At 69.7% G+C, this 56,914-nt stretch carries 54 protein-coding genes and 1 tRNA gene (2 of these 55 running past the window's edge); 19 read left to right on the forward strand and 36 right to left on the reverse strand.

Annotation, left to right across the window (positions count from 1 at the left end; translation table 11 throughout):
- Nucleotides 1-210 carry the 5' portion of a class I SAM-dependent methyltransferase gene (locus HWD99_RS16750; protein ID WP_241797322.1) on the reverse strand. The gene continues 540 nt to the left of window position 1, outside the view, so only the first 210 of its 750 coding nucleotides appear in the window; its start codon is at nt 208-210; its stop codon lies beyond the left edge, outside the window.
- A 60-nt stretch (nt 211-270) separates the two neighbouring features.
- Here HWD99_RS16750 and HWD99_RS16755 point away from each other — a divergent pair, with 60 nt between their 5' ends.
- A complete protein-coding gene (locus HWD99_RS16755) occupies nt 271-864 on the forward strand; it encodes an exonuclease domain-containing protein (protein WP_241797323.1) in 594 nt (197 codons plus the stop codon).
- A 45-nt stretch (nt 865-909) separates the two neighbouring features.
- Nucleotides 910-2,193, forward strand: a complete 1,284-nt coding sequence (locus HWD99_RS16760; protein WP_241797324.1) for a DNA recombination protein RmuC — start codon at nt 910-912, stop codon at nt 2,191-2,193.
- Here HWD99_RS16760 and HWD99_RS16765 read toward each other — a convergent pair whose 3' ends face one another.
- Together HWD99_RS16765 and glpX are read right to left on the reverse strand one after the other, a co-directional pair.
- On the reverse strand, nt 2,194-2,493 hold the full coding sequence (locus HWD99_RS16765; protein WP_241797325.1) for a hypothetical protein: 300 nt from the start codon (nt 2,491-2,493) through the stop codon (nt 2,194-2,196).
- Between the two features lie 157 nt (nt 2,494-2,650).
- On the reverse strand, nt 2,651-3,637 hold the full coding sequence (gene glpX / locus HWD99_RS16770; protein ID WP_241797326.1) for a class II fructose-bisphosphatase: 987 nt from the start codon (nt 3,635-3,637) through the stop codon (nt 2,651-2,653).
- Nucleotides 3,638-3,819: 182 nt separating this feature from the next.
- On the opposite strand from glpX, the gene fbaA reads away from it, so the two are divergent.
- Nucleotides 3,820-4,848, forward strand: coding sequence for a class II fructose-bisphosphate aldolase (fbaA, locus tag HWD99_RS16775; RefSeq protein WP_241797327.1), 1,029 nt, complete (start codon nt 3,820-3,822; stop codon nt 4,846-4,848).
- Between the two features lie 63 nt (nt 4,849-4,911).
- Here fbaA and HWD99_RS16780 read toward each other — a convergent pair whose 3' ends face one another.
- The 3 genes from HWD99_RS16780 to HWD99_RS16790 all read right to left on the reverse strand — a co-directional run bounded on the left by HWD99_RS16780 (nt 4,912) and on the right by HWD99_RS16790 (nt 7,561).
- Complete coding sequence (locus HWD99_RS16780; RefSeq protein ID WP_241797328.1) at nt 4,912-5,436, reverse strand: DUF6264 family protein; 525 nt, start codon at nt 5,434-5,436, stop codon at nt 4,912-4,914.
- A gap of 251 nt (nt 5,437-5,687) precedes the next feature.
- Nucleotides 5,688-6,479, reverse strand: coding sequence for an IclR family transcriptional regulator (locus tag HWD99_RS16785; protein ID WP_241797329.1), 792 nt, complete (start codon nt 6,477-6,479; stop codon nt 5,688-5,690).
- A 2-nt stretch (nt 6,480-6,481) separates the two neighbouring features.
- Nucleotides 6,482-7,561, reverse strand: a complete 1,080-nt coding sequence (locus HWD99_RS16790; RefSeq protein ID WP_241797330.1) for a 4-hydroxy-3-methylbut-2-enyl diphosphate reductase — start codon at nt 7,559-7,561, stop codon at nt 6,482-6,484.
- A 53-nt stretch (nt 7,562-7,614) separates the two neighbouring features.
- Between HWD99_RS16790 and xseA the strand changes: the two genes are divergently transcribed.
- Genes xseA through HWD99_RS16815 form a run of 5 tightly spaced genes read left to right on the forward strand, consistent with a single transcriptional unit; the run spans nt 7,615 to nt 11,923 of the window.
- Nucleotides 7,615-8,907 carry an exodeoxyribonuclease VII large subunit gene (xseA, locus tag HWD99_RS16795; RefSeq protein ID WP_241797331.1) on the forward strand — a complete coding sequence of 431 codons (1,293 nt, stop codon included), beginning with the start codon at nt 7,615-7,617 and terminating at the stop codon, nt 8,905-8,907.
- A 31-nt stretch (nt 8,908-8,938) separates the two neighbouring features.
- Nucleotides 8,939-9,178 carry an exodeoxyribonuclease VII small subunit gene (locus HWD99_RS16800; RefSeq protein ID WP_241797332.1) on the forward strand — a complete coding sequence of 80 codons (240 nt, stop codon included), beginning with the start codon at nt 8,939-8,941 and terminating at the stop codon, nt 9,176-9,178.
- A complete protein-coding gene (locus HWD99_RS16805; protein ID WP_241797333.1) occupies nt 9,175-9,813 on the forward strand; it encodes a DUF4245 family protein in 639 nt (212 codons plus the stop codon). The genes HWD99_RS16800 and HWD99_RS16805 overlap by 4 nt, the downstream gene beginning before the upstream one ends.
- A 5-nt stretch (nt 9,814-9,818) precedes the next feature.
- Nucleotides 9,819-10,508, forward strand: a complete 690-nt coding sequence (locus HWD99_RS16810; protein WP_241797334.1) for a carbonic anhydrase — start codon at nt 9,819-9,821, stop codon at nt 10,506-10,508.
- Complete coding sequence (locus tag HWD99_RS16815) at nt 10,505-11,923, forward strand: aspartate ammonia-lyase (protein WP_241797335.1); 1,419 nt, start codon at nt 10,505-10,507, stop codon at nt 11,921-11,923. Before HWD99_RS16810 ends, HWD99_RS16815 begins: the two co-directional genes overlap by 4 nt.
- A gap of 145 nt (nt 11,924-12,068) precedes the next feature.
- Here the strand turns inward: HWD99_RS16815 and HWD99_RS16820 are convergent, their stop codons facing one another.
- From HWD99_RS16820 to HWD99_RS16835, 4 genes are all read right to left on the reverse strand, one after another.
- Nucleotides 12,069-12,275 (reverse strand): YbdD/YjiX family protein, encoded by a 207-nt coding sequence (locus HWD99_RS16820; protein WP_241797336.1) that lies wholly within the window; start codon nt 12,273-12,275, stop codon nt 12,069-12,071.
- Entirely contained in the window at nt 12,275-14,506 is a 2,232-nt protein-coding gene (locus HWD99_RS16825; RefSeq protein ID WP_241797337.1) for a carbon starvation CstA family protein, read from the reverse strand. The genes HWD99_RS16820 and HWD99_RS16825 overlap by 1 nt, the downstream gene beginning before the upstream one ends.
- Before the next feature lie 163 nt (nt 14,507-14,669).
- Nucleotides 14,670-16,052 carry a PhoH family protein gene (locus tag HWD99_RS16830; RefSeq protein ID WP_241797338.1) on the reverse strand — a complete coding sequence of 461 codons (1,383 nt, stop codon included), beginning with the start codon at nt 16,050-16,052 and terminating at the stop codon, nt 14,670-14,672.
- A gap of 274 nt (nt 16,053-16,326) precedes the next feature.
- Complete coding sequence (locus HWD99_RS16835; RefSeq protein ID WP_241797408.1) at nt 16,327-17,106, reverse strand: isoprenyl transferase; 780 nt, start codon at nt 17,104-17,106, stop codon at nt 16,327-16,329.
- Nucleotides 17,107-17,203: 97 nt separating this feature from the next.
- Between HWD99_RS16835 and HWD99_RS16840 the strand changes: the two genes are divergently transcribed.
- Nucleotides 17,204-17,932 (forward strand): hemolysin III family protein, encoded by a 729-nt coding sequence (locus HWD99_RS16840; RefSeq protein ID WP_241797339.1) that lies wholly within the window; start codon nt 17,204-17,206, stop codon nt 17,930-17,932.
- 27 nt (nt 17,933-17,959) lie between these two features.
- On the opposite strand, the gene HWD99_RS16845 is transcribed toward HWD99_RS16840, so the two are convergent.
- On the reverse strand, nt 17,960-18,244 hold the full coding sequence (locus tag HWD99_RS16845; RefSeq protein WP_241797340.1) for a hypothetical protein: 285 nt from the start codon (nt 18,242-18,244) through the stop codon (nt 17,960-17,962).
- 69 nt (nt 18,245-18,313) lie between these two features.
- Between HWD99_RS16845 and HWD99_RS16850 the strand changes: the two genes are divergently transcribed.
- Together HWD99_RS16850 and greA are read left to right on the forward strand one after the other, a co-directional pair.
- Nucleotides 18,314-18,700, forward strand: coding sequence for a DUF4307 domain-containing protein (locus HWD99_RS16850; protein ID WP_241797341.1), 387 nt, complete (start codon nt 18,314-18,316; stop codon nt 18,698-18,700).
- A gap of 96 nt (nt 18,701-18,796) precedes the next feature.
- Complete coding sequence (gene greA / locus HWD99_RS16855; RefSeq protein ID WP_194764803.1) at nt 18,797-19,288, forward strand: transcription elongation factor GreA; 492 nt, start codon at nt 18,797-18,799, stop codon at nt 19,286-19,288.
- 75 nt (nt 19,289-19,363) lie between these two features.
- Here the strand turns inward: greA and ilvA are convergent, their stop codons facing one another.
- Complete coding sequence (gene ilvA, locus HWD99_RS16860; RefSeq protein ID WP_241797342.1) at nt 19,364-20,593, reverse strand: threonine ammonia-lyase; 1,230 nt, start codon at nt 20,591-20,593, stop codon at nt 19,364-19,366.
- Nucleotides 20,590-21,786 carry an AI-2E family transporter gene (locus HWD99_RS16865; protein WP_241797343.1) on the reverse strand — a complete coding sequence of 399 codons (1,197 nt, stop codon included), beginning with the start codon at nt 21,784-21,786 and terminating at the stop codon, nt 20,590-20,592. The genes ilvA and HWD99_RS16865 overlap by 4 nt, the downstream gene beginning before the upstream one ends.
- A 76-nt stretch (nt 21,787-21,862) precedes the next feature.
- Here HWD99_RS16865 and HWD99_RS16870 point away from each other — a divergent pair, with 76 nt between their 5' ends.
- Nucleotides 21,863-23,125 (forward strand): winged helix-turn-helix domain-containing protein, encoded by a 1,263-nt coding sequence (locus HWD99_RS16870; protein WP_241797344.1) that lies wholly within the window; start codon nt 21,863-21,865, stop codon nt 23,123-23,125.
- On the forward strand, nt 23,122-23,613 hold the full coding sequence (locus tag HWD99_RS16875; protein ID WP_241797345.1) for a hypothetical protein: 492 nt from the start codon (nt 23,122-23,124) through the stop codon (nt 23,611-23,613). Before HWD99_RS16870 ends, HWD99_RS16875 begins: the two co-directional genes overlap by 4 nt.
- Before the next feature lie 85 nt (nt 23,614-23,698).
- Here the strand turns inward: HWD99_RS16875 and HWD99_RS16880 are convergent, their stop codons facing one another.
- The 3 genes from HWD99_RS16880 to HWD99_RS16890 form a co-directional block, all read right to left on the reverse strand.
- Nucleotides 23,699-24,265, reverse strand: a complete 567-nt coding sequence (locus tag HWD99_RS16880) for a LemA family protein (RefSeq protein ID WP_241797346.1) — start codon at nt 24,263-24,265, stop codon at nt 23,699-23,701.
- Between the two features lie 88 nt (nt 24,266-24,353).
- On the reverse strand, nt 24,354-25,667 hold the full coding sequence (locus tag HWD99_RS16885; RefSeq protein ID WP_241797347.1) for a D-arabinono-1,4-lactone oxidase: 1,314 nt from the start codon (nt 25,665-25,667) through the stop codon (nt 24,354-24,356).
- Nucleotides 25,664-26,911 carry an alanine racemase gene (locus tag HWD99_RS16890; protein ID WP_241797348.1) on the reverse strand — a complete coding sequence of 416 codons (1,248 nt, stop codon included), beginning with the start codon at nt 26,909-26,911 and terminating at the stop codon, nt 25,664-25,666. The genes HWD99_RS16885 and HWD99_RS16890 overlap by 4 nt, the downstream gene beginning before the upstream one ends.
- 144 nt (nt 26,912-27,055) lie before the next feature.
- Here HWD99_RS16890 and HWD99_RS16895 point away from each other — a divergent pair.
- A tRNA-Leu gene (locus HWD99_RS16895) sits at nt 27,056-27,128 on the forward strand.
- 17 nt (nt 27,129-27,145) lie between these two features.
- On the opposite strand, the gene HWD99_RS16900 is transcribed toward HWD99_RS16895, so the two are convergent.
- The 11 genes from HWD99_RS16900 to HWD99_RS16950 form a co-directional block, all read right to left on the reverse strand.
- Entirely contained in the window at nt 27,146-27,973 is an 828-nt protein-coding gene (locus HWD99_RS16900) for a DUF3106 domain-containing protein (protein WP_241797349.1), read from the reverse strand.
- A 301-nt stretch (nt 27,974-28,274) separates the two neighbouring features.
- A complete protein-coding gene (locus HWD99_RS16905; RefSeq protein WP_241797350.1) occupies nt 28,275-29,699 on the reverse strand; it encodes an FAD-dependent oxidoreductase in 1,425 nt (474 codons plus the stop codon).
- A 37-nt stretch (nt 29,700-29,736) separates the two neighbouring features.
- A complete protein-coding gene (locus HWD99_RS16910; protein WP_241797351.1) occupies nt 29,737-31,041 on the reverse strand; it encodes a S8 family serine peptidase in 1,305 nt (434 codons plus the stop codon).
- The gene (locus HWD99_RS16915) at nt 31,038-31,580 is read right to left on the reverse strand and encodes a DUF501 domain-containing protein (RefSeq protein WP_241797352.1); all 543 of its coding nucleotides are present in this window, start codon (nt 31,578-31,580) and stop codon (nt 31,038-31,040) included. The genes HWD99_RS16910 and HWD99_RS16915 overlap by 4 nt, the downstream gene beginning before the upstream one ends.
- A 62-nt stretch (nt 31,581-31,642) precedes the next feature.
- Nucleotides 31,643-32,071, reverse strand: coding sequence for a septum formation initiator family protein (locus tag HWD99_RS16920; RefSeq protein WP_241797353.1), 429 nt, complete (start codon nt 32,069-32,071; stop codon nt 31,643-31,645).
- A 162-nt stretch (nt 32,072-32,233) separates the two neighbouring features.
- Complete coding sequence (gene eno / locus HWD99_RS16925) at nt 32,234-33,514, reverse strand: phosphopyruvate hydratase (protein ID WP_241797354.1); 1,281 nt, start codon at nt 33,512-33,514, stop codon at nt 32,234-32,236.
- A 100-nt stretch (nt 33,515-33,614) separates the two neighbouring features.
- Complete coding sequence (locus HWD99_RS16930) at nt 33,615-34,274, reverse strand: O-methyltransferase (protein ID WP_241797355.1); 660 nt, start codon at nt 34,272-34,274, stop codon at nt 33,615-33,617.
- Between the two features lie 31 nt (nt 34,275-34,305).
- A complete protein-coding gene (locus HWD99_RS16935; RefSeq protein ID WP_241797356.1) occupies nt 34,306-35,256 on the reverse strand; it encodes a CPBP family intramembrane glutamic endopeptidase in 951 nt (316 codons plus the stop codon).
- Between the two features lie 58 nt (nt 35,257-35,314).
- Nucleotides 35,315-36,142, reverse strand: coding sequence for a DUF1648 domain-containing protein (locus HWD99_RS16940; protein ID WP_241797357.1), 828 nt, complete (start codon nt 36,140-36,142; stop codon nt 35,315-35,317).
- Entirely contained in the window at nt 36,142-36,333 is a 192-nt protein-coding gene (locus HWD99_RS16945; protein ID WP_241797358.1) for a hypothetical protein, read from the reverse strand. The genes HWD99_RS16940 and HWD99_RS16945 overlap by 1 nt, the downstream gene beginning before the upstream one ends.
- A complete protein-coding gene (locus tag HWD99_RS16950; RefSeq protein WP_241797359.1) occupies nt 36,330-36,680 on the reverse strand; it encodes a GntR family transcriptional regulator in 351 nt (116 codons plus the stop codon). The genes HWD99_RS16945 and HWD99_RS16950 overlap by 4 nt, the downstream gene beginning before the upstream one ends.
- Nucleotides 36,681-36,779: 99 nt before the next feature.
- On the opposite strand from HWD99_RS16950, the gene HWD99_RS16955 reads away from it, so the two are divergent.
- Together HWD99_RS16955 and HWD99_RS16960 are read left to right on the forward strand one after the other, a co-directional pair.
- Nucleotides 36,780-37,250, forward strand: coding sequence for a DUF4442 domain-containing protein (locus HWD99_RS16955; RefSeq protein ID WP_241797360.1), 471 nt, complete (start codon nt 36,780-36,782; stop codon nt 37,248-37,250).
- A gap of 48 nt (nt 37,251-37,298) precedes the next feature.
- Nucleotides 37,299-38,525 (forward strand): APC family permease, encoded by a 1,227-nt coding sequence (locus HWD99_RS16960; protein WP_241797361.1) that lies wholly within the window; start codon nt 37,299-37,301, stop codon nt 38,523-38,525.
- A gap of 43 nt (nt 38,526-38,568) precedes the next feature.
- Here HWD99_RS16960 and HWD99_RS16965 read toward each other — a convergent pair whose 3' ends face one another.
- The 4 genes from HWD99_RS16965 to nhaA all read right to left on the reverse strand — a co-directional run bounded on the left by HWD99_RS16965 (nt 38,569) and on the right by nhaA (nt 42,663).
- Nucleotides 38,569-39,381, reverse strand: a complete 813-nt coding sequence (locus HWD99_RS16965; protein ID WP_241797362.1) for an SGNH/GDSL hydrolase family protein — start codon at nt 39,379-39,381, stop codon at nt 38,569-38,571.
- A 78-nt stretch (nt 39,382-39,459) separates the two neighbouring features.
- Nucleotides 39,460-40,710: a HisS family protein gene (locus HWD99_RS16970; RefSeq protein WP_241797409.1), complete on the reverse strand. Its 1,251-nt coding sequence runs from the start codon at nt 40,708-40,710 to the stop codon at nt 39,460-39,462.
- 65 nt (nt 40,711-40,775) lie between these two features.
- Nucleotides 40,776-41,459: a MazG family protein gene (locus HWD99_RS16975; protein ID WP_241797363.1), complete on the reverse strand. Its 684-nt coding sequence runs from the start codon at nt 41,457-41,459 to the stop codon at nt 40,776-40,778.
- A gap of 37 nt (nt 41,460-41,496) precedes the next feature.
- On the reverse strand, nt 41,497-42,663 hold the full coding sequence (gene nhaA, locus HWD99_RS16980) for a Na+/H+ antiporter NhaA (protein ID WP_241797364.1): 1,167 nt from the start codon (nt 42,661-42,663) through the stop codon (nt 41,497-41,499).
- 102 nt (nt 42,664-42,765) lie between these two features.
- Here nhaA and HWD99_RS16985 point away from each other — a divergent pair, with 102 nt between their 5' ends.
- Both HWD99_RS16985 and gdhA read left to right on the forward strand, forming a co-directional pair.
- Entirely contained in the window at nt 42,766-45,474 is a 2,709-nt protein-coding gene (locus HWD99_RS16985) for a phosphoenolpyruvate carboxylase (protein ID WP_241797365.1), read from the forward strand.
- A 148-nt stretch (nt 45,475-45,622) separates the two neighbouring features.
- Nucleotides 45,623-46,990, forward strand: a complete 1,368-nt coding sequence (gene gdhA, locus HWD99_RS16990) for an NADP-specific glutamate dehydrogenase (RefSeq protein ID WP_241797366.1) — start codon at nt 45,623-45,625, stop codon at nt 46,988-46,990.
- 87 nt (nt 46,991-47,077) lie between these two features.
- Here the strand turns inward: gdhA and HWD99_RS16995 are convergent, their stop codons facing one another.
- From HWD99_RS16995 to HWD99_RS17010, 4 genes are all read right to left on the reverse strand, one after another.
- Entirely contained in the window at nt 47,078-48,505 is a 1,428-nt protein-coding gene (locus tag HWD99_RS16995) for an APC family permease (protein ID WP_241797367.1), read from the reverse strand.
- 155 nt (nt 48,506-48,660) lie between these two features.
- A complete protein-coding gene (locus tag HWD99_RS17000) occupies nt 48,661-51,600 on the reverse strand; it encodes an aminotransferase (protein ID WP_241797368.1) in 2,940 nt (979 codons plus the stop codon).
- Entirely contained in the window at nt 51,597-52,253 is a 657-nt protein-coding gene (locus tag HWD99_RS17005; protein ID WP_241797369.1) for a gamma carbonic anhydrase family protein, read from the reverse strand. Before HWD99_RS17005 ends, HWD99_RS17000 begins: the two co-directional genes overlap by 4 nt.
- A gap of 38 nt (nt 52,254-52,291) precedes the next feature.
- Nucleotides 52,292-52,453 carry a hypothetical protein gene (locus HWD99_RS17010; RefSeq protein WP_241797370.1) on the reverse strand — a complete coding sequence of 54 codons (162 nt, stop codon included), beginning with the start codon at nt 52,451-52,453 and terminating at the stop codon, nt 52,292-52,294.
- Between the two features lie 175 nt (nt 52,454-52,628).
- On the opposite strand from HWD99_RS17010, the gene HWD99_RS17015 reads away from it, so the two are divergent.
- A complete protein-coding gene (locus HWD99_RS17015) occupies nt 52,629-53,510 on the forward strand; it encodes an SDR family oxidoreductase (protein WP_241797371.1) in 882 nt (293 codons plus the stop codon).
- Nucleotides 53,511-53,522: 12 nt separating this feature from the next.
- Here HWD99_RS17015 and mfd read toward each other — a convergent pair whose 3' ends face one another.
- On the reverse strand, nt 53,523-56,914 hold the 3' portion of the coding sequence (gene mfd, locus HWD99_RS17020; RefSeq protein ID WP_241797372.1) for a transcription-repair coupling factor. 172 nt of this gene lie beyond the right edge of the window; 3,392 of the gene's 3,564 nt are visible here — the last part of the coding sequence; its start codon lies off the right edge, out of view; its stop codon occupies nt 53,523-53,525.

Genomic DNA, 56,914 nt, shown 5'->3' on the forward strand with positions numbered 1-56,914 from the left:
ATCGGGATCGACGGCGACGACCTGCGCGCCCGGAGCGTGCGCGAGAACGCCGGTGAGCTTGCCGGTGCCGGCGCCGACGTCGACGATCCGGCGGGAGCCCTCCGGCATCGGATCCAGCATCCACGCGACGGCGTCGAACGGGTAGTCGGGCCGTCCGGCCTCGTAGTTCGCGGCCTCTGCGCCGAACGATGTCGCCCTGTCCACACTCATATGGCCAGCCTACGGCGCGTCCTCCTCACGCGGCCGAAGCCTCAGGGGGAGAGTGGAGAGGTGCCCCTGGACTTCACCGCTATCGACTTCGAGACGGCGAACTCCAGCCCCGCCTCGGCGTGCTCCGTCGGACTGGTGCGAGTGCGCGACGGTCAGGTCGTCGCGACCGCCGGGTGGCTGATCCGACCGCCCGCAGGGCACGACGAGTTCCAGGAGTGGAACACGCGCATCCACGGCATCCGCGCGCAGGACGTGCTCACCGCCGCGTCCTGGGCGGACCAGTTCGACGGCCTCTGCGCGTTCGCCGGAGCAGACGTGCTCGTCGCCCACAACGCGGGCTTCGATCTGAACGTCCTCCGGCGGGCATCCGAGGCCACCGGCGGCGACTGCCCTCCCTATCGGTCTCTGTGCAGCCTGCAGGTGGCACGGAAGACCTACGACCTCGAGTCGTACCGCCTCCCGAAGGCGGCCGAGGCCGCGGGATTCACCGGCTTCTCGCATCACGATGCGCTCGCTGACGCCCTCGCCTGCGCGCACATCGTCATCGATGCCGCACGTCGGGTCGGCGCGGCCGACGTGTTCGAGCTCGCCGGCGCCCTGAACATCAGGGTGACCGAGCCCGTGATCGCGACGCCGGAGCGCGCGGTCGCCTGAGCGCGCGTCCGACGGATGTCCGTGGCCCCGGGCATCATGGACCGCATGGATGCTCTGACGATCGTTCTCCTGCTCGCGGCACTGCTGGTCGGCGCCGTCGCGGGGTGGTTCCTCCACGCCGGGCGCGGGGCAGCCGATCTGGCGCGCGCGCAGGCCGAACTCGCGGCCGCACGCGACGACCGCGACAGGCAGTACGACCTGTATCGCGACGCGGTGGAGCACGCACGACACGAGCAGCGCGCCGAGGCGCAGCGCGTGCAGCAGCAGAACGCGGTGCTCACCGCTCTGGCACCCGTGCGCGAGAGCCTGCAGCAGATGCAGCAGAAGGTCACGGCGATCGAGCAGGAGCGGCATTCGCAGTTCGGCTCGCTCGCCGAGCAGCTCCGGAGGGCCCAGCAGTCCGATGAGGCGCTGCGCGCGACGACCGAGTCGCTGGCCGGCGCGCTGCGCTCCACGGCGAGCCGCGGCGTCTGGGGCGAGACCCAGCTGCGCCGGGTCGTCGAAGCCGCCGGTCTGATCCGCCACGTGGACTTCGATCTGCAGTCGACCATCACCTCCGATCGCGGTCAGGGGCGGCCGGACATGGTCGTGCGGCTCGCCGGGGGCACCTCGATCGCCGTGGATGCGAAGGTCCCGCTCGACGCCTATCTCGAGGCATCGGCGCTTCCGATCGGCGACGCCCACGAACCGCAGCGGCGCGCCCATATGCAGAAGCATGTGAAGGCGGTGCGTGCGCACATCGACGCTCTCGCCAAGAAGGCGTACTGGACGGGACTCGACGCGAGCCCCGAGTTCGTCATCTGCTTCCTGCCGAGCGAGTCGCTGCTGGCCTCCGCCATCGACGAGGATCCGACGCTGCTCGACTACGCGTTCGGCAAGCGCGTCGCACTCGCCTCACCGGTCAACCTGTGGGCGGTGCTCAAGACCGTCGCCTACACCTGGACGCAGCAGGAGGTCTCCACCGAGGCGAGGGCGCTGCTGAACCTCGGCACGCAGCTGTACGACCGGCTCGGCGTGCTCGCGGGGCACGCCGACGATCTCCGACGGGCGCTGGAGCGCACCGTCGACAGCTACAACCGCTTCGCGGGTTCGCTCGAGAGCCGTGTTCTCGTGACGGCACGACAGTTCCCGGGGATCGATCCGTCGGCACTCGACGCCGCTCCCCCGGCGATCACCGCACAGACGCGTCGCTTCACGGCAGACGAGCTGGTAGGACCGAGCGCTGACGAGGCTGGGCACGACGCGGCGCGCCGAGCACGTCACGACGGTGCAGCACCGCTTCGCGCGGATGTGGGAGACGTGCGCTCCCGGTTGCAGAACGGCGACTGATCAGGCGATGCCGGGCACGCCGCTGAGCAGCAGGATCACCAGCCCGCTCGTCACGACGAACGCCCCGATCATCCACCACGCGCTGAGCTCGTGACCTTCGGCACGACGAACCCGGAAGAGGACGTCGGCGCGACGAGCCGGATCCGCGATCGCGGGAGTCGTGGCCGCGGGTGCGATGGGGGTCCCGGTCGCGAGCGGCACACCCGCCTCATCCACGTTGACCCGCAGGATGCGGCCGGTGGCCGTCGTCACGATCTTGGTCGGTGCGGCTGTGGAGCCACTCGTGTGCTGCGTTGTCATCGGTCTGCCCTCCTGTGCCTGCGGTGCCTGGCGGCTCCGTCGACGGCGACAAATCCAGTGACAATTGTGACACGAGTGACCGGAAAAGCACGGCACAGCGCTCCGAGCAGGGGTACCGGGTCGGTAACGATGCCCTCTCCGCCTCAGCGCGACAGGGTCAGAGCCACTTCGAGACGAGGTGCTCCGACGCGATCCGGCGCAGCGTTCCCGATGCGCCGCGCAGCACGACGCTCTCGGTGTAGATGTACCCGCCCTCGCGGCGCACGCCGTCGACGAGCTGACCGTCGGTGACGCCGGTCGCGACGAAGATCGTGTTGTCTCCGCGCACCAGATCGTCGGCCTCGTAGACCCTGTCCATGTCGAGTCCCGCATCGATGCCGCGCTGGCGCTCATCGTCATCGCGCGGCCAGAGACGGCCCTGGATGTGACCGCCGAGAGCCTTGATCGCACACGCGGTCACGATGCCCTCCGGGCTGCCGCCCACGCCCACGCACATGTCGGTGCGAGCACCGTGCCTGGCGGCGTTGATGCCGCCGGCGACGTCGCCGTCGCTCATGAGACGCGTGCCCGCGCCGGCATCCCTGATCTCCTGGATCAGCTTCTCGTGTCGCGGACGATTGAGCACCGACACCACGAGCTCGTCGACCGGCTTGTCGAGCGCGCCGGCGAGCTTGCGGATGTTCTCGCCGATCGGCAGACGGATGTCGACGACGCCGACACCCGCAGGCCCCGTGACCAGCTTGTCCATGTAGAAGACGCTCGACGCATCGAGCATCGAACCCCGGTCGGACACCGCGATCACGGAGAGCGCGTTCTGTCGGCCGGCCGCGGTGAGCGACGTGCCGTCGATCGGGTCGACCGCGATGTCGCACTGCGGACCGGTGCCGGTTCCCACGACCTCGCCGTTGAAGAGCATGGGAGCGTTGTCCTTCTCGCCCTCTCCGATCACGACCCGCCCCTGGAAGGCGACGGTGCCGAGGAAGGCGCGCATCGCGTCGACCGCCGCGCCGTCGGCTGCCTCCTTCGCCCCACGTCCGATGAAGGGCACGGCGCGGATCGCAGCCGCCTCGGTCGCACGCACCAGCTCCATTGCGAGATTTCGGTCGGGACGAAGAGGGCTCAGATCGGCCGTAAGACTCACCATGCGGTCAGCCTAGCCACGAGAGACGAGCCAATCGCCACTTTTCGGTGCTCGATGAACGAAGGAATCGCGATTCTTAACGTGGGGGTATGCGAGCCTCGCTCACGAGCCCGCTCGGACAGCATCCACCCACGCTCCCCGATAGAGTGACTGCTGTCCCGGCTTCACCTATCGCAGGAGTTCTCATGCCCGTCGCCACCCCTGATCAGTACGCCGAAATGCTCGACCGCGCGAAGGCCGGCGGCTTCGCGTATCCCGCATTCAACGTCTCGAGCTCGCAGACGATCAACTCCGTCCTGCAGGGTCTCACCGAAGCCGGCTCCGACGGCATCATCCAGGTCACCACCGGTGGCGCCGACTACTTCGCCGGCCACACCGTCAAGGCCCGCGCGACCGGTGCGCTCGCCTTCGCGCGCTACGCGACCGAGGTCGCCAAGAACTACCCGGTCACGGTCGCGCTGCACACCGACCACTGCCCGAAGGATGCCCTCGCCGGCTTCGTCGAGCCGCTGATCGCCGCCTCGGAGGAAGAGGTCAAGGCCGGTCGCAACCCGATCTTCCAGTCGCACATGTGGGATGGCTCTGCCGTGCCGCTCGCCGAGAACATCGAGATCGCCAAGGATCTCCTCCCCCGCATGAAGAACATCAACGCCATCCTCGAGGTCGAGATCGGCGTCGTCGGCGGCGAGGAGGACGGCGTCGCACACGAGGGCTCGAACGACGCGCTCTACACGACGTTCGCCGACGTCGACCAGGCGGTCCAGGCACTCGGCCTGGGCGAGCAGGGTCGCTACATCGCCGCGCTCACCTTCGGCAACGTGCACGGCGTCTACAAGCCGGGCGGCGTCAAGCTCCGCCCCGAGCTGCTCGGCGAGATCCAGCAGCAGGTCGCCGCGAAGTACAACACCGGCGCGAAGCCCCTCGACCTCGTCTTCCACGGCGGCTCCGGCTCGACCGACGACGAGATCGCCCTCGCGGTCGCGAACGGTGTGATCAAGATGAACATCGACACGGACACGCAGTACGCGTACACCCGCGCGATCGCCGACTACATGTTCAAGAACTACGACGGCGTGCTGAAGGTCGACGGCGAGGTCGGGAACAAGAAGCAGTACGACCCGCGCGCCTGGGGCAAGGTCGCGGAGACCGCCATGGCCGCTCGCGTCGTCGAGTCGACCCGCCAGCTCGGCTCGTACGGCCAGTCGAAGAGCTGACCGGAGCCCGAATGCGAAGGAGCCCCTGACCCGCGGGTCAGGGGCTCCTTCACGTCCGGAGGGTCACTGCGGGACTGCACCGTTCAGGTACGCGACGAAGGCCGGGTCGCTCATCATCGGAATCGCGACGCAGATCGATGCGATCACGATCGTGACGACCGCGCCCGCGACCGGCACCCACCAGGCGAGCTTCCCCCGACGCAGCCTGCGGATGGCGAGATACGCGGTCACCGACCAGCCCACCGCGAGCACGAACGCCGCGATCGTGCCCCAGATGCGACCCTGCGCGTAGTTCGTGAACTCGCCGTCGATGCCGAGGACCGTCATGACCTGATTCATCGCCGTCGCGAAGTCGAGATACGACAGGCCGGTCATGATGACATTGACCAGGCCGTAGGCGAGCAGAGCCACCGTGGCGAAGCGATCGACCGGAACTCTCGGTCGCGCGGCCGGCGCATCGGGCCTCGACTGCGGCGGCGACGGAACGGCACTCGCGGGAGCCACCTCCGGGATCGGCGGCAGGCCTGCCGCCCTGCGCTGCTCCTCAGGTGTCGCGATCTCGCCGTACTGCGGCCGTTGGTCCGTCATTCCAGCATGCTAGTCGGATCGCCAGAGGGCTCCTCCCAGGGAGGCCGCCCGAACATGAGGGCGGCCCCGGAGAAGTGGGGACTCCTCGGGGCCGCGGATGACAGTGCTGGGGACACTCGCCATCCAAGCGGGCGAGGAACGCTGGGGACGTTCTCTCACCGGTAGCGCCGTTTTCACTGACGGCTACCCCTCAACGATAGGAAACCGGGTTCGCGCTCACCAGAGCGCGTTCTTCAGATAGTGAACAGCGGTCAGATATCGAGCTCGGCGCCTGCGCCCCCGCCGCCCAGGGAGTCGGCTCCCAGCTGCAGGGACAGCCGTCGAGCCGCCTGCTGGAGCGTCGCGACGAGCGACTCATCCACGACCGCGCGGTCAGCGGGCAGGGAGATCGCGAGGGATGCCGTGATCCCCGGCGCGATCACGGGCACGGCGACGCAGGAGTTGCCGACCGAGTACTCCTCGCGATCCACCGCGAAGCCCCGTGACTGCTCGAGCTGGGTCAGCAGCGTGCGACGATCGCTGATCGTGCGGGGCGTCAGCTCCTCGAGCCGATGCCGTGAGAGATAGTCCAGCCGCTCGTCGCACGCGAGGTCCGCGAGGATCTGCTTGCCGAGGGCCGTCGCATGGGCACTGGAGTCGAGCCCGACCCACAGCTCGATCCGGGGGCTGCGGACCGCGTCGACGATGTCGACGAGGTGCATCTCTCCGTCGCTGTACCGCGAGAGGTAGGCGGTGGCCCCCACCTGATCCGTGACCTCCCGCAGTGCCGCACGAACCCGGGCGAGGAACACGCCCCGGGAGTCGAGTTCCGTCCTGAAGGTCGGGAAACGCGAGCCGAGGACCAGCCCGTCGGGCTCGTTGGCGAGGTATCCCTCGTGGATCAGCGTGCGGAGGAGGTTGTACGTCGTGCCCGGTGTGAGTCCTGTGAGGGCGGCCAGGCTCTTCGCGGGCAGCGGCCGCGCCGAGTTCGCGACGATGTCGACGAGCCGCAGCGCGCGCTGCACGGATCCGATGAGGGTGGGTTCCGCCTCGGTGGCGGTCACGGTCAGGCGCTTCCGTGAGAAGCACGGCCTCCCAGAGCGCGAGCGTCGCGCTGGCCCGACGAGTCCTGCCGCAGTTCCTTGGGGAGCGAGAACATCAGGTCCTCCTCCGCCGTCTTGACCTCTTCGACGTCCTGGTAGCCGGCACCGGCCAGCGCGTCGAGGACCTCGCGCACGAGCACCTCGGGCACCGACGCACCGCTCGTGACGCCGACGGTCGCGACGCCGTCGAGCCACTCCTGCTTGACCTCTTCCGCGTAGTCGACGCGGTAGGCGGCCTTCGCTCCGTACTCGAGGGCGACCTCGACGAGGCGGACGCTGTTCGAGGAGTTCGACGACCCGACGACGATCACGAGGTCGGCGTTCGCTGCGACCTTCTTGATCGCGACCTGCCGGTTCTGCGTCGCGTAGCAGATGTCGTCGGACGGGGGATTGTGCAGATCCGGGAACCGCGTGCGCAGACGATTGACGGTCTCCATCGTCTCGTCGACCGAGAGCGTGGTCTGCGACAGCCAGACGACCTTGGACGGATCCTTCACCTGCACGGTGTCGGCCTCCGCCGGGGAGTTGACGACCGTGACGTGATCGGGCGCCTCACCGGCGGTGCCCTCGACCTCTTCGTGCCCGTCGTGGCCGATGAGCAGGATCTCGAAGTCATCGCGCGCGAAGCGGACAGCCTCGCGGTGGACCTTGGTGACCAGGGGGCAGGTCGCGTCGATGGCGTGCAGCCCGCGCTCCGACGCCGCATCGACGACGGCAGGCGAGACTCCGTGGGCGCTGAAGACGACGTGAGCCCCCTCGGGGACCTCGTCAACCTCTTCGACGAAGATCGCGCCCTTGTCTTCGAGTTCGGTCACGACGTGGATGTTGTGCACGATCTGCTTGCGCACGTAGACAGGTGCGCCGTAGCGCTCGAGCGCCTTCTCGACGGCGACGACTGCGCGATCGACGCCCGCGCAGTAGCCGCGCGGAGCGGCGAGCAGAACACGCTTGTGTCCGACGACCGGGTTATCCTGAAGCCGCCCGGTCGCCGCGCGCACTCGAGGGACACGCGGGGCAGGGAGATGTACGACAGTCGAGGTCACTCCAGAATTCTACTGCCGACAACCTGAGCAGGAGCGGAAGGTGCACTGAACGGATGACGGTCTTCGAAGCGTCGACACGCCCCGGCGAGACGCCACCGGCCGATGCGGTCGCTCCCCGCGACTCCTCCGCCGACGCTCCGACATCGGTCGCCCGCCTGAACGGGACCATCCGCGACTTCGTCGCGCGGTGGAACACCGTGTGGGTCGAAGGCGAGATCACGTCATGGAACGTCCGCGGCGGCAACATCTTCGCCCGGCTCAAGGACACGCGCTCCGACGCCCAGATCTCGATCCGGATCTGGTCGAGCGTCCGTCCGCGCATCCCGGGAGATCTGGCCGTCGGCGATCACGTGGTCGCCGCGGTCAAGGCCGACTACTTCGTCAAGGCCGGCGATTTCAGCTTCACGGTCTCGGCGATGAAGCACGTCGGACTCGGCGATCAGCTCGAGCGCCTCGAGAAGCTCCGGCTCCAGCTCCGCCAGGAGGGCCTGTTCGACGCCGCGCGAAAGAAGCGGCTGCCGTTCCTGCCCCACGTGATCGGGCTCATCACCGGCGAGAGGTCCGACGCCGAGAAGGACGTCCATCGCAATGCCGAGCTGCGCTGGCCGCAGGTGCGGTTCCGCACCGAATACGCCGCCGTGCAGGGCGACCGCTGCGTGCCGGACACGCTCGCGGCGCTCGCCCGGCTCGACGCCGACCCCGAGGTCGACGTGATCATCATCGCGCGCGGCGGCGGGGATCCGCAGACCCTGCTCGGCTTCAGCGACGAACGTCTCGTGCGGGCCGTCGCAGCTGCGACGACTCCCGTCGTCAGCGCGATCGGGCACGAGAACGATCATCCCCTGCTCGACGACGTCGCCGATCTCCGGGCCTCGACCCCGACCGACGCCGCGAAACGAGTCGTGCCCGACGTCAGCGAGCAGCGCGCTCTCATCGCTCAGCTGCGCTCGCGGGCGACCACGCGGCTGACGCAGCGGCTGTCGCACGACATCGCGCAGCTGGAGCAGCTCCGATCCCGCCCGGCACTGCGCTCCCCTGACCCGATCATCGATTCTCGATCTCAGGAGGTGTGGCTGCTGGTCTCCCGAGGACGCGACTCCCTCGCGCGGCAGCATGAGGCGGCAGGCCGCACCACCGGCGAACTCCGGGCATCGCTTCGCGCGCTCTCGCCCGCGGCCACCCTCGCTCGCGGGTATGCGATCGCGCACCTCGACGGCGGCGTGATCCTCCGCGACGCCGCCGATGCACCGGCCGGCACCGCCCTCACCATCACCGTCGACCGCGGATCGCTCGCGGTGCGCTCCGATGGCGAGATCGCCGAGGGGCCGACCCCCCGCTCCGCGTGAGCACTCCCTGCGCACCGCGTAGGATGGAGGGGTGAGTGCGCTGAACGACACCCCTGTGGACACGCTGTCGTTCGAGGCCGCTCGCGACGAGCTCGTGCAGGTCGTCTCCGAGCTCGAACAGGGCTCCCCGACGCTCGAGCAGTCGCTCGCCCTGTGGGAGCGCGGCGAGGCGCTGGCCGCCCGCTGCGAGGAGTGGCTTCTCGGCGCGAAGCGCCGCCTCGAGGCCGCTCGCGCCTCGGCATCCGACAGCTCCGACGAGGTCGAGTCGTGAACAAGCCCGCACCCATCGTCGCCGAGCTCGGACGCCCCGAGACTCCCGAGGAGACCGCCGCACGGAAGGCCGCGTCGAGCAAGGCCTACCGGTCGAGTCAGACGGTGCGCAGCCTCGTGGCCGCGCTCATCGCCACTCTCGCCATCGTCCTGGTGATCGTCTTCGCGGTCCCTCGCGGCGAGCCGGCGAGCGCCCCCACGGTCGACATGGTCGGCATCGCCGGCGATGTGGAATCCACCATGGACAGCCCGGTGATCGTGCCCGATCTCGGCGACTTCTGGCGCGTGAACGCCGCCGAGCTCACCAGCGGCGCGACCGTGGTGTGGGACGTGACCCTCGCGCCCTCCGCGGAGGACGAGCGTGGATTCATCCGCCTGGCACAGGCCTTCGACGCCGATTCGTCGTGGGCGCCGCAGCGGCTGAACGGCACCGCGCCCACCGACACGACGTCGATCGGCGGCCTCGAGTGGGATGTCTTCGAGCTGGGCGATGCCGGAGCGAAGCAGAACATCACCCACGCGATCGGCACCCAGGCGGGTGACGACTACCTGCTTCTCTACGGTTCGCGCTCGGCCGACTCCACGGCCGAACTCGCCGAGTCCCTCGTCCCCCAGATCCGTGACCTCTCGGAGTAGCCCTCATGACAGATACGCTGACGCCCGCCGCCGCCTGGAAGCAGATGCAGGAGGGCAACCGGCGATTCGTCGCCGACGCCCCCCGGCACCCGAATCAGGACGTCGCGCGCCGTAAGCACCTGGCCGCCGCCCAGCATCCCGTCGCCACGCTCTTCGGCTGTTCGGACTCGCGCCTCGCCGCCGAGATCATCTTCGACCTCGGGCTCGGCGACCTGTTCGTCGTGCGCAACGCCGGTCAGGTGATCGGCGAGTCGATCGTCGCGAGCCTCGAGTACGCCGTGGCCGTCCTCAACGTTCCCCTGATCGTCGTCCTCGCGCACGACTCGTGCGGCGCCGTGCGCGCCGCCATCGACGGAACCGCGATCGACGCCGCTCCGCTGCCCCCGCACATCTGGAAGCTGATCGCCCCGATCGTCCCCGCCGCCCGCAAGGTCCTCGTCGAGAGCGGCGGATCGACGGTCGCCGAGATCGACGCCGACCTGGTCGGCCAGGAGCACCTGCGCAACACCGTGAGCGACCTGCTGCAGTCGTCCGAAGTGATCTCCCAGGCGGTCGCCGACGGGCGTCTGGGCATCGTGGGCGCCAATTACCGTCTGGCCGAAGGCACCGCAGTGCCCGTCATCACGGTCGGAATCGACACAGACGGCATCGACACCGAGGGGCACGACCCCGCAACCAAGGAGGGTTCGGAATGACCGACACACACCAGCACGGCGGCGACGAGTCGCAGTACCGCATCGAGCACGACACCATGGGTGAGGTGCGCGTCCCCGTGAACGCGCTCTACGGTGCGCAGACGCAGCGGGCGGTCGAGAACTTCCCGATCTCGGGCAAGGGACTCGAGTCCACCCAGATCGCCGCCCTCGCGCGCATCAAGAAGGCCGCAGCTCTCGCGAACAAGGACCTCGGCACGCTCGACGGTGCCATCGCCGATGCGATCGCGCAGGCCGCGGACCAGGTCGCCTCCGGCGCCCACGACGCCGAGTTCCCGGTCGACACGTACCAGACCGGCTCGGGCACGTCGTCGAACATGAACATGAACGAGGTCCTCGCGACCCTCGCCACCCGCATCCTCGGTGCGAACGTGCACCCGAACGACCACGTGAACGCCTCGCAGTCATCGAACGACGTGTTCCCGACCTCGGTGCACATCGCGGTGACCCAGGCTCTCATCGACACGCTGATCCCTGCGCTCGACCACCTCGCGGTGGCGTTCGAGGCGAAGGCGGAGCTGTGGAAGGACGCCGTGAAGTCGGGTCGCACCCACCTCATGGACGCGACGCCGGTCACGCTGGGCCAGGAGTTCGGCGGATACGCCCGTCAGATGCGCCTCGGCATCGAGCGCGTGCAGTCCGCGCTGCCCCGCGTCGCCGAGGTCCCGCTGGGCGGCACCGCCACCGGAACCGGCATCAACACGCCCCTCGGGTTCCCGCAGAAGGTCATCGAGCTGCTCGCCGCCGAGACCGAACTCCCCATCACCGAGGCGAAGGACCACTTCGAGGCCCAGGCCAACCGCGACGGCCTCGTCGAGGCATCCGGCGCCCTGCGCACGATCGCGGTCTCGCTGACCAAGATCAACAACGACCTGCGGTGGATGGGCTCGGGCCCGAACACGGGTCTCGGCGAGCTGCACATCCCCGACCTGCAGCCCGGTTCGTCGATCATGCCCGGCAAGGTCAACCCGGTCGTCCCCGAAGCCGTGCTGATGGTGTGCGCGCGTGTCATCGGCAACGATGCGACCGTCGCGTGGGCCGGAGCGTCCGGATCGTTCGAGCTCAACGTCGCCATCCCCGTCATGGGCACCGCGGTGCTCGAGTCGATCCGTCTGCTGGCGAACGCGTCGCGCGTGCTCGCCGACAAGACCGTCGACGGCCTGCAGGCGAACCTCGACCGGGCAGCCGCGTTCGCAGGCATGAGCCCGTCGATCGTCACGCCGCTGAACAAGCTCATCGGCTACGAGGCCGCGGCGAAGATCGCCAAGCACTCGGTCGCCAAGGGCATCACCGTGCGTGACGCGGTGATCGACCTCGGCTACGTCGAGCGCGGAGACCTCACCCTCGAGCAGCTCGACGAGAAGCTCGACCTGCTCTCGATGACCCACCCGGGTTGATCGTCCGGCGCTGAGAGCGCCCCGATCCGCAGGCTCCGGCCCGCAGATCGGGGCGTTCTTCCTTTTCTGCCCTGATGCCGGAAGCTCGCGCGGCACCCGAAGCGCGTGTGACCGCGGACCGATCGGGACGGATTCGACCGAGTCGTCAGCAGCAGCGGGCACCCGGATCGGCGTCCTGGGCCGCATAGTGCCGCCGCCAGAACTCCCTCTCGCCGAGCGGCTCGCGCCCGGGGTGCCGTGCTCGCTCATGGGCGACGTACTCGGCATACCGTGACTGCCCCGTCACGCCGTTCACGTACCAGGCGACAGCCCGCCAGACCCGGCGCGCGGCATCCCTGCCGACGACGGCCATCAGTGCCCCCTCGTCGGTCGAGCGGACTCGGGCAGTGCGGCCCACTGCTTCTCGACGGCGCGCTCCTCGGCCGTCGCGAGGAGTCCGGCGGGGGCGAATCGATGAGACGGCACCTCGGGATCCTCGTGATCGACCACGGGCCCGGGACGCAGTGCCCCGATGACCTTCACGAGCGAGATCGCGATCACGATCACCGACAGCACGAGGAACGTGACCGAGAGGATGCCCTGGATCATCGTGTTGCGGACCACGGCCTCCATCGCCGCGACGCTGGTCGCCGTGCCGAAGGACGTCTCCCCCGCCGCGAGAGCGTCGCGGAACGCGACATGGTTCGCGAAGTAGCCCACCTGCGGCACGGTCGAGAAGATCTTCTGCAGGGACGCGGTGACCGTCACGACGGTCACGAAGGCGAGCGGGACGGCGACCACCCACAGCACCCGGAACGTACGCCTGCGGGCGACGATCGTGAGCACCACGGCGAGCGCGATGGCGGCGAGCAGCTGGTTCGCGATGCCGAAGAGCGGGAACAGGGTGTTGATGCCCCCGAGCGGATCCGTGACTCCCATGATGAGGACCGCTCCCCATCCGGCGACCATCACGGCCGTGCAGATCCACGCTCCCACCCGCCACGACGTGTCCTTGAAGCGCGGGATGACGTTGCCGACGGAGTCCTGCAGCATGAAACGCGCGACGCGGGTGCCGGCATCCACGGCGGTCAGGATGAACAGCGCCTCGAACATGATCGCGAAGTGATACCAGAACGCCATCATCCCGGTGCCGCCGATCCACTGCTGCATGATGTGCGCGAGACCGAGGGCGAGGGTCGGGGCGCCTCCGGTGCGCGAGACGATCGATTCCTCCCCCACTGCCTCTGCGGTGCTCGTGAGCATCTCCGGCGTCAGGTTCACCCCCGTCAGACCGAGGCTGTTCACGAACTGCACCGCGCCCTCGACCGTGCCGAGTGTCGCTGCCGGCGAGGAGTTCATCGCGAAATAGAGTCCGCGATCGATCGAGATCGCGGCCACCAGCGCCATGATCGCGACGAACGACTCCATCAGCATCCCGCCGTACCCGATGAACCGGGTCTGCTTCTCCTTCTCGATCATCTTCGGCGTCGTTCCCGACGCGATGAGGGCGTGAAAGCCGCTCAGCGCCCCGCACGCGATCGTCACGAAGAGGAAGGGGAACAGAGCGCCCGACCACACAGGCCCCGTCTCCCCCGCGGCGAACTCGCTGAACGCCGGGACGGTGATCTCGGGCCGCACGAACAGGATCGCGACGGCGAGCGCCACGATCACGCCGATCTTCATGAACGTCGAGAGATAGTCGCGGGGAGCCAGGAGCATCCACACGGGAAGCACCGCGGCGATGAAGCCGTAGACGATGATGCCCCACGCGATCGTCGTCCGGTCGAGAGTGAAGATCGCCTGGCCCCAGTCGGTCTCGGCGACCATGCCGCCGCCGATGATCGCGGCCAGGAGGAGGACGAAGCCGATGAGCGAGACCTCGGTGATCTTGCCGGGGCGGATCCAGCGCAGGTACGCGCCCATGAAGAGGGCGATCGGAATGGTCATCGCCACCGAGAAGACTCCCCAAGGGCTCTCACCCAGTGCATTCACGACCACCAGGGCGAGGATCGCCGTGATGATGATCATGATGAGGAGTGTGGCGATGATCGCCGCGGTGCCTCCGAACCGTCCGAGCTCGTCGCGGGCCATCTGTCCGAGGGACCGTCCGCCCCGGCGCATGGAGAAGAACATCACCAGGTAGTCCTGCACCGCGCCGGCGAGCACCACGCCGACGATGATCCAGATCGTGCCGGGGAGGTACCCCATCTGCGCCGCGAGCACGGGTCCCACGAGTGGTCCGGCACCGGCGATGGCGGCGAAGTGGTGACCGAACAGCACGCGCCGGTCGGTGGCGACGTAGTCCTTGCCATCGGCTTTGTACTCGGCAGGCGTCGCCCGCCGGTCATTCGGCTTGACGAGGTTCCGTTCGATGAACTTCGAGTAGAAGCGATAGAAGACGAGGTAGGTGCACACCGCGGCGAACACGAACCAGATGGCGTTCACGGTCTCGCCGCGGACGATCGCGAGCATCGTCCACGCGACGCCCCCGAGAACCGCGATCGCCACCCAGAGCACGATCTTCAGCGGCGTCCACCGCGGTTCCTCGTCCACCGCCACGGGCGGCAGCCGGTCGTCTTCCACGGTCTTCGTCGCATCGGTCATCGCGCATCACTCCATCGTCTGCGGTTGATGCCCCGAGCCTAATCCCGGGGTCGTCGAGACGGAACGCGGATCGCCGATGCGCGTCCGGGCATGCGGACAGACAGACGAGAGCGGGCAGACGAGAGCGGATGCCGCGAAGACACGGCATCCGCTCTCGGGGATCTCAGCTGAGCTCGCCGCCCTCGAGCAGCTCGGTGACCAGCGCCGCGATCGCGGAGCGCTCGGAGCGCATGAGGGTGACGTGCGCGAACAGATCGTGCCCCTTGAGGGTCTCGATCACGCTGGCGATGCCGTCATGGCGGCCGACGCGCAGGTTGTCCCGCTGTCCGACGTCATGCGTGAGGATGACCCGGGAGTTCTGCCCCATGCGGCTGAGCACCGTGAGGAGGACGTTGCGCTCGAGCGACTGCGCCTCGTCGACGATCACGAACGCGTCGTGCAGCGAGCGACCGCGGATGTGTGTGAGCGGAAGCACCTCGAGGATGCCCCGTTCGACGACCTCCTCCATGACGTTGCCCGAGACGACAGACCCGAGCGTGTCGAAGACCGCCTGACCCCACGGCCCCATCTTCTCGCCCTGATCGCCGGGGAGATATCCGAGTTCCTGACCGCCGACGGCGAACAGCGGGCGGAAGACGATGATCTTCTTCTGCTGCTGACGCTCGAGCACCGCCTCGAGTCCTGCGCAGAGGGCCAGCGCCGACTTGCCGGTTCCCGCCCGTCCGCCGAGCGAGACGATGCCGACATCGGGGTCGGTCAGCAGATCGATGGCGATCCGCTGCTCGGCCGAGCGTCCGTGCATGCCGAAGATGTCGCGGTCTCCGCGCACGAGACGGTACTCGCCGTCTCCGCTCACCCGGCCGAGCGCCGACCCCCGCTCCGAGTGGATGATCAGACCGGTGTTGACGGGAAGGCCTCGTGCGTCATCGCTGATGCCGACCTCGCTCTCGTACAGGTCGCTGATCTCGTCGCCCGAGAGGTTCAGCGTCGTGATGCCGGTCCACCCGGAGTCGACCGCCTGCTCCGCGAGGTACTCCTCGGCCCTCAGCCCGAGCGACGCCGCCTTCACGCGCATCGGGAGGTCCTTCGAGACGATGGTCACGTCCTGGCCGTCCTGCGCGAGATGCATCGCCACCGACAGGATGCGGGTGTCGTTGTCGCTGAGTCGGATGCCGGCCGGGAGCACCGAGGCGTCGGTGTTCGCGAGCTCGACGCGGAGGGTTCCTCCCTCGCCGACCTCGACAGGGAAGTCCAGCCGACCGTGCTCGATGCGCAGGTCGTCGAGGTGCCGCAGCGCCTGCCGCGCGAAGTAGCCGATCTCAGGGTCGTGGCGCTTGCCTTCGAGCTCGGTGATGACCACCACCGGCAGCACGACGGAATGCTCGGCGAACCGGAAGAACGCCTGCGGATCGCTCAGCAGGACCGACGTGTCGAGCACATAGGTCCGCAGATCCTGATCGGGATCCGCGGAAGCCGCTCGCGTCGTCGTCGTCTTACGGGTGGACTGCTGCGCGGTGCTGGTCTGCTGCGCTGTACGTGAGGTCACGACCCACTCCCGACCCGGGGAATCCCGGTTGTTCGAACGAGTCGACCAGGGGGGTCACGAGTCGCGAACCTGAGGCCGACCCGACGGGCGCCTTGCCCGATGCCTCGAAGCTACGACCAGGCGCCGACATTTCTGCGGCTCGACACGCCAGCGTTTCGTTACGAGTTCGTGAACGGGGCGTTGCCGTCGGCGTCGAGCGCCTGCGAGAGGATCTCGAGAGCCACCGCGAGCCGCGCCGGGCGCGAGGGCGAAGACGCCGGATCGATGCTCGGGCTCAGCGTCCGTAGCGACGATCCCGATCGGCGTAGTCGCGGATGGCGCGCAGGAAGTCGACCTGACGCAGATCGGGTCCGAGCGCCTCGACGAAGTAGAACTCGCTGTGCGCACTCTGCCAGAGCAGGAAGTCGCTCAGCCGCTGCTCGCCGCTGGTGCGGATCACGAGGTCGGGATCGGGCTGTCCGCCCGTGTAGAGGTGCTCGCCGATCATGTCCGGCGTCAGGTGCGCGGCGAGATCTTCGATCGTGCCACCGGACGCCTGATGCGCGGTGACGATGCTGCGCACGGCGTCGACGATCTCGTTGCGCCCGCCGTATCCCACGGCGAGGTTCACGTGCAGTCCGGTGTGATCGCGCGTGCGCTCCTGCGCATCGGCCAGCACGCGCGCCAGCTCGGGCGGCAGGATGTCGGCGCGGCCGACGTGCTTCACACGCCAGTTCCCCTCGCGCGACAGCGCCTCGGCGAGTTCCGCGATGATCTCGATGAGGTCGGCGAGCTCTGACGAGTCGCGCTTTCGCAGGTTGTCGCTCGACAGCAGATACAGGGACACGACGCGGATCCCGAGTTCGTCGCACCATCCGAGGAACTCGCGCATCTTCGCAGCACCCGCGCGGTGTCCCTCGGCGGGCGTCGAGTACCCGAGCTGCCGTGCCCAGCGGCGATTGCCGTCGATCATCATGGCGACGTGATGGGGGACGGAGGAGGGATCGAGGTGGCGGCGAAGCCTGCTGGTGTAAAGCCGGTACAGCGGCCCTCGCCCCTGGCCCTCGCGTGTCATCACCTCCCTACGCTATCGTGCCGCGCCCCGGAAGGCAGGGGAAGGATGCTCAGGATATGTACGCCTGGTGGAATGGCGCGCCGCCTAGAGTGGGCACGTGAGCGCACCCGAGTCCTCCGCACAAGATCTGCCCCAGCTGCCGCTTCTGGACGAGGCGGCGCACGACGCGCAGGTCGACATCAGGCCCACCTGGCGGGGCTGGATCCATGCCGGCACGTTCCCCGTCGCGATCGTCGCGGGCGTCGTGCTCATCGCGTTCGCTCAGGGCGGCGCCGCCAAGTGGGCTGCCGCCGTGTTCATGGCGACCTCGCTGCTCCTCTTCGGCAACTCGGCGCTGTACCACCGCTTCGACTGGAGCCCGAAGGTCAAGGTCGTCCTGAAGCGCATCGACCACGCCAACATCCTGCTGCTGATCGCCGGCACGTATACGCCGCTCGCCGTGCTGGCGCTGCCCCCGGGGAAGGGCTCTCTGCTTCTCGTCCTGGTCTGGAGCGGTGCCCTGCTCGGGATCCTGTTCCGGGTGTTCTGGATCAACGCCCCCCGGTGGCTCTACGTCGCGCTCTACCTGCTGCTCGGGTGGGCGGCGGTCATGTACATGGCCGACCTTCTCGCGGCGAACGTCGCCATGATGATCCTCGTCATCGTCGGCGGCCTGCTCTACACGGGCGGCGCCATCGTCTACGCGGTCAAGAAGCCGAACCCGTGGCCGGGCCACTTCGGCTTCCACGAGATCTTCCACGTCTGCACGGTGCTCGCGTTCCTGTGCCACTGGACCGCGTGCCTGCTCATCGCGCTCGAGCCGCTGAGCCCCTCGCTCGGGGCCTGATCGCGAGTCGGGCGACCGAAGAAGGCGTCAGCGCTTCTCCGGGTCGTCGTCGCCCTCGCGGACGACGGGCAGATCGGCATCGGTCTCGGTGGCCTCGTCGGCTGCACGAGCCGCCTCTTCGGCGTCGAGCTCCTCCCGGACCTCCTCGCGGTAGCGGACACGGCGGATGCGTCGGTTCATGTCGAGGATCAGCAGGATCACCGCGATCAGGATGAACACGACGACGGCGAACCCCACGAAGCCGGGGGTGACCAGCTCCGGAGCCACCGTCATCGAGGGCGTCGGCATCGGGGTCTCGGTCAGAGCGAGCATGGAATCTGCCTTTCACGCACAGGTCGCATAACCTGTAATGACCAGCCTAACGACCGGAAGACCCCCCTTGTGACGACCGCACAGCAGCTCGACGAACGTTATGGCCGTACCCGGCGACGGAGATGGCCGTGGATCGCGGGCATCCTGGCCGCCGCGGCACTGGTCGGCGTGCTCGGCTGGAGCGTGGTCTCCACGCAGATGAACTCGGTCGACGCCGACGACCTCGGGTTCGATCTGATCGACGAGCACAGCGTCGAGGTGCGCTTCCAGGTGACCGGTGTGCAGGGAAAGGACGTGGGCTGCGTCGTCGAGGCTCTCGACGAGGAGTTCGGTGTCGTGGGCTGGAAGGTCATCGAGATCCCCGCCGGAGACAGCCACTCGCAGACCTATTCGGCGACCGTGCCGACCGTCGGCGAGGCCACGACAGGTTTGGTGAAGGCCTGCTGGGTCGCTTAGACTCTACGCAGACAGACGACGCCCTGGCACCGTGCCGGGGCGTCTTGGCATATCCCCCGCGGACCGTCGGCGGGTACCTAACGAAGGAGCTTCGTCATGTCTACTGACGCTCAGGTTCCCTTCCTCACGCAGGAAGCCTACGACCGGCTCGTCGCCGAGCTGGAACACCTCTCGACCACGGGGCGCGACGAGATCGCCAAGCGCATCGAGGCGGCCCGCGAGGAGGGCGACCTCAAGGAGAACGGCGGATACCACGCCGCGAAGGACGAGCAGGGCAAGCAGGAGGCCCGCATCCGCACCCTCGAGGGACTGCTCAAGACCGCCAAGGTCGGCGAGGCGCCGGCCAGCCGGGGAATCGTCGAGCCCGGCACCGTCGTGACCGCGCTCGTCGCCGGCGGTGAAGAGGTCTTCCTGCTGGGCAGCCGCGAGATCGCCGCAGGCGGAAGCGACCTCGACGTGTACAGCGAGGCCAGCCCCCTCGGGCAGGCGATCCTCGGGCTCAAGGTCGGCGAGAAGTCGTCCTACGAAGCGCCGAACGGGCGCTCGATCTCGGTCGAGATCGTGAACGTCGAGACCTACACGGGCTGATCCCCGCGAGGAAATCGACAGGGGCCCCGTCCGTTCGGACGGGGCCCCTTCTCGTTCCGCGCTCTTCGAGCCGGGTCAGTCCGGGACGATCATCGGCTCGAAGCCCGCGCGGCGGAGCGTGTCGAGCGTGTGCTCGGAATGCTCGGCGCCGCGGGTCTCGACGCTGAGCTCGAGGATCACCTCGCTGATCTGCAGACCGTGCCCGTGCCTCGTGTGCATGGCCTCGATCACGTTGGCGCCCGCCTCGGCGATGAGCTCCGACACCCGTGCGAGCTGACCGGGACGGTCGGGCAGCGGGATGCGGATCGTGAGGTACCGGCCGGACGCCGCCAGCCCGTGCGAGACGACGCGCTGCAGCAGGAGCGGGTCGATGTTCCCGCCGGACAGCACGGCCATGGTCGTTCCCGTCGCCGCCACCTTGCCGGCGAGGATAGCCGCGACCCCCGCGGCTCCTGCGGGTTCGACGACGACCTTGGCCTGCTCGAGCAGGATCAGGATGGCACGCGCGAGGTCGTCGTCCGAGACGGTGACGACCTCGTCGACCAGATCCTTGATGATGTCGAACGGGATCGCTCCGGGGCGCGCCACGAGGATGCCGTCGGCGATAGTCGGCCTGGTCTCGATGTCCACCGGGTGTCCGGCGTCGAGCGAGGGCGGCACCGCTGCGGCGTTCTCGGCCTGCACCCCGATGATGCGCACGGTGCGCCCGAGCTGTGCGGCTCTCGCCTTGACCGCCGCGGCGACCCCGGCGATGAGGCCTCCGCCGCCGATCCCGAGCACGATCGTGTCGACCTCGGGCGCGTCATCGAGCAGTTCGAGCCCGAGTGTGCCCTGACCGACGACGACGTCGCGGTGATCGAACGGGTGGATGAGCATGGCCCCGGTGCGCTCAGAGAACTCCGAGGCGAGCCGGAGAGACGTCGCCACGGTCTCGCCCTCGAGCACGACCTCTGCGCCGTAGCCTCGCGTGGCGAGCAGCTTCGGCACCGGCACCCCGATGGGCATGAAGATCGTGGCGGGGATGCCGAGGGCCTGGGCCGCCAGCGCGACGCCCTGGGCGTGGTTGCCCGCCGAGGCCGCGACGACGCCTCGGGAGCGCTCCTCCGCGCTCAGCCGGGAGAGGCGATAGGCTGCACCGCGGATCTTGAACGAGCCCGTGCGCTGCAGGTTCTCCATCTTGAGCAGCACCGGTGCGCCGAGGATGTCGGACAGGGCGCGCGACGGCAGAGTCGGAGTGTGCGTGATCACCTCAGCCAGACTCTGAGCAGCGCTCTCGAACTCGGTCAGGCTGGGGACTGCGCTCATCGATTCCTCCGTCTACGTTCGCGCGGAACTGTGCTCCAGATCAGGTCTGCGTCTGGTTGGTCGCCGGTGCGCCAGGAGCCGGTGCTGACGGTCACTGCGGCGACGTTGACGAACGCCGCGAGCGGCACCGCGAACAGGGCTCCCGGGATTCCTCCCACCATCGATCCCCCGGCGACGACCAGCACGACCGCGAGAGGATGCACCTTGACGGCGGATCCCATCAGGATCGGCTGCAGGATGTGCCCCTCGAGCTGCTGGACGCCGAGGACGACGGCGAGCATCGCGAGCGCGATCCAGGGGCCGTTGTAGACGAGGGCGAGCAGCACGGCGATGGCGCCGGTCACGACGGCACCCACGATCGGGATGAACGAGCCGAGGAAGACGAGCACCGCGACCGGGATCGCCAGCGGCACACCGAGCAGAGCCGCACCGATCCCGATGCCGACCGCGTCGATCGCCGCCACGAGCATCTGGGTCCGTGCGTAGTTGACGATCGTGGCGAAGCCGTTGCTCGCCGCCGCGTCAGCGGCGGGGCGCGCAGCCCGCGGGAAGAGACGCAGCGTCCATCTCCAGATGCCTCGCCCGTCCGCCAGCAGGCAGATGAGGATGAACAGCGACAGCACCGCGCCCGTCACGACGTGCGCAGCGGTGGTGCCGACAGCGAGGGCGCCGTTGAGAAGAGCCTGCGTCTGCTCGTTGATGATCTGCAGACCCTGGTCGATGTAGCCCTGGATCTGGGTCTCGCTGAGGTGCAGGGGTCCGGTGAGGAGGAACTGACGGAACTCCTCGATCGCCTTCGCGCTGCGCTCCTGCACGTCGGGCAGTTGTGCGCGCACCTGCCAGATCACGAGCCAGAGCAGCAGTGAGACGATCGCCAGGGTCCCGATGATCGAGAGGGCGACGGCCAGCCATCGTGGGAAGCGGTGCCGCAGCATCCACTGCATCGCGGGCCACAGCAGCGCGGTGATGAGGATGCCGACCATGAGCGGGATGACGAGGAGCTTGAGCTCGATCACGAGCCAGATGATCCCCGCGACCGCGGCGGCGATGAGAAGGAGCCGCCAGGCGTAGGCCGCCGTGATGCGCAGCCCGACGGGGACCGCCTCGTCGGTCTGGGCGGCCGCGGGGCGATCCGGGGCAGCCGCGCGCGGACGGAAGAGATCTCTCAGCCGGGGACGCTGCTCTTCGCTCATCGCCCAAGTCTACGGCGCGGCCACCGGCCGTCTCGACGACCGCTCCGGTGTCGGCGTCCGGCGATACGCTGACGACGTGACCGACACCCTCAGCGCCACCCAGGCTCGACGAATCGCGCTCGCCGCACAGGGTTTCACGCGCGCTCGACCGAGCTCCGTCTCCACGCGGCACCTGCACCGCGTCATGGACAGGCTCGGGGTCCTGCAGATCGACTCGGTCAACGTGTTCGCGCGCTCGCACTACCTGCCGATGTTCTCGCGACTGGGGTCATACGACCCGGCACTGCTCGATCGGGCGTTCCACTCGCGCACGACGCACTACGTCGAGTACATGGCGCATGAAGCCACGTTCATCCCCGTCGAGGACTGGCCGCTATGGCGATTCCGGATGGACGACTTCCGTGCGCGCTGGGCAGGACCCGATTCCTGGATGAGCAGCAACGCCCGCACGCTGCAGTGGGTGCAGGACGAGCTCCGTGACCGCGGGCCGCTCCGCCCGGCGGATCTGCGAGCCGATGCTCCCCGCGAGCGCGGCACCTGGTGGGACTGGGATGACGTGAAACTCGCCCTCGAGCACCTCTGGCGCACGGGAGACGTCGCCATCAGCGGGCGTCGAGGATTCGAGCGCAGCTACGCCCTCGCCGAGCGCGTGATCCCCGATCACATCCTCTCGACGCACGTGCCTCGTGACGACGCGATCCGCGAGCTCACGCGACGCGCGGCACGGTCGTCGGGGGTGGCGACCCAGTCCGACCTCGCCGATTACCATCGCATCCGCGATCGGTCGGCGGTGGCGCGGTCCATCGCCGACCTCGCCGAGGCGGGCGAGCTCCTCCCGGTCACCGTGCGCGGATGGGATCGCGGGGGCCGGGCGCTTCCGGCATGGCGTCACCGCGAGGCGGTTCTGCCGCGCCGAGTCGATGCGGCGGCGCTGCTGACCCCGTTCGACCCCGTCGTCTGGTTCCGCGACCGGGCGCTGCGCGCCTTCGAGCTCGACTACCGCATCGAGATCTACGTCCCCGCAGAGAAGCGACGGTACGGGTACTACTCGCTGCCCGTGCTCGTCGGCGACCGGATCGTCGCCCGCGTCGACCTCAAGGCAGACCGTGCGACATCGACCCTTCAGGTGCAATCCGCCTGGTGGGAGCCTCAGGCCGAGCCCTCCGTCGATGCCGAGCGGATCGCCGCCGAGCTCGCACTCGCGGCCTCGTGGCAGGGGCTCGCGCACATCTCGGTGTCGGGGTGGGGCACAGCCGCCGACAGCCTGCACGCGGCTCTCTCCGCTCACCCCGAGGCATCGGTCCGCCGCCACGTGCACGCCAGAGAAGGCGTGACATGAGCCGCCGCACGGCGTGGACCGTGGGCAGCGTCGCCGCCGCCCTCGTGCTCGCGGGCGCAGTGCTCTGGGTGTGGCAGGCGTCGAGCGAGCACCCGTCCCCCGATGATCCGGTCTCCACCGCCGCTTCCGCCTCGCCGACGGCCTCCCGTGATCCGCAGGAGCTCGCCCAGCAGCGGCTCGACGACGCGCTCGAGGAGTGCACCTCCGAGGAGATCGTCGGAGGTGCCGTCCCCGAGGGGTGCGGCATCCGGATCCCGTGGGGGACGGAGTTCGCGGACGTCGACGGGATCCGATTCCGGATCGAGCGGATGCCCGTGCTCGAACTGACCGATGACGGTTTCGTCGCCGACGGCGGAGTGCTGGTCGCGACGGTCACGGGCACGGGACAGGACGGCGCAGCACGGACGGAGACCTATCGCACCGAGTCGTGGTCCGTCCGCGGGGATGCGACGATCACCGGAGACCGGGTCGACCTCGACATCTGGTGACGGATTGCCCCGGAGCCTCCTCCGGAGACGCGGAAGGCCCGATGCGGCGATGCGCATCGGGCCTTCGGACGTCAGAGCCTCAGGCTCAGAACTGCACGCGGGGCGGTTCGGAGATCGCGCCGCTGTCTGCCACCTCGAAGAACTCCCGCTCGGTGAAGCCGAGTCCCTTGGCGAACAGGTTGTTCGGGAAGACCTTGATCTTGGTGTTGAGCTCACGCACTCCGCCGTTGTAGAAGCGGCGAGCGGCCTGGATCTTGTCTTCGGTGTCGACGAGCGCCTGCTGCAGCTGGAGGAAGTTCTGGCTCGCCTGCAGCTGCGGATACGCCTCGGCGACCGCGAAGAGGCTGCGGAGGGCCTGCTGAAGGTGTCCTTCGGCGATTCCGGCCTCGCCGGGGCCACCGGCTGAGAGAGTCTCGGCGCGAGCACGCGTGACGTTCTCGAACACCGCCTTCTCGTGCGATGCATACCCCTTGACCGTCTCGATCAGGTTGGGGATCAGATCAGCTCGGCGCTTGAGCTGCACGGTGATGCCGCTCCATGCCTCGTCGACGCGGATCTTCAGCTGCACCAGCGAGTTGTACGTCGCCCACAGATAGATTCCGACGAGCAGAATCACACCGACGACGATCAGTACCGGCACGAGCCATTCCATCAGAGGCCCACCCTTCCTCGTGTTTGTCTCATCCTATCCGCGCAGTCTGCACGCCGACTGGGTGCGGCCCGTGCACCGGAGCGTGGTCTCACTCCCCCAGCACGCGGTCGAGGTACCGGTTGGAGAACCGTCGCTCGGGATCCAGTCGGTCGCGAAGAGCCGTGAAGTCGTCGAATCGCGGATACCTCTCGCGCAGCTGCGCGGCGTCGAGGGTATGGAGCTTGCCCCAGTGCGGCCGGCCACCGTGCTCGAGCATGATCTGCTCGACCGCTTCGAAGTAGGCCGTCGGGTCGGCTCTCCAGTAGCGGTGCACGGCGATGTAGCCGGTCGCCCGACCGTGGGCTGTCGAGAGCCAGCGATCGTCCTCCGCCGCGAAGCGGACCTCGATCGGGAACTCGATGCGCCACCCTCGTCGCTCGATCAGCTTCTGAACGGCGCGGAACGCCGGCACCACGTGCTCGGCGGGAAGCGCGTACTCCATCTCGCGGAAGCGCACGGTACGGCTCTGGGTCAGCACCCGGTGCGAACGGTCGGTGTACCGACGGTCACCCGTGAGCCTCACGGCGAGCCTGTTGAACGGCGGAGTCACGGCGGGCACCAGCTGCGCCCCCGCGCACACCACGCGGTAGACGCCGTTCGACAGCAGCGTCTCATCGATCCAGCGGCCCACGACGGGCAGCGGCTGCCGTCGGGTGGACTCCGGCACGCGGGTCTGCCGCTTCGTCAGGGCGACCTCGGTGTGCGGGAACCAGTAGAACTCGAAGTGATCGGACGAGGCGACGCGATCGTCCAGGGTCGCCAGCACGTCGTCGAGGGGCGCGGGCTCGTCGACCGCGTCGAGCACGAACGCGGGCACGCACTGCAGCGTGACCTCGACGATGATGCCGAGTGCGCCGAGACCCAGCGCCACGGCGGGAAGCAGCTCGGGGCTGTTCTCGTCGTCGATGCGGAGGAAGTCGCCGGATGCCGTGACCATCGTGACGCCCACGACCTGCGTCGCGAGACCACCGAACCCGGATCCGGTGCCGTGGGTACCGGTCGACACGGCCCCGGCGATCGACTGCCGATCGATGTCGCCGAGGTTCTCCATCGCGAGGCCGTGCGGCGCGAGCAGCGCGGGGATGCGATGGAGCCGTGTTCCCGCCAGCAGGGTGACCCGTCCCCGCTGCGGATCGGCAGAGACGAGTCCCTGCATGTCATCCAGCTCGAGCAGCACCCCCGGGGCGATCGCGATTCCCGTGAAGCTGTGGCCTGCGCCCACCGCTTTGATGCTGAGCCCGTGCGCGAGCGCGGCCACGACGGCACGCTGCACGCCTTCCGGGGAGCGCGGGCGCTCGACGCGGAGCGGTCTGACCTGCGCGGATCGCGCCCAGTTCTGCCACGTGCCGCCGATCCTCGTCACAGGAACGCCTTTCCTTCGCCGCGGTAGGTCGGCAGCTCGTCGATGACCTCGTCTCCGGAGACCAGGTGATACCGCTCGATGCGCTCGGCCGGCTCACCGCTCTTGGAGTGACGGAACCAGACCCGGTCGCCGACCCCGAGACGCGATGCGGCGCGCCCCTGCAGGGGCGTCTGCACCTCGCCGGCCGCCTCGCGGGCGAGGGTCCGCAGACCCTCCGGCCAGACCGGCAGCGGCTGCCGGGATGCCAGGGCGGGGCCGGAGGCGATCCACCCGCCGCCGAGCACCGTGGCGATGTCGACGGCAGGTCGGCGGACGACGTCGAAGGCGAAGGCCGATGCCGGAGCGGGGCGGAACGAGCGGTAGCCGTCGAACAGGTGTCCGCCGAGAAGCCCGCTGCCCGCGCTCGCCTCCGTGAGGGACTCGTCGCTGCCGGTGAACTCGAGCGAACCGGTGCCCCCGCCGTTGAGGAACTCCAGCGGCGCGACATCGACGAGAGCCGCCACGATCGCTGCGCGACGCTCTCGGAGTTCGGCGCGGGAGCGCGACTGCACGAAGCGGATCAGCGGAGCATCCGCACCCGCGTCGTCGCCCTGGCCGGCGATCTGGGCTTCATACATCTGCAGCCCGACCAGCCGGAAGCCGGGGCGCCGGACGATCTGGCGGGCGAACGCGGCGACCTCGCCCGCGCTGAACAGCGCCGATCTCCGCACCCCGATGTGCCCGAGGGTCGCCGACCGCCACGATGCGTCGGCATCGATCGCCACCCTGATCTCGGGTCTGCGCCCCGCCGGCGCGACGCTGTCGATCACGTCGAGGTGCGCCGGATCGTCGACCATCAGCGTGACGCGTCGTGCCGCCTCCTCCGAGGCGAACAGCTCTGCGAGCCCGGCGCGGTCGACCGTCGGATACCCGATCACGATGTCATCGTGCGTCTCGGCGAGCCAGAGCGCTTCGGCGAGCGTGAACGCCAGGATGCCGCGATACCCCGGGAGTGCGAGAACGGCGTCGAGCACCGATCGCACGCGGACCGACTTCGACGCCACGCGGATCGGCAGTCCCCCGGCACGCGCCAGCAGGTCCATCGCGTTGTGGCGCAGCGCATCGTGATCGATGACGGCGACGGGTGCCGGGAGATGACCGGTCGCCGCGGACAGGCGTGGCCAGTATCGGGAGGGATCCTGCCACTCCGGAGCGACGGACGAGGGTCCCCGGTCAGGGCTCAGATCAGCGGTGAGGTCGAGCACTCCCCCACCCTACGGCGTCGGTGGACCGAGGATCATGCTTTTCGAGACCGGGTCGCAGGCATGCGTCGCCCGTCGCTCGGTCCGTCGCTCGGCGGAGGTGCGCCCTCGCGCTCCGTGTACGCTGAGCCAGGGCACCGGCCGCACGCCCCCGTAGCCCAATGGCAGAGGCAGGCGACTTAAAATCGCTTCAGTCTGGGTTCGAGTCCCAGCGGGGGCACCCACGGACCGTCGGCATCAGCGTCCGAAGAGGTCGCCGATCCCCGGAATCCCGAGGTCGCCCAGCTTCTGGCCCCACTCCCCGGCAGTGTCGCCGAAGCCCGACACCGCTTCTCCGGCCGAACCGAGCACTCCTTCCGCCGCACCCGAGACTCCATCGACGGCACCGGACATGCCCTCGGCCGCGCCGGAGACGAGCTCCTCGGCTCCGAGCCCTCCCGCGATCGCCTCGAGGTCCACGCCCTGCGCCAGCGCGTCGAAGTCGACACCGAGACCGGCCGCCTGCTCGAGCAGCGGCCCGGCGACCGCGCTCGTCACCGCCCCCATCGCCACCACTCCCAGCACGCCGACGGCAGCCCCGCCCACGACACCGGCGGCGCCGACGCCGCGCACGCGTGACAGCAGCCCCCGCATCCGCCCGGGACCGGCGGCCTCGGTCCGACCGGCGGCGCGGGCGAGGTCGAAGGCGGATGCTGACGCGGGGCGCTCCTGCGGCGGCAGCTCGGCATTCATGCGCTCCTGCACCTGCGCGCGCTGCGCCGGCGTCAGGCGTGAGAACGCCTCGCGGTGGATCTCCTCGACCCGGTGCGGGTCGGCGGTCTGGAGCAGGTAGTCGTAGCGTGCGATCGCCGCGCGATCGGCGTCCGTCCCCCCACTCGGGGTCTTGGCTGCGCCCTGGGTCCGGCTTCTCGCGCCCGGGGCCGGCGGCGGGCTGTACGGGTGTCGGGCGCCGTCGCGCGCAGACGGTGTGTGGCGAGATGTCTCGGACGGGCGAGCGTCGCCCTTCTTGCCATCGAGGTCGAGAGCCTGTGAGGCCATTCCGAGCAGACGGTCCAGCATTCCCATGGTCGTGATTCCTTCGTGTGGCGTGTGAACAGCCACCGGACGCACGACCTCGGAGGGCACGGGGGTTCGACGGCTGTCCGCGGATACGGACGCCAGGTCTCCTCCACCCGAGAAGGGCCGGTGGGCCGGGACACGATCTCATGTCCGTAATGACGACGCCACCGCAGTCGGGAGTACTCCCCTTGCGAGGATCACGGTAGCGGGCCGAGCTATGAATGCGGTGCGAACCGGGCGCAGCGCTCCCCACACGACGAAAGCCCCGATCCGCAGGGATCGGGGCTTTCGAGACGAGGGGGCGCGACTACTTCGCGGCCGCAGCCTCGGCGGGCTTCTTCGCCGCGGTCTTCTTGACCGGCGGCTCCGCCTTGGCGGCGGGAGCGGCGGACGGCGCCGGAGCGTCGGCTGCCGGACGCGGACGCGCGGCGAACTCCTCGAAGACGTAGCGCGGGTTCTGCACGGTCTCGAGGTTCACGAGGTCGCGACCGAGCCACAGGTTGTTCCACCAGCCCCAGACGACGCGGAACTTGCGCTCCCACGTCGGCATCGCGAGGCCGTGATAGCCACGGTGCGCGACCCAGGCGACGAAGCCCTTGAGGGCGATCTTGCCGGACTGGAAGACGCCGTTGTAGAGGCCGAGGCCGGCGACGGCGCCGAGGTTCTTGTGGAAGTACTCCTTCGGGTCCTCACCACGCAGCACGGCCGCGAGGTTCTTCGCGAGCAGCTTCGCCTGGCGCACCGCGTGCTGGGCGTTCGGCACGCAGAAGCCTCCGACGCCGCCACCCGACAGGTCGGGAACGGCCGAGACGTCACCGGCGGCCCAGGCGCCCTCGACGAACGCCTCGGGCGTGCCGACGCGCAGGTCCGCACGGGTCTGGATACGACCGCGCTCCTCGACGGGCAGGTCGCCGCCGCGCACGACGGTCGGGTTGGCCATGACACCGGCGGTCCAGACGATGAGGTCGGTCGGGATGACCTCGCCCGTCGACAGCTCGACGTTGCCGTCGACCGCGCTGGTGAGCTGCGTGTCGAGGTGCACGTTGGCACCGCGCTTGGCGAGGTCCTTGAGGACCCACTCGCTCGTCGGCAGCGAGACCTCGGGCATGATGCGGCCCATCGCCTCGATGAGGTGGAAGTGCGTGTCCTCGAAGCTGATCTGCGGGTACTTCGCCACCAGCGACGAGGCGAGCGAGCGCAGCTCGGCGAACACCTCGATGCCGGCGAAGCCACCGCCGACCACGACGACGGAGAGCAGACGGTCACGCGCGGGTCCGGCGGGCAGCGACGCGGCCTTGTCGAAGTTCGACATCAGACGGTCACGGATCGCGACGGCCTCTTCGATCGTCTTGAGACCGATCGCGTTGTCGGCGATGCCCGGGATCGGGAACGTGCGCGAGACGGCACCGGCCGTGACGACGATCTGGTCGTACGCGAACTCGTACGGGTCACCCACGGGAGGGGTGATCGTCGCGACCTTCTCCGCGTGGTTGATACCCGTCACCTTCGCGGTGAGCACGTTCGTGCGCTTGAGGTGACGACGGTGGGCGACCACCGAGTGGCGGGCCTCGATCGAGCCGGCGGCGACCTCCGGGAGGAAGGGCTGGTACGTCATGTAGGGCAGCGGGTCGACCATGGTGACGTCGGCTTCACCCTTACGAAGGTGCTTCTCCAGCTTCCACGCCGTGTAGAAGCCTGCATAGCCTCCACCGACGATCAGAATCTTGGGCACAGTGCTGTTCTGAGGCACAGAGGGACAACTCCTAGAGTCAGGAATGTGGCGTGCGAGCGCGCGCCGATCGGATGCGCCGGGCAGCTGCGGTGACGCCAAGCGCTACCAGGATACCAGGGACTGTGAGCGCGATGAGCGGCAGGGTACCGTAGCGCAGTGAATCAGCGCTGGGAAGCAGCGGTGAACCCGCCTCCGTCGGGGCGTCTGCGGCGGGCAGCGGCGGAATCGCCACGGGCGTCACGGTGGGCACCGGCTGAGGTTCCGACTCCGCGCGGCGGAAGAGCCGCACCCATTCGGCGAGGTCGCCCATCGGGTTCGAGTCGACCGTCGGCACGTCCGAGCTGATGGCCGCCTCGGCGTCGATGAGCCCGTAGCCGTAGAGCGGGTCGGGGGTGCGCGTCATGCCCTCGACGGGGATGGCCGTGCGGATGATGCGGTTGATGACGTTCGCCGCGTCGATGTCGGGATGGGCGGATCTGATCAGGGCGGCGATGCCCGCGACGATGGGCGCCGCACCGCTGGTGCCGCTCCAGTTCACGACCTCGCCGTCTGCCGAGACCCCGCGGAGCCCCTCGCTCGGGGCGGCGATGCCGATCGTGATGCCCTGCGTCGACGCTTCCAGACTCGCGGTTCCCGTCTGGTCGACACCGCCCACCGTCAGGACTCCGGGGATGGTCGCCGGCGCACCGATGATGTTGGTCCCGCTCCCCCGGTTGCCGGCCGCGACGACGACCACCACGTCATGCTCGAAGGCGTAGAGGAACGCGTCGTCCCAGCTCTTGTCCCAGTCGAGGGTGTTGGTCGTGAAAGAGAGATTGATGATGTCGGCACCGTTGTCGACGGCCCAGCGCATGCCCTTCGCGACCTGCTCGGTGAACGGCACGCGCGCCGCCGCCCCGAACCCCACCGAGATCGACAGCAGGTTCGCCTCAGGAGCGACCCCGATCATGCCGGTGCCGTCTTCCGCCCCGCGCCCCGCGGCCAGCGACGCGACCCAGGAGCCGTGGTTGCCGTCGATCGCGCCGAGCGGAGTGCGGCCGTCGGGCGACCCCGTGCCGGAGACGTCGGTGCCGCCGACCACCGCCTGATCGAAGACTCCGGGAACACTCGCGATGCCGGTGTCGATCACCGCGATGGTCACGCCCTTTCCGCGCGTCGTCTGCCACGCATCGCGGATCCGGGCGCCGTCGAGCCAGTACTCCGATGCGCGTACAGGGTCGGCGGGGTCGTCCGGGACGGGCGGAGGCGTCGGGGTGGGAGACGCCGTCGAGCCGAGGAGCAGCACGGATGCCACGACCACCGCGATCGCGACGGCGCCACGGAGCATCCGGCGCGGCCTCATGCCGACGAGTCCTCGACCTCACGCACGGCGGCGCCCGGCTCGTCGCAGCGGCACCGCTCGGGCGACCAGGAGGACCGCGCGAGCGCCTCGTCGCCGATCGGGTTCACGCCCGGTCCGGCCGCGAGGGCGTGTCCGGCCAGTGCATGGAGGCACTTGACGCGCGTCGGCATTCCCCCCGCGGAGATCCCGTCGATCTCGCTGACGTCGCCGAACTGCGCACGATCGGCGAGGTACGCCTCATGTGCCGCGAGATAGGCGGCGGCGACGTCCGCATCGTCGGCGAGCAGCGCCGCGAGCTCGGGCATCACCTGCGTGGCCTCGAGCGTCGACATCGCCGCGGTCGCCGCCGGATGCGTCAGGTAGTAGAAGGTGGGGAAGGGCGTGCCGTCGGGCAGCCGGGGCGTGGTCGCGACGACGGTCGGGTTGCCGCACGCGCACCGCGCGGCGATGCCGACGACGCCGCGAGCGGGCCTTCCCAGCTGGGCCGACACCACGGCGAGCTCGGCGGTCGTGGGGGCGGCGAAAGGCGGGGTGGTCACCCGTCCAGCGTACGGGAGACGGCCGTGAGGATGCTCGACGCGCGCAGGCGACGAGCTCTCGGTCACTCGGCGACAGCGGCGGTGTCGCTGAGCCCTGCGGCCGTCAGACTGCGCAGCAGCTGGGGCATCCAGTCCGACGGAGTCTCCTCGAGCGTGTCGCTGACCGGAACCTGCTCCTGCGGCAGGGCTGCCGGGTCGAGGTCGTTGTCGATGAGATACACGACCTCGCCCGGTTTCACGTAATAGAGACGCTCGCGTGCCTGGGTCGTGATGTAGGCCGGATCGCTCCAGCGCTCGCGCTCGTTCTCGAGAGCGGTGATCTCGTCCTGCGAGACCTGGATGGAGTTCTCGAGCGCGGCGATCTTCTGCCGCTGGTCGATGAACGTCCCGAGCGTCGGAACGAGCACCCACGCTCCCAGCACCACGAGCGAGAGCATGATGACCGAGAACGCCGAGAGACGGATGCCGGATGCCCACTCGCGGACGTCCACTCGGCGGTCCGCGCCCGCGCGCGCGCGCGGGGACTGCGAGGCGCCGGCCGCACGCGCCGGGCGTGCCGCGCCCGGAGACGGCGAAGGAGGAGCCGGTCGTCGTGCCACGGCTCCTCCTCCGGGTTCGGCTCAGGGAGCCGGGTCAATCGTCGTCAGCTGCGCTCAGCCCTGGTAGCGGGGGAAGGCCGAACGGCCCGCGAAGACCGCGGCGTCGCCCAGTTCCTCTTCGATGCGCAGAAGCTGATTGTACTTCGCGACGCGCTCGCTGCGTGCAGGCGCACCCGCCTTGATCTGACCCGCGTTCGTGGCGACCACGAGGTCGGCGATCGTCGTGTCCTCGGTCTCGCCCGAGCGGTGCGACAGCATCGCCGTGTAGCCCGAGCGCTGTGCCAGGCTGACCGCGTCGAACGTCTCGGTGAGCGTTCCGATCTGGTTCACCTTGACGAGCAGCGAGTTGGCGACGCCGCGCTTGATGCCGTCGGCGAGACGGCTCGGGTTCGTGACGAACAGGTCGTCGCCGACGAGCTGCACCTTCGAGCCGAGCGCGTCGGTGAGGAGCTTCCAGTTGTCCCAGTCGTCCTCGGCCAGCGCGTCCTCGATCGTGACGATCGGGAAGTCGTTGACCAGTCCCTGGTAGTACTCGATCAGCTCGGGGCCGGTCCAGTCCTTGTTGTCGAGGCGGTACACGCCGTCGGAGAAGAACTCGGTGGCGGCCACGTCGAGGCCGAGAGCGATCTCGGTGCCGGGCTTGAAGCCGGCCTTCTCGATCGCTTTGACGAGGAAGTCGAGTCCCTCGCGGTTGCTGGGCAGGTCGGGGGCGAAGCCGCCCTCGTCGCCGAGGCCGGTCGCGTAGCCGGCGGCCTTCAGCTCACCGCGCAGGACGTGGTAGGTCTCGACACCCCAGCGGAGTGCCTCGGAGTAGGTCTCCGCACCGATCGGCGCGAGGAAGAACTCCTGCATGTCGATGCCGTTGTCCGCGTGCTCTCCGCCGTTGATGACGTTGAACAGCGGCACGGGGAGCACGTGCGCGTTGGGTCCGCCGAGGTAGCGGAACAGCGGCAGGTCGGCCGAGTCGGCAGCGGCCTTGGCGACGGCGAGGCTCACGCCGAGGATGGCGTTCGCACCGGTGCGCTTCTTGTTCTCGGTGCCGTCGGTCTCGATGAGGATCTCGTCGACGATGCGTTGTTCGCTCGCCTCGACGCCCTCGAGCGCCGGGCCCAGCTCGTCGATGATCGCGTCGACGGCCTTGAGGACGCCCTTTCCGCCGTAGCGGCTCTTGTCGCCGTCACGGAGCTCGTACGCCTCGAATGCGCCGGTGGATGCACCGGAGGGGACGGCGGCCCTCTGGACGACACCGTCGTCGAGGAGCACCTCCACCTCGACGGTCGGGTTTCCGCGCGAGTCGAGAATCTCGCGTGCGCCTACAGCCTCGATCAGTGCCACTGATGTGCTCCTTGCTCAGAGAAAAGGTGTGTGGAGCGTCGTCGATCCGCGCCCCAGTCTAGCCCGCTCGAGGCCGACGCCCCGGGTCGGAGTCGAACCGTCACACCACCACGGCCAGCGCCACGCCGTCCCACCCCTTGACCCCCACGGTCTGCAGAGCCGTCGCGTCGAACCGCGAATCCTCGCCCAGCATCCGCAGGCCGTCCCGCGTGCCGACGACCTTGGGGTCGGTCGAGTCCGCGCGCACGATCTCGCCTTCGCGACCGATGTTGTCGAGCACGACGACGGTGCCTGAATGCCCGAGCTTCGCGGCCCAGTCGAGGTAGATCGTGTTCGACTCCTTGTCGGCGTCGATGAAGACCAGGTCGAAGCCTCCGACCAGGGTCGGCAGCACGTCGGCGCCGCGTCCGATGCGGATGTCCACGCGGTCGCCGACGCCCGCGGCGTCGATGCTCGCCCGCGCGACGGCCGCGTTGTCGGCCTCGGCCTCGACCGTGACGACCCGACCTTCCGGCCCGACCGCCCGGGCCAGCCAGATCGTCGAGTATCCGCCGAGGGTGCCGATCTCCAGCACCCGGCGAGCGCCGCTGATGCGCGCGATCAGGTTGAGCAGTTTGCCCGAGACCGGCGCCACCTCGATGGCAGGCAGTCCGGCATCGCGCTGCGCGGCGAGCGCCGCCTCGAGCTCAGGGTCATGGCCGACGAGCAGGTCTGCGAGGTAGGCATCGGCGTTCGCCCAGGCGGCGGGAGTGGAGTCCATGCCCTCAGCCAACCGCGCAGCCCCCGGAGCGTCAAGAGGCCGAGGCGCTCCCTCCGCCGCGCGGCGCGGACAGCAGACGACCGGGCGCACCCGCGAGCTCGGGCTGGCGGCGGAACTGCCCGGTGACCGCGAGGATCACGATCGCGACGGCCGCGACGATCCATCCGGCGAGGCCGAGCGGCCCGGCGAGCGCGAGGTCGGGCTGGGACGCGGCGAAGAGCAGTACGAGTCCGCCCGCGGCGTTCAGAGATCCGTGGGCGAGCACCGCGGGCCAGATCGACGCGGAGCGCAGCCGCAGCCAGCCCAGCAGGATGCCCCAGGCGACGCACCCGCCGATCATGAACAGGACACCCGTGATGTCGGTGCGTCCGAAGTTGTATCCGAGCAGGATCACCGGGCTGTGCCAGACCCCCCAGATCGCGCCGCTGATCAGCAGCGTCGGCCACGTGCCGAGAGGTCGCAGCGCGGGGACGAGCCATCCGCGCCAGCCGAGCTCCTCGCCGAAGGCCACCACGCTGTTGAGGAGCGCCGCGACCGGGATCATCACGAGCTGGGAGATGACGACGAGCTCGACCGGGGGCATCGGCGCGCCCTCGGGCAGGAGCTGGGCGAGCTGCGCCGCGAAGCCCGCGAAGGTCAGGTCGAGCTGCACGAACCCGAGCGCGGCGGCGACGAGGACGCTGAGGCCGACGAGCAGCGGCGGAGCGAGCCAGCCGAGCACCATGAGCCAGACCACCCGCTTGGCGGGCCGCAGGGGCCAGAGCCCGAGGAACCGCACCCGCTCCCCCGCCGAGGGGACGCGCAGGGCGAACGTCACGATCACGGCGGCGACGGCGGGCGTGAACATCATCACGGGCAGCAGCAGCGCCGCGGTCGGCTCGGCGAGACCGTCACCCAGCCACAGCGGCAGAGCCACGAGCCAGGCGAGGCCGCAGGCGAGCACCACGAAGCTGACGACGGCGGCGATTCGAGTTCGGGTCATGGGGGGTTCTCCTCGGTCTCGGGTCCGGTCGGGTCGGTTCTCGGTTTCGGGTTCGGTCTCAGTCTCGGGCGGCGGCCGCGAGGACGGACGCCGCGGTCGTCGCATCGTCCACCGTGACGACGAAGACCCGACCGTCGGCGCGGGCGACCTCGAGGGCCTCCCCGGCCCGAAGGACGAATCCGCGTCGCCCGTCGGCGCCGATGCGATAGCCCCAGCCGCCGAACTCGGCGAAGGGATTCACCTGGATCGCCCGCGCGCTCGCGATCTCGGCGGCGGGGATCTCGAGTCGTGGCCACCCGGCCGTCGACCGCACGCGCAGGCCCGCGGCGCTCGCTCGCACGCGGAACGTCAGGCTGCTCGCCACCAGGACGATGAGCACCAGCGCGACCGCGGCGGTGATCCACCCGCCGGCGATCCCCTGAGCAAGCAGCAGCACGCTCAGGGCGACGACGATGAACACGGCGATGCCCAGGACGATCTGACCGCCTCTGGCCACCGTCACCGACTTCATCCACACCGCCCGTTCATGGTCGGCCAGGGGAAGGGGCGCCGCCGGAGCCGTCGGCGAGCTCGCGGAGACGGGAACCGCGGGCTGCAGGAACCATCCCGCGACGGCGAGCCCGATCATGACGACGAGGAGGACGGGCATCCACGGCGTGATGTCGGCGGCATCGGCGGCGTCGGCGAGACCGCGCTGTGCGGCGGTCGTGGCCACGGCGAGCACGGCCATCATGCCTGCCGTGCCGAGACTCACTGCTCCGAGGAGCCGCGCCGTGGTCGACCAGTGGGGCTGCGGGATCGATGCCGCCTCACCCCGCTGAGGGAGTCGGTGCGAGAAGAGTGCGATGAGTGCGAACAGCAGCACGATCCCCCCGCCGAGACCCATCAGGATCGCCAGCGGAGCCCATCGCGGGCCGAAGCCGTCTGCACCGTCGGCCCCCAGTGGATGGCGGCGGGGTCGGGCACCTCGGGCAGCCACGCCAGCACGACGAGACCGGCGAGGACGAGCAGCGCGAGCGGGATGATCACGCCCACCCACCAGAAGGCGGTGCGAGCTCTGCGGATCTCAGGGGTCATGCGTCGGTCTCCTTGATGAGGGCGGCCAGGGTGGTGGGTGAGAGCCCGAGCGATGCGGCACGGGCGACGAGGGCGGCGATGTCGTGCGAGAGCTCGGCGAGGGGCGCGGCCGAGGCCGACACGACGGCCCCCCTGCCGCGACGCAGGTCGATCAGCCCCTCGTCGCGGAGCTGCTGATACGCGCGGAGCACCGTGTGGAGGTTGATCTCGAGGGCATCCGCGAGCTCGCGGGCGGCCGGAAGCCGATCGCCCGGCGTCAGGCGGCCGGTCAGGATGTCGGCCCGCACGGACGCCGCGACCTGATCGAAGAGCGGCCGAGCACTGTCGGCGTCGATTCGTATCAGCATCCTGACCCTCAATTTCTACTAGTTCTACTGAAACTATAACAAATGTCCGAACCCTCCAGTCAACTTCCTCCCGAAGAGGACCTCGTCCACACTGACTCCATGCGCATCACCCCCCGCCGCCTCGCGATCGGCATGAGCCTGTGGGCCCCGAACCTGTTCAGCGGGATCCGTATCCGCCGCTTCGCCGAGGACTGGACGCACGCGACGGTCGAACTGCACGTCAACGTCGTCACCCGCAACTACGTGAAGACGGCATTCGGCGGCTCGATGTCGGCGATGACCGACCCCTACTTCTTCATGCTCGTGATGCACCAGCTCGGGCGCGAGTACGTGGTGTGGGACACCCGTGGCGAGATCGAGTTCGTCAAGCCCGGCCGCGGGGTGCTGACGGCGGAGTTCGAGGTCAGCAGAGAGCGCGCCGCGGAGATCCGCGAGCGCGCCCACGGCGGCGCGAAGGTGCTCGAGTGGTTCGAGACCGTGATCACCGACAGCGACGGCGACGTCGTCGCCCGCGTGCGCCGAGAGGTCTACATCCGCGAGAAGAAGCGCGTCACGGCCGCCCGCGCCTGAGCCACCGCACGACACCGGCCGTTCACCGCGACCTGGCACGATGATCGGATGCCCCTCGCGCGCCGCCTGAGACTCGTCGATGCCGTCGCCATCGGCCTCGGTTCGATGATCGGGGCCGGCGTGTTCGCGGTCTGGGCACCCGCGGTGGGCGTCGCCGGCAGCGGCATCCTCGTCGCCCTCGCGATCGCCGCGCTCGTCGCCTACTGCAACGCGACCGCGTCGGCACAGCTCGCCGCCGCACATCCTGTGGCCGGGGGCACCTACGCGTATGCCCGCGCGGAGATCGGTCCGTGGTGGGGCTTCGTGGCCGGATGGAGCTTCGTGGTCGGCAAGATCGCCAGCTGCGCGGCGATGGCGTTGACCTTCGCCGCCTACGCCGCACCCGAGGGCTGGCAGGTGCCCGTCGCGGCGACGGCCGTCGTCGGTCTCGCGGCCGTCAACTGCTTCGGCGTGACGCGCACCGCGCTGCTCACCCGCATCCTCGTCGTCTGCTCGCTGCTGGGACTCGCCGTCGTCGTCGCGATCGGCCTCGGCACGGCATCCGCCGCACACCCGACCCCGCTCCCGGATGCCACCGCCTACGGAGTGCTGCAGGGCGCGGGCCTGCTGTTCTTCGCGTTCGCGGGGTACGCACGGATCGCCACCATGGGCGAGGAGGTCGTGGACCCCGCGCGGACGATCCCCCGCGCGATCGCGCTCGCCCTCGGCGGCGCCGTCGTCGTCTACACGCTGGTCGCGATCACGGTCGTCGTGGCGCTCGGCGCCGACGTCGTCACGAGCGCAGCACCCCTCGCCGACGTGCTCTCGGCGGCCGGGTGGGCACCGCTCGCGCCGATCGTCCGGGTCACGGCGGCGGCGGCCTCGCTCGGCGCCCTGCTCGCGCTCCTCACCGGGATCGGGCGCACCACGCTCGCCATGGCGCGGGAGGCGGACCTGCCCCGCGCTCTCGCGGCGGTCGACGAGCGCTGGCAGGCGCCTCGGCGGGCCGAGATCGCGATCGCGCTCATCGTGGTCGCGATCGTGCTCGTCGCCGATCTGCGCGATGCGATCGGCTTCTCATCCTTCGGCGTGCTGCTCTACTACCTGATCGCGAACGCCGCGGCGTTCCGCCAGCACGGAGACGCCAGACGGTATCCGCGAGCCCTCCAGATCGTCGGGATTGTCGGCTGCCTGCTGCTGGTGAACACGCTGCCTGTTCTGGCCTCGGCGATCGGCACGGTCGTGGTGCTCCTCGGAGTCGCCTACCGCCTGATCCGCCTCCGGCTCACCCGCTGACCGGGGTTCGGTCGATCATGCGACAGCGGATGCGGTGCCTCCCTCAGCGCGGGGTGGGGCGACGAGAGACGAGTGCCGCCTCGGCGGCGAGACAGACGGCGGGAAGCAGCGCCTCGGCCGTGCGCCGATAGCCGAGAGCGCTCGGATGGAATCGATCCATGCTGAACATCGCATCAGGATCGTCGAAGAACATCGCACCGACCGCTCGGCGGAGATCGACGGGCCTCGCCCCTGCGGCGACAGCCGTGGCGGTCTGCGCCATAGACAGCCGACGTGACATGCCGGAGACCAGTCTCCGCAGCGGCTGAGGCACAGGCCGCAGCGCACCGAGATCGGGACAGGTGCCGACGACGACCTCGGCACCGCGGCGGCGCAGTCGCAGGATCGCATCCCGCAGATGCTGCGTCGATACCGCGACCGGCAGGCGGTGCGTGACGTCGTTGCCGCCCACCACGATCACGGCGACGTGCGGAGCGTAGTCCGCCGGCAGGGCGTCGAGCTGACCCGCCAGATCGGGCGACTCCGAGCCGACGACGGCCGCCGTGCGCAGACGGACGGGACGGCCCATGCGCCGCGCCGTGCCCTTGGCGAGGCGACCGCCGAGCGTCTGCTTGCGACGCTCGGCACCGAGGCCGGCCGCGAGCGAGTCGCCGAGCACGAGCATGTCGATCGGCTCTCCGCCGAGCGACGGCCGCCAGACCCGATCGGCATCGATCGACAGCTCGCCGAGCGGTTTTCCGATGCGACGGCGGGCGACCGCGGCCTGATGCGAGAGAGCGAACCGGATGCCGGCGGCCACAGCCATGACCGCGACACCGAGCCCGGCGAGGGCGACGACGACCTGCTGTCGACTCATGCACCGATTCGAGCCGACCCGGATGAACGCCCCGTGAACGGAGCCCTGCGGCGACTCGGGACGGAGCCGCGCAGCGACTCAGGACAGCGGCTTGAGCTCCAGCTGCGCCGTGCCGGCGGCGACCGTCGCGAACTCCGTGTATCCGTCGGCGGCCGAGCGCTCGAGCAGAGCCTTCACGTTCTTCGTGCGCCGCTCCAACCGCACCCTGGCACCGGCCGCCACGAGTCCGGCCTTGTGGGTCACGAGCTCGGCGACCGGCACGTCGGCGTCGTGGATGAGCACGACCGCCCGCTCGCCGGCATCCGTCCCCGCCGTCACGAGGTCGACCAGGCGCTCGAAGCCGAGCGAGAACCCGACCGCCGGCACCTGCTGTCCGAGGAAGCGCCCGATCATGCCGTCGTAGCGCCCTCCCCCGCCCAGCGAGTACGACACCGAGGGGTGCGCGAGCTCGAAGATGGTGCCGGTGTAGTACCCCATGCCGCGCACGAGGAACGGATCGAAGACCAGGGGGATGTCGGTCGCGTCGCGGCCGACCGCGACCGCCTCTCCGATGCCGACGAGGTGCCCGACGATCTCCTCCGGTGCGTTCTCGGGCAGCGCCTTGCGGATCTGACGCTCGCCGAACGGGTTGTACTCCATGGTCTGCGGGCGGCGCAGGAACTCCTCGAACGCATCGACGGCGGATGCGGCGGCACCGCGCTCGCGCAGTTCCGCCGCGACCCCCTCGGGGCCGATCTTGTCGAGCTTGTCGATCGTGATCAGCACACCGGGGCGCTCCTCGGCGGTGAATCCGAAGCTGTCGAGCATCCAGTCGAGCGCACGCCGGTCGTTGATGCGCACGGTCGCACCCTCGAGCCCGAGCGCATCCACGGCATCGAGCGAGGCGACCATGAGCTCGGCCTCGGCGCGTGCGGAGTCGTCGCCGATGATGTCGATGTCGCACTGCACGAACTGGCGGTATCGACCCTTCTGCGGACGCTCGGCACGCCAGACCGGACCGATCTGGATGGCGCGGAACACCCCGGGCAGCTGACCGCGGTTGCTCGCGTAGAAGCGCGCGAGCGGCACCGTGAGGTCGTAGCGCAGGCCGAGGTCTGCGAGAGCCCCCTGGTCGTCGGCCGCCTCGCGGATCGCCTCGGCATCGAGGCCGCGCCGCAGCACGTTGTAGGCGAGCTTCTCGTTGTCGCCGCCGATGCCGGCGTGCAGGCGCGAGTACTCCTCGAGGGCAGGCGTCTCGATCTCGTCGAACCCGTGCGAGCGATAGCGATCGCGGATGACGGAGAGCACGCGCTCACGGCGAGCCTTGTCGGCGGGGAGGATGTCGCGCATGCCGCGCGGCGGATTCACAGTAGCCACGCCTCCATCCTTCCAGGTCGTCGGGGTGCCCTGTGGCGTCAGGCCCCGGACTCGGTGTCGTGAACCCGGGACTCGGCGTCGCGCACGTCGGCCTCGAGGGCACGAAGCCGTTCGCGCAGTGCGCGCTCGGCATCCCATCCCTCGGCGCGGGCCACCGCGACGAGACCGAGGAGCGCCTCGCCGAGCTCGGCCTCGCTCGACGGCACCGCCGCCGTGGCGCCCCCGGTCGGAACGGCGACCGGCACACCGGCACCGGCCGCTCTGCCGACGACCTTCTGCGCCAGGGCGAGGGCGGGCATCCCCGCCGGGATGCCGTCGAGCACGCTGCGCCGTGTGCGCTTCTCGGCCGCCTTCGCGGCGTTCCAGTGCACGAGCACCGCCTCCGGCGTCGTCGCGACCTCGCCGGCGAACACGTGCGGATGCCGCCGGACCATCTTCTCGGTCAGCGTGTCGGCGACGTCGTCGATGTCGAAGGGCTCATCGGGATCCTGCGCCGCGATCGCGGCATGGAACAGCACCTGCCAGAGCAGATCTCCGAGCTCTTCGCGGAGGTCGGCGCGCGTGCCGCTCTCGACCGCCTCGATGACCTCGTGCGATTCCTCGATGAGGTACGGCACGAGGTCGCGGTGGGTGATCTGCTGCGACCAGACGCACCGCTCACGGACCTCGCGCATCGTCTCGGCGGCCGCACGAAGCGAATCGCGTTGCTGCTCTGCGGTCATTGTTCCTCCTCGTAGATGCTCATGCCGTCGCACGGGCTCATGACGTCGCAGCGCCCAGGCGTCGATACGACCGCGCACGGAGCGAGACGATCACGGCCGAGAGCACGAGCGCCAGGAGCGAGCCGACCAGCACGCCCAGGATCGCCTGGTCGCGGATGCCGTCATCCGACGCGAAAGCGAGATTCGCCAGCAGCAGCGACACCGTGAACCCGATGCCGCCCAGCGCACCCGCAGCGAGGATGTCGCCGAACGGCAGCGCGGGAGCCGCCCCGCGAGGTCTGATGCGCATGGCGAGCCATCCGAACACCGAGATTCCGACGATCTTGCCGACCGGCAGCGCCACCACGATGCCCCAGAACGCCGGCGAGAGTTCGGAGAGAGCGAGGTCGGGGATCACGACGAAGGCGGCGACGAAGGCGAAGACCGGCAGGATCACGCCGTTGACCGCGGGTTCGAGGGCATGCCGTGCACGGGCCGCGGGCACCGGCGACATCACGAGACCGAGCAGGACTCCGGCGATCGTGGCATGGATGCCGGACGACGCGACGAGCCCCCAGGCGACGACGCCGACGAGCACCATCGCGACGGCGACGGCCGGGTGCCCCTGCGCATGCAGGACCCTGCTGAGCAGCCAGAACACCGCCACGGCGACGACGGCGAGCGCGAGCAGCAGCCACTGCACGTCGTGCGCGAACAGCACGGCGATGAAGACGATGCCGATGATGTCGTCGAGGATCGCGAGCGCCAGCAGGAACACGCGCACGGTCGACGGCAGCCCGCGTCCGAACATCGCGAGCACCCCGAGCGCGAAGGCGATGTCTGTCGCGGTGGGGATCGGCCAGCCCGTGACGGTCGCCGGATCGCCGGCGATGAGCAGGTAGACCGCGATCGGCACCAGCACACCGCCCGCAGCCGCGATCGCCGGCTGCACGGCCTTGCGCGGGGAGTCGAGCTCGCCGTGCGTCAGCTCGTGCCGCAGCTCGATCGCCACGACGAGGAAGAACACCGCCAGGAGGCCGTCGGAGACCCAGTGCGAGATCGACAGATCGAGAGAGGTGCCCGGCACGGCGATGTGGAAGTCGAGGACCGCGGCGAGCGCATCGTGCGCGGGGATGTTCGCCGCCAGCAGGCCGAGCCCGGCGGCGACGAGGAGCAGGACAGCGGGGAACTGCTGCCCACGGAGGGGGTTCGCGGAGATGCGCATCGCCCCCATGGTAGTTCTCCCCCTCCCGCATCCGTCCCGTCTCGTGCGTCTCGGATCGTCATGCGTTCAGAGCACCACCCCGACCCGGGATACTCTCGAACGGTGACCCCCGAACACGCCTTCCCCGAGCCCACGAACACCGAGGCAATCCGCGTCATCGGCCGCTTCGAGGCGGGCCGCGGCATTCCGGACGCGATGCGCTCCGACGTCAGGATGCTCGGCGCGCTTCTCGGCCAGGTGCTGCGCGAATCCGGCAGCGACGATCTCTTCGAGGATGTCGAGCGGCTGCGACTCGCCACCATCCAGGCCTATGACGAGGAGACCTCCGACGCCTTCCAGCGCGCGGCGGCGATCGCCGAGTCCTTCAGCATCGCCCGCGCCGACGAGGTGGCTCGTGCCTTCACGTGCTACTTCCACCTGGTCAACCTCGCCGAGGAGCACCAACGAGTGCGCGTGCTCCGCGAGCGCGCCGGGCAGCCCGCCCCGGCGACGGGCTCCGGTTCCTCGACCCACGTGGCCGACACCGTCGCCACCGCCTACGCGCAGCTGCGCACCGAGGTCGGCGATGACGAGGCGCGTCGTCGCCTGCAGGGACTGCGCTTCCAGCCCGTCTTCACGGCGCATCCGACCGAGGCGCGACGCCGCGCCGTCTCGTCGAGCATCCGTCGACTCTCGGAGCTGCTGACGCAGCACGACGCGGCGAGCGACGGCGGGGCCGAGGAGCACCGCGCCCGGCGCCGGATGCTCGAGGAGATCGACACCCTCTGGCGCACCGCGCCCCTGCGCGCACAGAAGCCCTCGCCCACCGACGAGGTGCGCACCGTCATGAGCGTCTTCGACGAGACGCTGTTCACCACGGTCCCGCACGTGTACCGCCGTATCGACGACGCCCTCCGCGGTGAGGACTCCGGGTCGAGCGAACCCGTGGTTCCGGCGTTCGTGCGCATCGGCTCGTGGGTGGGAGGCGACCGCGACGGCAACCCGTTCGTCACCGCATCGGTGACGCGCGAGGCCTCGCAGATCGCCGCGGACCACGTGCTGCGCGGACTCGAGCGCGCCCTCGAGCGCATCGGACGCACGCTCACGCTGGATGCCGACGACACGCCCCCGAGCGCCGACGTCACCGCGCTCTGGGACCGCTTCGCCGCGGCGGAGCCGCGCATGGCCGAGGAGCTCGGAGCCCGCTCGCCCGGCGAGCCGTACCGGCGCGTCCTGCTCGCTCTCGCCCACCGTGTCGGCGCGACCCGACGCGGTGACGACCAGCGCTACACGGCACCGGAGGAGCTGCTGGCCGATCTGCGCGCCGTGCAGAGCTCACTGCGGGACGCAGGCGCTCGGCGCCACGCGTTCGGCGGCGTGCAGCACCTGATCTGGCAGGTGGAGACCTACGGCTTCCACCTGACCGAGCTCGAGGTCCGCCAGCACTCGCAGGTGCACGCCACGGCGCTCGCCGAGCTCGAGGCCGGCGACGCGATCAGCGCCCAGACCGAAGAGGTGCTCGAGGTCTTCCGCGCGATCGCCGAGATCCAGCGCGACCGGGGGCTGCGGGCCGCGGGCCGCTATGTCGTCTCCTTCACGCAGGCCGCCTCCGACCTCGCGAACGTGCATCGCCTCGCGCGGCACGCACTCGGCGACGACGCTCCCGTGCTCGACGTCGTGCCGCTGTTCGAGACGTTCGCCGACCTGCAGGCGGCGCCCGAGATCCTCGCCGAGGCCGTGACGTTCCCCGAGTTCCGCGAGCGGCTGGCCGCCACCGGCAACAAGCTCGAGGTCATGCTCGGATACTCCGACTCCTCGAAGGACGTCGGCCCGGTCGCGGCGAACCTCGCACTGTACGAGGCCCAGCAGAAGATCGCCCAGTGGGCGAAGGAGCAGGGGCTCGAGCTCACGCTCTTCCACGGCCGCGGCGGCGCCCTCGGACGCGGTGGCGGACCGGCCAACTCGGCGATCCTCGCGCAGCCGCCGCACTCGGTCGACGGCCGCTTCAAGCTCACCGAGCAGGGCGAGGTCATCTTCGCGCGCTACGGCGAGCCCGCGATCGCGATGCGTCACATCGATCAGGTGGCTGCGGCGACGCTGCTCGCCTCCTCCCCCACCGTCGAGCAGCGCACGAGCGACGCGGCCGCCCGCTTCGCGGACATCGCCGCCGTCATGGACCGCTCCTCGCGCGACCGCTTCTTCTCGCTCGTGAAGGCCGAGGGCTTCGCGCCCTGGTTCGCGACCGTCACGCCGATGGAGGAGATCGGCCTGCTCGCGCTCGGGTCTCGCCCCGCACGACGCGGCCTGTCTGTCGAGTCGCTCGAGGACCTGCGCGCCATCCCGTGGGTGTTCGCGTGGACGCAGGCCCGCATCAACCTCGCCGGCTGGTTCGGACTCGGCACGGCTCTGGCCGCGGTCGGCGACGAGGCCCGGCTCATCGAGGCGTACCGGGAGTGGCCGCTGCTTCGCACCATGATCGACAACGTCGCGATGAGCCTGGCGAAGACCGACGAGCGGATCGCCCGGGAGTACCTCGCACTCGGCGATCGCGACGACCTCGCCCAGCTCGTGCTCGACGAGATGACGCTGACGCGCGAATGGGTGATCCGCCTCACCGGCGGTGTCGGGCTGCTCGAGAACAAGCCGATCCTGCAGCGCGCCGTGCAGCTGCGCACCCCCTACGTCGACGCGCTCTCGCTGCTGCAGCTGCGCGCGCTGCGTGCCCTGCGCGATCCGGCCGCCGCCGTGGGATCGGGCTCAGACGACGAGCAGCGACGGCTGCTGCTGCTCTCCGTGAGCGGCGTCGCCGCCGGCCTGCAGAACACCGGATGAGCCCCCGTCGCTGACGGGTGCCGTGCACCGGGAGCGTGAGACGTCTCACCTCCCGGTGCCCGATAGAGTGAAAAGCTCCGCCCGATCCGGCGACCCTTCACGCGACACGATCGCCTGCTTCCCATCCCCCGTCAGAAAGCTCTCTCGCGTGACCTCTTCCTCCGCCGACTTCCACCCGCTCGCCGATTCCGTGCAGCCCGTCTTCGACACCGTGCTGGCCCGCAGCCCGCACGAGCCCGAGTTCCAGCAGGCCGTGCACGAGGTGCTGCACTCCATCGCCCCGGTGGTCGAGCGCAACCCGCAGTTCCTCGACGGCGGCATCCTCGAGCGGCTCGTCGAGCCGGAGCGGCAGATCCTCTTCCGCGTCCCCTGGGTCGACGACGCCGGACGTCTGCAGGTCAACCGCGGCTACCGCATCCAGTTCTCCTCGGTGCTCGGTCCCTACAAGGGCGGGCTCCGCTTCCACCCCTCGGTGAACCTCTCGATCATCAAGTTCCTCGGTTTCGAGCAGATCTTCAAGAACGCCCTCACCGGTCAGGGCATCGGCGGCGGCAAGGGCGGATCCGACTTCGACCCGCACGGACGGTCCGACGCGGAGATCATGCGCTTCTGCCAGTCGTTCATGAACGAGCTCTACCGCCATCTGGGCGAGCACACCGACGTCCCCGCGGGCGACATCGGCGTCGGCGGTCGCGAGATCGGCTACCTGTTCGGCCAGTACCGCAAGATCACCAACCGCCACGAGTCGGGGATGTTCACCGGCAAGGGCACGGGCTGGGGCGGCGCCGAGGTGCGCACCGAGGCCACGGGTTACGGGGCCGTGTTCTTCGCGCAGGAGATGCTGGGGGTGCACGCCGACTCGCTCGACGGCAAGCGCGTCGGCGTCTCGGGGTCGGGCAACGTCGCGATCTACGCGATCCAGAAGGCCTCCCAGCTCGGCGCGACCGCTGTGACGGCATCCGACTCCTCCGGCTACGTGGTCGATGACGCCGGCATCGACGTCGACCTCCTGCGCCAGATCAAGGAGGTCGAGCGCGCGCGCATCGTCGAGTACGCGCGCCGCCGACCCAGCGCCCGCTTCATCGAGGGCGGCAGCGTCTGGGAGGTGCCCGTCGACATCGCCGTGCCGTCGGCCACGCAGAACGAGCTCGACCTCGCCGCCGCCGAGACGCTCATCGCGAACGGTGTGCGGGCGGTGTCGGAGGGCGCGAACATGCCGTGCGTCCCCGCGGCGGTCGACGCCTTCCAGGCCGCAGGCGTGCTCTTCGCGCCCGGCAAGGCCGCGAACGCGGGCGGAGTCGCGACCTCTGCGCTCGAGATGAGCCAGAACGCCTCACGTCAGCGCTGGAGCTTCGATGCCAGCGAGAACAAGCTGCGCGAGATCATGGGCGACATCCACCGCGCCGCGTTCGACGCCGCCGAGCGCTACGACGTCGCAGGCGACTACGTCGCGGGAGCGAACATCGCCGGCTTCGAGCGGGTCGCCGGCGCGATGCTCGCCCAGGGCGTCATCTGACCCTCCCCGCTCGTCGAACACGACAGAAGAGCCGCCCTCCCTCCCGGTGGGCGGCTCTTCTGCATCGCGGTTCCTCCCGAAGCCGTCTCAGGTCTCGTCGACAGGGACCTTCACGACCTTGTTGAATCCGGTCACCGCCTGGTTCTCGTCGAAGGCGACGACCTTCTTGCGGAAGCCCCTCGTGATGACGGCCAGATAGATCACGCCGAGTGCCGTCCAGATGAGTCCGCCGGTCAGCGCATCCGCGTGGAGGTTCGCCCACAGCAGCCCCGTGAGCAGCATTCCGATGCCGGGCATGACGATGTAGTTGAACACGTCGCCCGGCGTCTTGCGGCGCCCCTTGCGCACCGCGAACCAGGCGATCACCGAGATGTTCACGAAGGTGAACGCGATGAGTGCCCCGTAGTTGATCCATGCCGCGATCAGCTCGAGGGTGAACGGGATCGCGAGCAGCGAGATCGCACCGACCAGCACGATGTTGAACGTCGGCGTGTGCGTGCGCGGGTTGATGTAGCCGAAGGCCCGCTGCGGGAGCACGTTGTTGCGTCCCATCACGAGCAGCATGCGCGAGACCGAGGCGTGCGAGGCGAGGCCCGATGCGAGGGTCGCGCAGAATCCGGCGGCGGTCAGCACCGCCATGAGCACGTCTCCACCGACGAGTCCGCCGATGATCGGCAGCGTGGAGTCCTCGACGAACTGCATGTCTCCCCCGGGCGCGAACTCGTTCCAGTCGGGGAATCGCAGCTGGGTGACGTACGCGGCGATGAGGAAGATCGCGCCGCCCAGCAGCACGGTGAGGAGGATCGCCTTCGGCATGATCTTCGGATCCTTCGCCTCTTCCGCGTACATCGTCACGGCGTCGAAGCCGATGAACGAGAAGCAGACGATCGTGGCGCCCATGAGCACCGCGCCGATCGTCGCACCGTCGTGGATGAAGGGTGCGGCGGAGGCGATCGTGGACGCGCCCTCGCCGCGCATGAGCTGCGCGACGACCATGACCACGAACACCGCCATCACGACGATCGAGAACACGAGCAGGATCATGTTCATGTTCGAGGTGCCGCGCATGGTCATGTAGATGATCGACGTGACGAGGATGCAGTAGAGCACGACCCAGATCCACCCGGGGATGTCGGGGAACAGCGCCTCGAGGTAGCTGCGGATGATGAGGCAGTTGACCATCGGCAGGAGCACGTAGTCGATGAGCGAGGTCCACCCCACCATGAATCCCAGGTTCGGGTGGATGGACTCGCGCACGTAGGTGTACGCGGACCCGGCGCTCGGGATGGCGCTGGAGATCTTGCCGTAGCTGATGGCGGTGAACACCATCACGACGAGCGCGACGAGATATGCGGCGGGAACGACGTTGTCGGTGTCGCGGGCGACCATGCCGAACGTGTCGAAGACGACCGTCGGCGTCATGTAGCCGAGACCGAGTCCTACGATCGCCCACAGGCCGAGGTTGCGCCGGAGCGTTCCTCCGCCCTGCGCCAGCGGCTTCGTCTTGGTGGCCATGTGCACTCCTTCGAGAACAGCAGCGGGGCCGGACCTCGGGTCATCCGGCTCTGTGAGCAACAGTATGGACCCGTGCTATTCCTCAGCGGAAGAGGCATTCCCATTCGAAATGCGCATTTAACATGACCGATTCGCGCGCTTTTCGAAGGCAGCGATCACCACCCTTCGCGCAGCACCCTGTCGAGCATCGCGACCACGTGGTCGGCGCTCTCGGCCGTGAGGCACAGGGGCGGTTTGATCTTGAGGACGTTCGACCGCTCCGACGTCGTCAGCACGATCACCCCGAGCTCGCGCAGCCGCTCGCAGATCGCGGCCGCCTCCGCATCCGCCGGCTCGAGAGTCTCCCTGTCGCGCACGAGCTCGACTCCGAGGTAGAGCCCCGCCCCGTGCACGGGGCCGACGAGCTCGTGCCGGTCAGCCAGCTCGCGCAGACCGTCGGCGAGACGTGTTCCGATCTCGAGGGCGTTGCGCTGCACGTCGTCGGCGATCATGGCGTCGAGCACCGCGAGCCCGACCCGGCAGCTGAGGGTGCTCCCACCCGCCGACGAGAAGAACTGCCCCTGACTGCTCAGGGCATCGGCGATCCGCTTCGACGTGATGACGCCGCCGATCGGGAACCCGTTGCCCATGGGCTTGGCGACGGTCACGATGTCGGGCACGGCGCCGGACTGCTCGAACCCCCAGAACGTCGACCCCATGCGACCGAAGCCCACCTGCACCTCGTCGGCGATGCACAGACCGCCCCGCGCGCGCACACGGTCGTAGGCGCCGGACAGGTACCCCTCGGGGAGCAGCACGCCACCCGCATTGCCGAGCACCGATTCGCACAGGAACGCGGCGACATCCCTCCCCTCGTCGGCGAGGCGATCGAGGTCGTGGTCCAGGTCGGCGAGATATCGATCGGCGGTCGCGTGCCCGCGGTAGGTGCCGCGGAAGGCATTCGGCACATCGGCGACGTGCACCCAGTCGGGCCGGGACTCGAGCGCGTGCGGATTGTCGTAGGCGCTGGTGGTGACGGCATCGCTCGCCATGGTCCAGCCGTGATACGCCTCGCGCAGCGCGACGACGGTGCGGCGACCGGTAGCCGCCTGCGCGAGGCGAAGGGCGAGATCGACGGCCTCGGAACCGCTGTTCACGAGCAGCACGGTGTCGAGCCCGCTCCCCTGCGGCATGAGAGCGACGAGACGCTCGCTGTACTCGGCGAGGTCTCGGAAAAGGAACCGGGAGTTGGTCGCGAGCGTGCGAAGCTGGCGGTCGGCCGCCGCGGCGATCGCGGGGTGCCCATGACCGAGGCCCGCGACGTTGTTGACCATGTCGACGTGGCTGCGACCGGTCGTGTCGATGAGGTGGTGACGCCAGCCGCGCTCGATCTGCGGCGGGTGCTCGTAGTAGCGCTCCTGCGCCTCGGCGAAGATGCGCTCGCGACGCGCGAGCTCATCGGCCGACTCGTCTCGTCGCGCCTGTGACGGGAGGCCCAGCAGCGGGGCCGGATCCGCAGACAGACGCGCCCAGGCGGTCACGCGCTCGGGCGTGACGAGGCGCGCGCGGTCGGAGAGCTCGTCGTGACCGGGCGCGTCGTCGCGCCGCACCGACAGGACGACGGTTCGCCTGTCGAACGACGCGGCGAGCTTGCCGATGTTCTCTCCGGCGTCGACGCGGGCGGAGCGCACCGGCTCGAGCTCGGCGGCGCGCATCTCGACGACCCAGCCGTCGTCGGTCGCGATGCGGACCCGCTCGCCCATCACCGACATCTCGCCGGCCACGGGAGCGAGCAGCCGCGATGACGGCCCCGGGGCGATGTGCAGCTCGGTCTCCACGGGCCAGGTGGCGGCGGGGTCGGCGGTGTCGACGGCGGTGCGGGTGAGGCGGAAGACGCCGTACGGCATCACCGCCACGCGGGCGCCGGCGGAGAAGGCCGTCTCGATGAGGGTGTTCTCGGCGTCGGCGAGCATCCAGCGCCCGGCATCCAGCGCGTCGGCCTCGACGCCGGCGTCGATCACGCTCAGAGGTCCGCTCACGTCGGGCAGGAAGCCGATGACCTCGCCGGAGAGCGCCGGCGCATCGAACGTCCGCGCCTCGAACCCGAGACGGCCAAGCACGTGCTCGGTCGCCTCGACGAGGGGCAGCGCCGTGGCTCCCTCGAAGATCGCCTGCTCCCCCGCGATGCGCTCGCGGGCGTAGTCGTTGTCGCCGTCGATCTCGAGCTGCCGCCAGCCACTCGCCACGAGCAGCGCGGCCCGAAGCACGATCAGCGGCCAGACGGCGAGCGCCTCGTCGCGGCTGAGCGGCGCCCCCGCGTGGAAGGCCACGACCGTGTCGACGACCCGCAGCGGCCGATCGGGCTCGTGATGCAGCATCGACGAGGCGCAGACCGCCAGCTCCGCCACGCGCCATCCGAGGCCGAGGTCGCCCAGATCCAGCACGGTGCGCGGATGCAGTCTCGCGTCGGCGCCCCGTGCCCCCATGACGTTGTCGTCGGTGAGGTCGCCGTGGATCGGCTGCACCGGAAGGGCATCGACCACCAGCGACACGGCGGCCCAGGCCTCCTCGGCGGCCGTGAGCACCCTGCGCCGCAGCACCGGCTCGCCGATCGCGGGGGCGAGTGCACGGACCTGCTCGTGAGTCACGCGCATGTCCCACATCTGTTCGCGATCGAGTCCCGGATGCTCGATCGAGGCCAGGGCGTTCACGGATGCCGCGGCGAGCGCGCCGAACTCCGCGAGCACGACAGGGGCGAGGTACCCGGCGTCGACCAGCTCCTCTCCCTCGGCGAACTCGCTGCGCCGCACCGCGAACCCACGCCACCGCTGCGTCAGCGCACCGTCGAGACCCGGCAGCACAGCGGGGACGGGCACGCCCGCCGCGCGATAGGCCTCGAGCGCCAGGTGCTGGGCATCGCGGGCCTCGTCGCCGAACACCGGATTGTCCACCCGCAGCACACTGCGTGATCCGTCCGGCTCGGTCAGCACGAAGTTCCGGTCCTGGTTGCTGCCGAGCTCGGTCGCCTCCACCTCGATGCCCCAGAGCTCACGCGCGATCAGCGCGGCATCCGCCGCGCTCACCTCGGGACGCACGAGTCCTGCGCCGGCACTCACTCGCGACCCGCCGCGCCGTCGGCGAGGTCGGCACGGGCGCCGTCGGCCTGCGCACCGTCCACCCGCACGTCGTCGGCATGCCGGGCGAGCGAGGTGCCGTAGCGCTCGGTCAGCTGCACCATCAGATCAGGGGTGTCCCGGTCGACGCCGAACACATGTCCGGGGAAGTCGAGTTCGGGCTGGGCAGCCGCGATCTCTTCGTCGCGATCGGGCGACAGCAGCTGCACCGGGTCGCCGACCGCGACCCACCCGATCGGCACGACGGTGCCGGCGGCGAGCACGGCACGCCGGTGCACGATCGCGTTCACGCGCACCTCGCAGCGATCGCCGACCAGCGCACCGTTGAAGACCCTGGCACCGGAGGCGAGGAACACCTCCTCGCCGACCGTGGCCCCGGCGATGCTCGCGAGCGTGCCCACCAGGGTGTGCGACCCGATGTGCACGGCGTTCGCCGCGGTCGCGCGGATCAGGGCGTTCTCCATCACGATGACGTGCTCTCCGATGACGATGGGGCCGCCCTCCGCCGTGATCACGGCGCCGTGCAGCACCTGGCAGTGCGGGCCGATCTCGACGTCGCCGGAGACCACGGCGGTGGGAGCGACGACGGCGGTGTCATGGATCCGGGGCCGAGCCCCGAGGTGCTCGTACAACATGACGCCAGCGTAGCGCCGTCACGGTCGCGGCGAGAGGCTCACTCCTTGGTCGCCGCGCGACCTCTCAGCAGGCCGACGACCGCGGTCGCGACGAAGAGCACGATGCCCACGACCGCCAGCCACAGCAGGCCCTCGACCAGGAAGCCGAAGACCGAGAGGCACGCCCACACCACGAGGAGGAGGATCAGAAGAATCCACATGCCTGGAGCATGCGCGCGGCGCTCCCGACAGCACACCCCGTTGACGCACGCGCCGGAAGTGAGTAGCGCACGCCCTGCTACGCTGTCGCCCATGCAATGCAGGTGACTCGATCTCCCTCCCGCCTCCGGCCGCCGTTCGGCGCGCCCACGGCATCCTCGATCGAAAGGCTCACCCATGCACTCCGCCGACCTCCCGCTCTTCGGACGCACCGCGCTCGTGACCGGCGTCTCCCGCCGACGCGGCATCGGATTCGCGACCGCGACCACCCTCGCCGCTCTCGGCGCGAACGTGTTCATCCACCATTTCCGCCCGCACGATCTCGATCACCCGTGGGGCGGCGACGACCTCGATGCGGTTCGCGCCGGCATCCGCGACGCTCTCGCATCGGGAGCCGTCATGGGCGATGCCCCGGCGGATCTGCGTGACCCCGAGAGCATCGAACCGCTGCTCGACGCGGCGACGGACCTGTCTGGCCGACTCGACATCGTCGTCTGCAATCAGGCGATGAGCGGCGGTGACGGCACGATCTTCGACATGACGGCCGACCGCCTCGACGCGCACTGGCAGGCGAACGCGCGCGCCTCGCTTCTGCTGACCGCCGGGTTCGCCCGGCGCCGTCGCCAGGAGCTCGGGGGCGACGTCACGCCGACCGCCCGGCCCGGTGACAGCATCCCCTCGCTCGGCCCGTTCGAGAAGCCCACGGGCCACGTCGTCTGGATGACGTCGGGGCAGATCCACGGAGCGATGCGCGGCGAGATCTCCTACGCGACGAGCAAGGCCGCACTGGCGGGCATCACCCGGGCGACGGCGGCCGAGCTCCTCGACGTGGGGATCGTGCTGAACACCGTCAACCCCGGGCCTGTGAACACCGGGTACCTCGATGCGGAGACGACGGATCGAGATCTGTCCGGCGTCGACGAGTGGATCTCCGGGACCCCGTTCGGTCGCGTCGGTCGCCCCGACGACCCCGCGCGGCTGATCGGCTGGCTGTGCACCGACGCCGGGTCGTGGGTGGTCGGGCAGGTGCTGACCACGGACGGCGGATTCTCGCTGTAGCGGGTCACCCGCTCACTCGGCCGTGACCGGCTCGGGGAAGATCGCGGTGAACAGCTGACCGACCCACTGGAGAAGCTCCGCATCCGGCAGGGGCTCGACGCCGACGCCGATCGCCGCGGGAACCGTGGGCATCGGCACGACGAGCGCCTCGCCGCCTGCCACCAGCTTCGCCTTCGGGTAGAGCCGCTGCAGGCGCACCTTGATCGAATCCTCGAGCCGGGCGGGCGCGATGCGGAGGTTCGACCCCATCACGACGACGTCGGAGAGCCCCGCCCGAGCGGCGCGGCGACGCAGTCGGGCGACCGCGATCAGGCCCTCGACGTCTTCCGGCGGAGTGCCGTACCGGTCGGTCAGCTCGTCGATGACCAGGTCGATCGCGTCGTCCTTCGCCGTCGCGCTCGAGGCCGCCGAGAGCTTCTGATACGCCTCGAGACGCAGCCGCTCGCTGTCGATGTAGTACTCGGGGATGCGCGCTTCCAGGGGCAGCTCGAGTCGGAGCTCCTGACCGGAGTCGACGTCCTCGCCTCGGAAGGTCGCGACGGCTTCGCCGATCATGCGGAGGTAGAGATCGAATCCCACGCCCGCGATGTGACCCGCCTGCTCGCCCCCGAGCAGGTTTCCCGCCCCACGCAGCTCGAGGTCCTTGAGCGCGACCTGCATGCCGGAGCCGAGATCGTTGTTGACCGCGATCGTCTGCAGCCGGTCGGCCGCGGTCTCACTGAGCGGCTTCATCTCGTCGTAGAGGAAGTAGGCGTAGGCGCGCTCGCGTCCTCGTCCGACACGTCCGCGCAGCTGATGGAGCTGGCTGAGGCCGTACTTGTCGGCACGGTCGATGATGATCGTGTTCGCGTTGGAGATGTCGAGACCGGTCTCGATGATCGTGGTCGAGACGAGCACATCGAACTTGCGCTCCCAGAAGTCGTCGACGACCTGCTCGAGCGCGTGCTCGCCCATCTGCCCGTGGGCCACCGCGATGCGCGCCTCCGGCACGAGCTCGGCGAGTTCGGCTGCGACGCGCTGGATGGACTGCACCCGGTTGTGCACGAAGAAGACCTGGCCCTCGCGGAGGATCTCGCGCCGGATCGCCGCGGTGATCTGCTTGTCGCTGCGCGGTCCGACGAACGACAGGATCGGATGCCGGTCCTCCGGCGGCGTCGCCAGCGTCGACATCTCGCGGATGCCGGTGACGGCCATCTCGAGCGTGCGCGGGATCGGGGTCGCGCTCATGGCGAGGATGTCGACGTTCATCTTCATCTTCTTGAGCGTGTCCTTGTGCTCGACGCCGAAGCGCTGCTCCTCGTCGATGATCATCAGCCCCAGGTCTTTGAACATGACCTGGTCGGTGAGGATGCGGTGGGTGCCGATCACCATGTCGACCGTGCCGTCGAGCAGCCCGTCGAGCGTCAGACGCGCTTCCTTGTCGGTCTGGAAGCGCGAGAGCGGCCGCACCTTGACCGGGAACCCGGCGAACCGCTCGGTGAAGGTCTCGAGGTGCTGCTTCACGAGCAGCGTGGTCGGCACGAGCATCGCGACCTGCTTGCCGTCCTGGATCGCCTTGAACGCCGCACGGACGGCGACCTCGGTCTTGCCGAAGCCGACGTCGCCCGAGAGCAGGCGATCCATCGGGATCGGCCGTTCCATGTCGGCCTTGATCTCGTCGATGGTCTGCAGCTGGTCGAGTGTCTCGGCGAACGGGAACGCCTCTTCGAGCTCACGCTGCCAGGGGGTGTCGGGTCCGAACGCATGCCCCTTGGCGCTCATCCGCGCCGAGTAGAGCTTGACGAGTTCGACCGCGATGTCGCGCACGGCCTTGCGGGCCTTGCCCTTCGCCTGCGACCAGTCGCTGCCGCCCATCTTCGACAGGGTCGGCCCCTCACCGCCGACGTACTTCGAGAGCAGGTCGAGCTGGTCGGTGGGCACGAACAGCTTGTCGCCCGGGTAGCCGCGCTTCGACGGCGCGTACTCGAGCACGAGATAGTCGCGCGTCGACTTGGTCGCGTTGCGGCCGCCGGTCGACACCTCGCGCTGCGTCATCTCGACGAACCGGCCGATGCCGTGCGTGTTGTGCACGACGAAGTCGCCCGGCTTGAGCTGCAGCGGGTCGACGACGTTCTTCCGACGCGACGCGAGCTTCTTGACGACGCGCTGGTCGCCGCCGATCGTGCGCCCGTAGAACTCGTTGTCGGTGAGGACCGCGAGCTTGGCCTCGGGGATCTGGAATCCGGCCTCGACGGATCCGGTCACGAGCGTCGCGACGCCCGTGACCGGTGCGTCGTCGAGCCTGTCGACGATGCGCGCCGCGACACCGCGATCGGAGAGGACGTCGCGTGCCCGGTCGACGAGACCGGCGCCCGCGGCGATGACGACCACGCGCCATCCCTCAGCGACCTTGGCGTCGACGAACGAGATCGCGCCGTCGACGTTCCCGTGGAACGACGGGATGACGGAGGCGTCGATGGTCTCGGCATCCTCGCCGCCCATCACGAACGGGCTCAGCCGCCACCAGACGCCGCCGCGGTCGCGCACGACCTCGCGCAATCGGGCGATCGTGAGGAAGTCACCGGCGCCGAGGTCGATCGGCGCCGAGGCACCGGAGGTCGCCGCGCTCCACGCGGCATCGAGGAACTCGCGGTTCGTCTCGCCGAGGGTGATGGCTCGGGCGCTCGAGCGCTCGGGGTCGACGACCGCGGTCGCGCTGCCCTCGGGCAGATACTCGGCGAGCGACTTGAGCGGACCGGAGACCGCCGGGAGCAGCGACTCCATGCCCTCGACGGGGATGCCCTCGGACATCTTCTCGAGCATGCCCGCGATGGCAGGGAAGCCGCCGATCAGAGCCCTCGCGCGATCGCGCACGTCGGGAGTCAGCAGCAGCTCGCGGCTGGGCGGAAGATCGACGCCGGTGACGTCGCCGGGGAGCGAGCGCTGGTCGGCGACCGAGAACGCGCGGATCTGATCGACCTCGTCGCCGAAGAACTCGACGCGGAACGGATGCTCCGAGATCGCGGGGAAGACGTCGAGGATGCCCCCGCGGACCGCGAACTCGCCTCGTCGCGACACCATGTCGACGCGGGTGTAGGCGCGCTCGACGAGCTGCTCGACGACGCGGTCGAGCTCGTGCCCCCGGGTGCCGGCACGCAGCTCGAGCGGGGCGATCTCGCCGAGATTGCCGGCGATCGGCTGCAGCGCCGCCCGCACGGACGCCACCACGACCAGCGGATGCTCTCCGGACCAGTCCGCGACACGGCGGAGGGTCTGCAGACGCTGGCCGACCGTGTCGGGGCTCGGGCTGAGCCGCTCGTGCGGGAGCGTCTCCCACGCGGGGAAGGTCAGGATCTCGGCGTCGGGGATGTACGCGCCGAGCGCCGCGGCGAGACTCTCGGCCCGCCGACCGGTCGGCACGACGG

It is taken from the genome of Microbacterium sp. C5A9, from assembly GCF_022627955.1.
In the GTDB taxonomy this organism is placed as follows: domain Bacteria; phylum Actinomycetota; class Actinomycetes; order Actinomycetales; family Microbacteriaceae; genus Microbacterium.

Bases quoted from the DNA above. Each gene is read 5' to 3' on its own strand.
- HWD99_RS16900 (WP_241797349.1), bottom strand. From the start codon at position 27,973: ATGGGAATGCTGGACCGTCTGCTCGGAATGGCCTCACAGGCTCTCGAC.
- HWD99_RS16835 (WP_241797408.1), bottom strand. From the start codon at position 17,106: ATGACACGCGAGGGCCAGGGGCGAGGGCCGCTGTACCGGCTTTACACC.
- glpX (WP_241797326.1), bottom strand. From the start codon at position 3,637: ATGGTGAGTCTTACGGCCGATCTGAGCCCTCTTCGTCCCGACCGAAAT.
- HWD99_RS16820 (WP_241797336.1), bottom strand. From the start codon at position 12,275: ATGGCCGTCGTCGGCAGGGATGCCGCGCGCCGGGTCTGGCGGGCTGTC.
- HWD99_RS16955 (WP_241797360.1), top strand. From the start codon at position 36,780: ATGCGCATCACCCCCCGCCGCCTCGCGATCGGCATGAGCCTGTGGGCC.
- HWD99_RS16825 (WP_241797337.1), bottom strand. From the start codon at position 14,506: ATGACCGATGCGACGAAGACCGTGGAAGACGACCGGCTGCCGCCCGTG.
- HWD99_RS16810 (WP_241797334.1), top strand. From the start codon at position 9,819: ATGACAGATACGCTGACGCCCGCCGCCGCCTGGAAGCAGATGCAGGAG.
- greA (WP_194764803.1), top strand. From the start codon at position 18,797: ATGTCTACTGACGCTCAGGTTCCCTTCCTCACGCAGGAAGCCTACGAC.
- fbaA (WP_241797327.1), top strand. From the start codon at position 3,820: ATGCCCGTCGCCACCCCTGATCAGTACGCCGAAATGCTCGACCGCGCG.
- HWD99_RS16765 (WP_241797325.1), bottom strand. From the start codon at position 2,493: ATGACAACGCAGCACACGAGTGGCTCCACAGCCGCACCGACCAAGATC.
- HWD99_RS16845 (WP_241797340.1), bottom strand. From the start codon at position 18,244: ATGCTCGCTCTGACCGAGACCCCGATGCCGACGCCCTCGATGACGGTG.
- HWD99_RS16950 (WP_241797359.1), bottom strand. From the start codon at position 36,680: ATGCTGATACGAATCGACGCCGACAGTGCTCGGCCGCTCTTCGATCAG.
- HWD99_RS17015 (WP_241797371.1), top strand. From the start codon at position 52,629: ATGCACTCCGCCGACCTCCCGCTCTTCGGACGCACCGCGCTCGTGACC.
- HWD99_RS16865 (WP_241797343.1), bottom strand. From the start codon at position 21,786: ATGAGCGAAGAGCAGCGTCCCCGGCTGAGAGATCTCTTCCGTCCGCGC.
- HWD99_RS17010 (WP_241797370.1), bottom strand. From the start codon at position 52,453: ATGTGGATTCTTCTGATCCTCCTCCTCGTGGTGTGGGCGTGCCTCTCG.
- HWD99_RS16930 (WP_241797355.1), bottom strand. From the start codon at position 34,274: ATGGACTCCACTCCCGCCGCCTGGGCGAACGCCGATGCCTACCTCGCA.
- HWD99_RS16780 (WP_241797328.1), bottom strand. From the start codon at position 5,436: ATGACGGACCAACGGCCGCAGTACGGCGAGATCGCGACACCTGAGGAG.
- HWD99_RS16975 (WP_241797363.1), bottom strand. From the start codon at position 41,459: ATGACCGCAGAGCAGCAACGCGATTCGCTTCGTGCGGCCGCCGAGACG.
- HWD99_RS16995 (WP_241797367.1), bottom strand. From the start codon at position 48,505: ATGGCCACCAAGACGAAGCCGCTGGCGCAGGGCGGAGGAACGCTCCGG.
- HWD99_RS17005 (WP_241797369.1), bottom strand. From the start codon at position 52,253: ATGTTGTACGAGCACCTCGGGGCTCGGCCCCGGATCCATGACACCGCC.
- HWD99_RS16760 (WP_241797324.1), top strand. From the start codon at position 910: ATGGATGCTCTGACGATCGTTCTCCTGCTCGCGGCACTGCTGGTCGGC.
- nhaA (WP_241797364.1), bottom strand. From the start codon at position 42,663: ATGCGCATCTCCGCGAACCCCCTCCGTGGGCAGCAGTTCCCCGCTGTC.
- HWD99_RS16965 (WP_241797362.1), bottom strand. From the start codon at position 39,381: ATGAGTCGACAGCAGGTCGTCGTCGCCCTCGCCGGGCTCGGTGTCGCG.
- HWD99_RS16970 (WP_241797409.1), bottom strand. From the start codon at position 40,710: ATGCGCGACATCCTCCCCGCCGACAAGGCTCGCCGTGAGCGCGTGCTC.
- HWD99_RS16880 (WP_241797346.1), bottom strand. From the start codon at position 24,265: ATGGAATGGCTCGTGCCGGTACTGATCGTCGTCGGTGTGATTCTGCTC.
- HWD99_RS16945 (WP_241797358.1), bottom strand. From the start codon at position 36,333: ATGACCCCTGAGATCCGCAGAGCTCGCACCGCCTTCTGGTGGGTGGGC.
- HWD99_RS16910 (WP_241797351.1), bottom strand. From the start codon at position 31,041: ATGAGGCCGCGCCGGATGCTCCGTGGCGCCGTCGCGATCGCGGTGGTC.
- HWD99_RS16960 (WP_241797361.1), top strand. From the start codon at position 37,299: ATGCCCCTCGCGCGCCGCCTGAGACTCGTCGATGCCGTCGCCATCGGC.
- HWD99_RS16940 (WP_241797357.1), bottom strand. From the start codon at position 36,142: ATGGGTCTCGGCGGGGGGATCGTGCTGCTGTTCGCACTCATCGCACTC.
- ilvA (WP_241797342.1), bottom strand. From the start codon at position 20,593: ATGAGCGCAGTCCCCAGCCTGACCGAGTTCGAGAGCGCTGCTCAGAGT.
- HWD99_RS16815 (WP_241797335.1), top strand. From the start codon at position 10,505: ATGACCGACACACACCAGCACGGCGGCGACGAGTCGCAGTACCGCATC.
- HWD99_RS16875 (WP_241797345.1), top strand. From the start codon at position 23,122: ATGAGCCGCCGCACGGCGTGGACCGTGGGCAGCGTCGCCGCCGCCCTC.
- xseA (WP_241797331.1), top strand. From the start codon at position 7,615: ATGACGGTCTTCGAAGCGTCGACACGCCCCGGCGAGACGCCACCGGCC.
- HWD99_RS16935 (WP_241797356.1), bottom strand. From the start codon at position 35,256: ATGACCCGAACTCGAATCGCCGCCGTCGTCAGCTTCGTGGTGCTCGCC.